The following is a 50,605-nucleotide window of genomic DNA, read 5'->3' on the forward strand; positions in this document are numbered from 1 at the left end:
GTGTAAGTTTCGGGTAAATGTTGTTGAATAATTTGTCTGGCTCCGCTATCTGAATTGAGCCGCAAGAGTTCAAAGAAATAGCGCTCGCTCAATAACGCTGGAACACCAACAGTTTCTGAATAAGTCGTTGCTACAATCTGATAATTTGTGGACTGGTAGGCTACTATTAGCTGATTAATCAGCGCTGTCGAAACAAAGGGTTGGTCACACACTAGAATTAGCACTGCGTTTAAGGCGGGTTTCTGTTCCAATGCAGAAAAAGCAATATGACCGTTGCGGTGAGTAGTTTCATTTTCGTCCTGTCTATTCAGTGTGAGCAGCAAAATCAACGACCAGTCATTTGCTCTAGCTTTTCGGGATATCTCGCTCCTTGCACCATAATCTCGGAGGCAGCATCATTGATGCCATGTAGATCGTCAGGCGTGAGTTCGACCAAGGCTGCCCCAATGTTTTCCTCTAGGCGATGCAGCTTTGTAGTGCCTGGAATCGGCACAATCCAGGGTTTCTGCGCCAGCAGCCAAGCGATCGCAATTTGAGCCAGGGTCGCCTGCTTTTGTTCTGCGATACTGCCAAGCAGATCGATCAGTGCTTGATTTGCCTTAAGTGCCTCTGGTGTGAACCGAGGCAGAGTGCTGCGAAAATCGGAATTATCAAAGGTCGTGGTTTGATCGATTTTGCCTGTGAGATAGCCCTTGCCTAGAGGACTATATGGAACCAAACCGATTCCGAGTTCTTCAAGGGTCGGAATTACTTCCGCTTCAGGTTTTCTCCACCACAGTGAGTATTCACTTTGGAGCGCAGTAACTGGCTGGACTGCATGGGCGCGACGAATTGTTTGTACCCCTGCTTCAGACAGTCCAAAGTGCTTTACCTTGCCTGCCCCAATGAGTTCCTTCACCGCTCCTGCTACATCTTCGATCGGCACGTTCGGGTCAACTCGATGCTGATAGAGCAGGTCGATCGTTTCCACCTTGAGCCGTTTGAGCGAACCCTCTACCGCCTGCTTGATGTGTTCCGGTCGGCTATTGAGTCCAGGCGAACCCTTCATTCCGCGAGGATCGGAATTCGGACTGATATCGAACCCGAATTTAGTGGCGATCGCCACTTGTCCCCGAAAAGGAGCAAGTGCCTCACCCACCAATTCTTCATTCAAGAACGGACCGTAAACCTCAGCGGTGTCAAAGAAGGTGATGCCGCGATCGACTGCTGCCCGAAGTAGAGCAGTCATCTCCTGCTTGTCTTTAGGCGGACCATAGGAAAAGCTCATTCCCATGCAGCCTAGCCCGATTGCTGATACTTCTAAATTGCTGTTTCCAAGTTTGCGTTTTTGCATTGTTTTTCTGCTTTAATGTGTTAATAAGTTGGCACGCATTCACGTCGTCCGCCCTGTCTGGCTAGTGGCTGTGAAACCTCACTTCGGCGTTGTCGCTCCTATCTACGGGACTGTTCCTTAATTCGTTGGATCGCGGCGTTGAACCCGTCGGGGGTGCCGCTGGAACCTGCGAGTCGCCCCACTCTCAGCTCGTCGATGGGTCTCCCGACGACCTCCGCCGGAACCGCCTCGGCGAAACGCTCCTGGTAGTCGAGCGAGGTCGGATCTGTGGCATGGGGGGTGACCTCGATGGCGGTGATAGCGTTGTCGGACAGGGTGGCGGTCACGGTAATGGATGAGGGGAGACTTCCGTATTGACCGGTCGCGGTGTAAACACCGTCTGCGTAAGAGGAGTCTTGACTCGATGCCGATCTCGAACGGGTGACAACGGTATTCGGGGCAGATACCGGACGCGCGGCTTCCCTATCTACAGTCGCACATCCAGCTACGATCAGAGCCGCAGAAATCCATACTATTGGGACTTTCATCATCTTGCTCAGTCTAGTCATACTTTTTCCTTTACTTTGTAGGTCGTGTGGCTTGCTCATATGTCACTCTGTTGGCTGTAGTTATAGGCATGGGTTCTGCTGAGAAATGCGCGCTCATGAGAAAAGCTTGCCGTCGAAGTTCTGCGAGATCTCAGCCCAACCATCGGCAAACATCCGCACGTATGAGAACCTAAAGACCTCTGCCAAACGGTCTGCCCTTGTGAAGAAGAGCGCCGTCGCCAGTCCATCGGCGATCGCGGCATCATCAGCAACCACCCACGTCGCGACCACATTCTGAACTGGGATGCCAGTCCGGGCATCAAGTACGTGGTGCAGACCGTCGCCCCAAGCGCGTTTGTTGACCGCAGAGGCGCACAGGGCACGATCTTGCAGGTTGACCACGCCGATCGCCAGCCGAGGGTCGAATGGGTGCTCAAGCCCAACCCGGAGGCTGGACTCACCCGAATAGCGCATATCTCCGCTACCATCGACAACGAACTGGGTGAATCCGTTCTCGCGCAGGATATCAGAGACGATATCCACGAGGTAGCCTTTCCCTGCCGCGCCAACGTCAATTAAGAGTGGACGCTGTGTAACGATCAATGTGCCGTCCCGGATAATGTCCTTCGACCAAGTGGCTCTCCCCCTAGCGTATGCTTCGGCTCGGACAATTTTCGGCGCGGGCGTGAGTGAGTACGTCTGGTCGTAGCCGAGGAGTTCGAGGTCTCGTCCGACGAGCGGGTCTACTGCACCTGCGGTCACTGTGTGAAGCCGATCATAGAGATCGAAGAGGGCAAGCGAGTCGGCGGGAAGGTCGAAACAGCCACCCTCTGGAGCGGCGGCTATCCGAGACACGAGAGAGTCCGGGCGGAACCGCGAGTACGTGGTGTCGAATTCTTCAATCCGCTTGAGAATCCGCTGCTGCAACTGACGGTTTAACGGCTCGTAGGTTTCGATCTCCCATTGGGTTCCGATGGAATCGAACGTGAATACGAACCTGCTGACGCTGTCCTCCGCTACGTAGGTTGTATAGTCACTACTGATCCGCTTCGGTGCGTCGCCCATTGTGCCATGCGAGATTGACTCCTGCTTGTCCGCCGCCGAACCGTAGCCAAAGCTCAGTCCTACACCGCCCAGCCCGATCGCTGAAACTTCTAAGTTGCTGTTGCCAAGTTTGCGCTTTTGCATTCTTTGAACTCCTGTCTTTTGATTTAAAGGTCGAACTGTCTGACTCTACGATCAGGTCTAATATTGTTCATCTGGCTTGGCTTACTAGGTTCTGTTCCAAATGACTCAAAAGAGTAGCCTTGGAACGTTCATCTCTTCGGGGGCGCTTCTACGCCCGAGAAGACCTGCACTGCCTCTGGGAGGCGTGCCCCACGGATCTGGATCGCCAAAACAGACCGGTTCAGTTCGGCGAGTTCGACAGGCGTGAATTGGACGGCTACCGCGCCAATGTTCTCAATCATGTGCGGCATCTGTGTCGTGCCAGGAATGGGGACGATCCATGGCTTCTGTGCCAAGAGCCACGCCAGCGCGATTTGGGCAGGAGTGGCTTGTTTCCGCACAGCCCAGGTTTTGACTAAATCCACGAGCACCAGGTTGTGCGGCAGATTTTCGGGCGAGAACCGGGACTCAACGCCGCGAATGTCACCAGGAGCGAACCGCGTTTGGGCATCAATGGCACCCGTCAGGAAACCCACGCCAAGCCGACTCCACGGAACAAAGCCGATGCCCAGTTCCTTGCAGAGAGGGATTACCACTTCTTCTGGTCCACGCCACAGCATTGAATATTCGTTCTGGACGGCGCTAACGGGCAGCGCGGCATGAGCGCGGCGTAACGTGTTCGGACCCATCTCGGACAGTCCCCAGTGCAGAACCTTACCTTGCGCCATCAGCTCCTTGACCGCGCCGGCGACATCCTCGATCGGAACCTGCGGGTCAACGCGGTGCTGGTAGAGGAGATCGATGCGATCGGTGCGGAGGCGCTTGAGCATCCCTTCGACGACCAACTTGATATGATCTGGGCGACTGTTGCGTCCCGGTCGCCGCACGCCCGTCTCAAGATCGACATTGAAGCCGAACTTCGATGTGATCACAACCTTGTCTCGGAACGGTGCCACGCCTTCGCCGAGGATGCGTTCCACCTCATGAGGTCCGTAAGCCTCAGCCGCGTCGTAAAAGGTGACACCCCGATCAAAGGCTGTCTGAATGATGTTGATCATTTCGGAGCGCTTGGGAATCGTCGTTTGGTAGGTGCGACTCATATTTTGGACACCCAGTCCGACGCTGGAGACTTCCAGCGTGCCGAGCCTGCGCCGGGCGGTGAGCGTGTGTTGCGACGGTGTGTTGGCACCTGTCGCGCCTTGTCCTTGCGCCTGCGCGGTGCGGCGAGTCAGCAATGAAGCGGCGGTCAGCCCAATCCCGAACCCAAGCACTTGGCGGCGATTGGGCAAAGCGGAACCGTTCTCTCGATCAAGGTTGTTTCGTTTGTTATTCATGTCAGTGACTTCTTATTGTCTTCAGTGACTCAGGTGTTCTATTTAGCCGTCCCTAACATTTTCACGATGTTGGGGTCACGATGGTCGAAGAAGAGGCTGTTCTTCGTGTCCAGCGTCGCGATCGCCTCCATGTCGTCCTGACTAAGCTCAAAATCGAAAACGTTGAAGTTCTCGACGATGCGCTCCTTGCGAACCGACTTGGGAATCGCCACCACGCCACGCTGCGTCAGCCAGCGCAGGATGACCTGAGCCACGCTTTTACCGTATTTTTCGGCGATGGACAGCAAAACGTCGTTGTGGAAAATGTTGTTTTTGCCTTCGGCGAATGGTCCCCATGATTCGATCTGGACGTTGTTTTCTTCCAGGAATTTCTGGGTTTCGATCTGCTGGCTGAAGGGATGGGTTTCGATTTGATTAACAGCAGGAACCACTTCGTTAAAAACAATTAGATCCATTAGTCGATCGGGTTGGAAGTTGCTGACCCCGATCGCTCGAATCCGCCCTTCGCGATACAATTCTTCCATCGCTCGCCAGGAACCATAAACATCTCCAAAGGGTTGATGAATCAGATAGAGATCCAGGTAATCCAATTGCAGTTTCTTCAGTGATTTCTCAAAAGCCTTCTTTGCCCTTTGATCGCCAGCATCCTGAATCCAGAGCTTTGTGGTGACAAAGATCTCTTCCCTTGCCACACCACTTTTTTTAATGGCTTTGCCAACGGCTTCTTCGTTGCCATAAGCAGCGGCGGTATCGATCAAACGATAGCCCGCACGGATTGCTTCATATACGCTTCTTTCACACTCTTCCGCATCGGGTATCTGGTAAACACCGAACCCTAAAATTGGCATCTCAACACCATTATTCAAGACAACTTTTTGCATCGTTTCCCTCCAAGCGTTTTCAAATTCTGCATAGTGATTTCTGCTGGTTATTCAGATTTGAGAGATGCCATGTCGATCGAGAAGCGATACTTCACATCGGACTTGACCAGTCTTTCGTAAGCTTCGTTAACTTTCTGAATCGGGATAACTTCAACATCGGCAGTGATGTTGTGTTCCCCGCAAAAGTCAAGCATCTCCTGGGTTTCGGCGATGCCACCAATGTTCGAGCCAGAAAGACTACGGCGACCCATGATCAGGCTGAATGCCGTAACTTCCAGAGGCTTTGGAGGTGCGCCGACGAGAGTGATATTGCCATCGCGAGCCAGCAAGTTGAGATAGGCGTTGATGTCGTGCTTGGCGGAAACGGTGTCGAGGATGAAGTCGAAGCTGCCTGCGTGCTTTTCCATCTCGTCAGAGTTGCGGGAGATGACCACTTCATCAGCACCGAGGCGGAGTGCGTCTTCTTTTTTGTCGGGAGATGTAGTAAAGACGACAACGTGCGCTCCCATCGCATGAGCTAACTTTACACCCATGTGTCCCAATCCACCCAGACCAACCACACCCACTTTCTTACCTTCTGTAACTCCCCAGTGACGTAGCGGGGAATAGGTCGTGATGCCAGCACAAAGAAGTGGCGCAACTCCAGGCAGTTCGAGGTTTGGGGGAACGCGCAGCACAAAGCGTTCATCGACGACGATGCTATCTGAATAGCCGCCATAGGTGACACCTCCCATATGCTTGTCGGTTGAGTTATAGGTGAGGGTCAGGTTCGGGCAGAACTGCTCAAAGCCAGCTTTGCACTGAGGGCAACTCCCATCTGACTCGACCATGCAGCCAACTCCCGCGAGATCGCCAGCCTTGAATTTAGTGACTGCCGAACCGACTTGAGTAACCCGACCGACGATTTCATGACCGGGAACGATCGGATAAACGGTGGGCATACCCGTCCACTCGTTGCGTACCATATGAAGATCGGAGTGGCAGATGCCACAGAAAAGTATTTCGATCTGGACATCGTTTTCTGTCAAATCGCGCCGTGCGATCGTGTCGGAAGCCAGTGGTGCGGTCGCACTGGTAGCGGAATAAGCTTTCACGTTGTACATGAGTTAATGCTCCTACTTGTTTACTTTTGATGCCTAGTACTGTTCGTCACTGACGTGTTCCATCCAGTCCACGACTTTGCCGTCAAGCTGTTCCTGGATGGCGATATGCGTCATCGCTGTCGTTGGCGTGGCACCATGCCAGTGTTTTATGCCTGGCGGGAACCAGACAACATCACCAGGTCTAATTTCCTGAATTGGCTCGTTCCATTGCTGAACCCAGCCAAATCCAAAGGTGACGCTCAAGGTCTGTCCCAAAGGATGAGTGTGCCATGCTGTCCGAGCGCCAGGCTCGAAGGTAACACTAGCGCCAGACGTGCGTGCTGGATCGTGCGCCTCGAACAGAGGATCGATGCGGACAGTGCCAGTAAAATACTCGGATGGTCCTTTAGCCGAAGGCTGTGAGCCACTTCTTTTGATGTCCATTTTTTTAATTACTTCACTTGATGCCATTTTTGTTCCTCGCAGGCGAGCCTCTTGCCCAAACTGAATTTTTTTTTGGATAAAAATCCAGAATGCTTATAAGAAGAATGACCGCTATCAGTACAACCCTTAGCATTATCTGCTTGCCCCAGAATCATTTTTCCTTGCTTTGCCTTCATTCTAAAAATTCTCTAGAGCAAGTAATAGAACGATCGTCTAAGATCGTTGTATGATTCTGCAAATTTAGAAATGAATACCGCAAAAACGAGTGAAACGTACGCTATGGATTTAATGAACGACCCGCAGGCAAAGCGCGAAGCAGATAGAGCGCAAGCTAACAGAGACGAACTGACCGAGCTTATTCCACGGGCTATTAGTTATGATGGAACGATTGAGCCGCTGAAAGGATTGCACCTCAAACGTTCCTCTTCGCCTACGGAATCCTGTCACGCTGTCTCTGTTCCCTCTTTTTGCGTGATCGCTCGGGGCAGCAAAGAAGTACTTTTAGGCAGCGATCGCTATCAGTACGACCCGATGCATTATTTGCTTGCTACGGTCGAGTTGCCGATCGCGAGTCAAATTCTGGAAGCGTCCAAGGAGCAACCGTTCCTTAGCCTGCGTCTCGATCTCGACCCCACCCTTGTTGGTTCAGTCATGGTCGAGGCGGGCTATCCCTCACTACAAAGCCGTGCCAATGTAAAAGCGATTGACGTGAGTCCGTTGGCTACAAATCTGTTGGACGCTATGGTGCGGCTCGTCAAGCTTCTAGATTCCCCTGCTGAAGCTCATGTTCTCGCACCACTGATTAAGCGGGAAATCATTTTCCGACTCTTAATGGGAGAGCAAGGGAGCCGACTCCAGCAGATTGCAGTTCTCGGTGGCTACACGCACCACATTGCCAGAGCTGTCGCTCGACTTCGCAAAGACTTTAACCAGCCGCTTCGCATTGAAAGCATCGCGCGCGAACTTAGCATGAGCGTTTCGGGCTTTCACCATCACTTTAAATCTGTTACGGCAATGAGTCCTTTGCAGTTCCAAAAGCAACTGCGGCTTCAAGAAGCTCGCCGTCTGATGCTGGGGCAAAACCTTGACGCTACCAGTGCTGCCTACCGTGTGGGTTATGACGATGCCTCACACTTCAACCGAGAGTACAAGCGGCTCTTTGGTGCACCACCAATGCGCGATGTGGAGCGGCTGCGAGAAGCTGTTAGGTAGACTGCTGGTTCAACATGATCTCCTCAAAGTGCCCTAATCTTATCAGAAATCGTTGAAAACGCTCATCACGCCACAGCATAAACGTTAATTTATAAATATTTTCCCAGACGATTTTCCTTCGGAGAAGCTTCTCCAATGGTATCTTCAATTAGCGCTGAAGATAATTAATTGTCTATCAAAAAGCGATCGCGCTATTGAAAAATAACTTAGTTATAGCGTGTAATGATTTGCTATATGGTGAGTATGGTGATTTTAGTTCATGAAATTTGAGTCAATGGTTCGGATAATTTTGAGAAGTGAGGAAAAAAGCTATCCATTTGACTAAGGTAAAAGTGTTGAAAGAATACCGCATGTAGTTAGTGATGGTTTCTACAGTAAAGCAATGCGATCGCTTCTGCGTAGGCGTGCATCGCATAATCGCGTAGCGCGACGCAAAGCTATATGCCCTAAAGGACTAGGCGGCTTTTATGTGGGAAGCTTCCCACATAAAACGCGCCGTATAACTTCGTGTGACGCGACGTTAGGAGCTAATCCTTTAGGACGCGAAGCGGTATACCACAAGGGTACAACGTCTTTTAGGAGTCCTTTAGGGTACTCTTCTAGTAATCGCCATCCTGGAAAATTTCGGTGGGGCAGCGGTCATTATTAAGGAAGTTCACGGATAATTTTTTCGGTGGGGCATATAATTAACTATTTTATTAGATGCTGCTAGCGCAGGTATTAAAGCAGAAAACAAAGCTTAATATATATGCAACCAAGTATCTATCAACAAAAAGTTATTGACTGGATGTCTGACGATCTAGATCTTTCAGATAAGGTGGTTAATTCCGTAGCAGGTTCTGGTAAAAGTACTTTGTTAAAGTTAGTTGCCGATGCGATCGCTCAATCAAATCAAGATTTAATTGAACAAAGTTTAGTTTTAGTATTCAATCGCAAAAATAAGGACGCACTGGTAGCTAAACTAAACCCCCGCTGGAAAAATTCTATTTCTACCGTTCATAGTGCTGGGTACAAGATGTTAAGGCGTTATCTGGGGGTTCAACGATTAGAAGTTAACGAACATAAATACCGTATCTTGGCTAAAAACTTAACCTGGTTTAATGGCACTAAACCTAATGAAGCTCAAGTGGTCAGTTTAAGTAATTTTCTCAAGCTAGCTGATTTTGTACGTCAGACTTTATCCGATACCTCCTATGATGCTTTACTGTGGCTAGTAAATCATTATGCTCTAGACATCCAGGCTAAGTATTTAATTGAGATTGGGGAACAACTTCAGTATCTATTCAGAATGGGTAGCGATTGGGCTTCAAAGGCTGTAATCGATCATACAGATATGTTATGGCTGCCAATTCACTGGCAAATTAATCGCTCCCCAGGATTTAAGCATTTCCAGCGAGTGATGGTGGATGAAGCTCAAGATATGAGTAAACTTCAGTTAGAATTCGTTCTTTCTTTAACTACTATTCAAGGCAAGATGTTATTTGTTGGCGATCCTGCTCAATCTATAAATGGATTTTGTGGGGCTGATACCGATAGCTTTGCTAACATTAAACAGAGGTTAAAGGCTGAAGAATTTATCCTGCCAATATGTTACCGCTGTCCCCAAACTCATATTGAACTTATCAATCAACTTTATCCTGAGATTCCTATTAAGCCAAGAGACCATGCTCCTCAAGGTAGAATCGAAGTGATCGAAGAATCTGACCTTTGGGATCGAAATCAAGAAAGTTCAATCAAGACTGGAGATTTAATTGTCGCCAGATGTACTAGTAGCTTAGTAGAACTCAATTTAAAACTAATTACTCGTGGTATTACCTGTAATTTAGTAGGAACTTCTCTAAAACAAGACTTATTAGAACGCTTAGAAGAAATATCTTCTCAAGCTGGATTTGTTTATCCAGATTTCCATTTATTCTGTCAGAAATATCTAGAGTTTAAACGTTCTATTTACGAACAGAATGATCATGGAATGATGTTGATGATGAAGTTACAAGACCTGATTAAAGCTATTAAAGCTATCTACGATCATTTTCAGCAATGCCAATCAATAGAAGAGCTAGAATGTTGTATCGAGAAGTTATTTGGTTCGGAGAATAACGAAGCTGTACTCCTTTCTACCGTCCACCGTGCCAAAGGTATGGAAGCTAAAAGGGTTTATATTGCCGAACCATACCTACTTCCTTTGTATTGGGATAATCAAAAAGCATGGCAACTAGAACAAGAAAATAATCTTCTTTATGTAGCCCTCTCTCGTAGCATTTGTAACTTATATTTAATAGGTGATGCGCCTTGGTTTACCAACCATAATTCAAAAGATAGTCAGGTTGAAGAATCTAGTTTTGATTTGAGTAAAAAGGTCGATATCAAAGAGTTAATTGACAATGCCAGTAACGAACAATTAGATCTGTATTTGTCTCTTATTAATCGGGAAAAAGGCAAGAGAATTGCTGTCCAATTTCGAGGTTTAATTGAACGGTAAAAATGTGATTATTCCCTATTGGTGTCCCTAGCGGGTTGGCTAGGGGCAGTTTTTTGATATTCGTTAACCTGTGATTACAAAAAGCGTGTATGCAGAAGCGATCGCCGAATTAATTTGAATCAGTATAAAATGTCAGATAACGATTTATTTATTATCGAACAGGAAATAAACAAGAGATTAAATCTCCTCAAAGACGGACAAGATCTGGTTCAAGTTTTATCCTCAAAACCAGAGTCAGAAATAAAAAATCCCATCGAGTTAATCGCAGATATTCCAGAAGTAGTTATCGATTGATCGATCAATGTAACTTAATTCCCCTGGCGGGAATTTAAGCCTGCATTTAAAACAACTTTTAGTTATGCAACAATACCAGTACCAACAACCGAGTTTGTCTCAGTCTCAGTCTCAAATTCAACAATACCAAAATCGAGAGGGTGAGCTGGCTCCTACCTTGCCATTAATATCTCAAGGGTTGATCAAAGTAGATATTCAGACTTATTTTCAACAATATGAAAATTTGTTAGCTGGGTTTCAACCGAATATAGATTTAAGGTTGATACCCAGTAAAAAAGGAAATTCCGTTCTATTAACTAAAGCAGGAGCAGAAAAGATCTGTCGATTTTTTGGTTTAAACTATCGTCTAATTTCCGAACAACCTTATCTTGACTTCAATAACAACATTTTTCATTACAGCTATCAATGTCAACTCTATTGCAACGAGAGCTTGATAGGTAATGGCTACGGTAACTGCAACAATCGTGAATCAAAATATAAAAATGCCTACAGTCCAGATATTCTCAATACCATCGATAAAATGGCACAGAAAAGGGCTTTCATTCAAGCCGTGTTATTGAGTACAGGGGGTTCGAGATATTTTAGACAATTAACTTAAAAAACGTCTAAACTAGAATTTTAATTGATTCTAGTTTATTTTTTTTGTTTGCTCTTGTTGTGTATTTTGCTCTGATTGTAGGAAATTAAAGCTTTTAACTGCTTCAAGATATTGGTCACGAACTTTATCATTAGCCATAATCTGCGCTTCTCTAAAAGTCCAAGATTTAACTTTCCACTGTTCGGGTTTAAGTGGCACGATTTCCGTAGAATCAGGGATAGAAATTTTAAGGCTAGATTCTAAATACTGGTTAAGGACTCTAGCTATATGTAAACAACAGTAGTCGGGATATTTAGCTATTTGATATTCGGCAAAGCGCACTACAATACAACCCAATTCCAAAAAGAATTTATCTCTTACTATATACTGCCGATTTTCAACCAAATGAATTGGTTGCAATTCTTTGAATGTATAAGGTTCATCAATTTCTATATCTAATCCTAGGTTAAAATCGTTGTTAATTAGAATAAAGTCGGCTGTAGGAGTATAACGCTCTGCTCCAAACTTGCAATGTTCTAAAATTCGCCAGGGATATTGAAACCATTTTTTTAAATAAGTCAAAAAGTAAGCTTCAGAAATCCCCTTTTTTGCTGATTCATCGATTTCAAAATCATAAATACTTTCTCTTGTTGCTAAAGAATTAATTAATAAATGGGAAGGGTTTTGAGGAGTAAAACTGAACTTAAGGTTGTATTCTCTATTAATAATTTTTTGATCTAACTTTAAAAGTTGGTTTTTGATTTTATTTATTTTATTTTCTAAACTTAGCTGAGCAAAAAATCCTAATAAACTTGCAAAGATAATACTTAAAAATATCAGATTTTTAGTAATGTAATAAATTGCCAGAGAAATAATTAAAGCGATCAAAGATAAAAGTCTTATTTGAAATTGCTTTATTTTTAATTCATTAATGTAATGTATATCTCGAATTGTAATTGGTACTGCTTCTAGAATAAATTTATCTTTTGATAATTCTGGATTAAGCTGCTGAGAAATTATAGTAAGACTTTCAGGGTAAAAAGTCATGGGATAAAAATTTCGATATTGTTCTACTTTTTCCATATAGATTAATTATTCTACTAGTAGGCTGTCGCCTTTTGATAAATAACTACAAGTAAATTAAATTCATCAAAATATGTCAACAGTGAATTTGACCAAGAAAAATTTAATCCTTTAGATTAGAACAAAGTAACAATAAATATGAGCGAAATTTCAGCATTAAATGAATTGACTAAGGAATGCAAATATCCTTTGAAAATTACTTTAACTATCGATTGTCAATTAAACCTGTATATTTTTACGGTGGGATATCAAAATACATTACCAGCTATAGCCAAATATACAGAGATTCCTTCTAATTTAGAAACAGCTATTAGCGATTTAATAATTCAGTATGATGTCTTAGCTAATAATAAAAAGCTAGATTTGCAAGCTTTAAAAGAGGGAAATAATCTTAGGTTAAAACCAGTAAATAATCAACAATCTAACCAAAGTAAAATTAAAAAAGTTAAGTTTAGTAGTGGATTAATATGAGTCAAGAAAATAGCCCAGCCAATCAAACTAAAATTGAATACGAAGGACAGTTTTACAACATCGACGCTAACATTATCAATAGTTTAGACGATCAGCAAATTCTCGACCTACTTGCTCCGAGTTTTCCGGGGATGGCTGGGGGAAAACTAGAAAGAAATGAAGATGGTTCGATCAAGATTATTAAGCGAGTGGGTACTAAAGGAAACTGTGAATTGCTAAAGCTGCTTAAAACCTGCCCAGAAGATAATCTTTCTCTAAAAATAAATCAACTCAATCAAAAATTAAGCAAACAGGAAATTACGCTTGGAGAATGGGAACAGGCTTGTGGAGAAATGGGTATAGAAAAACTGAAGCAAGTACTACAACTTAGAAGACAAACTACTTTATACGTTGTACAAAGCCTCTATTATTGCCCTAGTAATTTGGTTCCGTTTATGTGATGGAAATCAACTCGTTAATCGAACAAACTGAGGAATTATTAACTAGATTTAGAGGACTTGAAAGTTTAAAAACTTTATTTCCCCAAGAATACGCTAAACTAAGTCCAAAATTAGTCCTTAATGACAATACTTTAAGGTATCTTGGCGACAGGTTATTTGAATTATTAAATCAAGACTATTTTCCTTGTTACTATTATGATTACTCTAATAATAGTAAACAAAAACCTTATGGGGGAATCAAAAATATAGCCATCGAACCAATGGGATTTAATGGCTATGACTGGTACTATTACGGACAAGAGGCTAGTTGGTATTTCATTTATATCAATAGTTATCAGTTTTTTGATTACTACGACTACAACGAAACTGGGTTACTTTGGATTGAAAATCAGTTAATAAATCTACCCGATTACCATCCTTTACACTTGCTACCAGATGCTATTAGGTATGTCTGGTCAATGACTGGCAATTTATGGTTAGACTCTCATCCAGAAGGTAGTAATGAATTTGAGCTGACAACTAGTGAGATAGTTAATTTAAAACAGGAGTATGAAGAAGCTTTAGAAAAACTTGAGTTGCTACTCTTTTTTGATCGTTGGTTTACAAATAATGTTGCTGTCGCAAAGTTGGCAATCAATAAAGTAATGAAACAGATGATCAACCAGATAGATGCAAATAATTGAAAAACTAGTTCAACAGGCTTGGGCCATACTCTTGTTTGAAGAAAACTCATCAACTTTTATTTTGAGAGAAGCAGGGGAAGTTAGTATTAAACAGATTGACTTCCCCTCATTACTTAAATCGATTCAAAAGACTGATTATCAATCCGATTGGTATCTATCAAATCTAAAACTTCTAAAGATCTGCCGACAAAGAGAAAAGACTTTAACCATCAGTTCTCTTCCTCCCAGTATTTATGAGCTAAAAATTGATGATTATCAATTGAGATTACCTTTACCTGGAGTAATAATTGTACATTGCGATCGCAACGCGTGGACGGAGTCCAATCGCCAATTATGGCTTTATGCCTATAAAGGTCGGGATTTAAGTCTAAGTTCTCCACTGTACAACTATCCTTTACCCAATATTAATTCTACAGGTCAAGTGTGTTGGGGAAAAGTTTTGCCCGAAACAAACAGTCCTGAAGCTATATGGAATTCTTATATTAATTCCAAATTCAACCAAGACTATCGAGACAAAAAATCAAAAGCTTTTCCTCACAATATTATCAAGCAGTTGCAAACCGTCAGTCAGAGTTTAAACACCGCATATCCAGAACAGGATCTGATTGCAAGTAATCAAACCCTCAAAGACCTTACTCAACTTATCGATTATTAGACCATGATGCCCCTAAACATATTAAGTCATTCCGTCGTCAAAGAAACAACTATTCAACACGGACAGCTCACGGGTTGCCGTGCAACGTCCTCCCCGTGTCCTCCCCTGCCCCAAGATTTTCTCTGGGCGGGTAATGGCATCTTTCGCTCAGTAACTAGAACTGAATTTAGGGCGGTAGCTCTCTACCATCGGGTTTTGACCCCAGGATTAATCGAATTAAGCCCTCAGTTTCAATTATTGGTATCTCCAGTACCCAGAGAAAAGGTTAAAGATATTATCGATGAAATTCGGCGATATCCAGACCTAGAACAACTTTTTTATCTCTATTGGCGTGGTGAATGTTGGGAAGTATTTAAACCAGAACAAGAATGTACTCCTTACAGTTGTGTGTGTTTAGACCCCTATCCCGAACCAGCAGCGATTGAAATCCACAGTCATGGTTATGCCAATGCCTTCTTTTCTAAGACCGATAATCGAGAGGAGACTGGATGCCGAATCAGCACTGTTTTCGGCAGAACTAATCGACAGCTAGAAGTGACAAGTCGGGTTTGTATCCATGGACTATTCCTCAACATTGACTCAAATCGAATTTATCAAGATATTAATCATTATTGTCATCATGTCACTGATTTTTAATCCATTACAACTAAATTTGACGGATTTTTCGATCCTAAATGCCAAGCCAATTTACTTTAACTATAATTCAGTACGCATTTATCTAGTTGGTTGTGGGGGAACGGGAAGTTTTCTCGCTCCTCTTTTGTGTCGTATAGCTAACTTTCTGGTGGAGATGAGAAAAAGAGTCCATATAACCTTTGTTGATTTTGACAGTGTGGAAGCAAAAAATCTGTGGCGACAAAATTTCTGTAGTGGAGAATTGGGTTTTAACAAGGCACAAGCCCTAGCCATGCGCTATAAAACTATATTTCCCCAATTAAACATCACAGCAATAGAACAAACAGTCGATCAATTAATACTTAACGGAGTAATTCCGACTATTGTCATTGGTTGTGTAGACAATACTAATGCTAGACAACAAATTGAAAAACTATTGATCGATCATGTTAGTTTAATCTCTCATGGACAAACTTACGCTCCTTGTTGGTGGCTCGATTGCGGTAATGCTTATACTCACGGACAAGTTGCTATTGGTAATTGGTACTCTATAGAAATAGAAGACTATCAACTGGAAACTGCCACTTGTTTGAGATTGCCCTTACCCTCTATTCAGTATCCTCAACTATTAATACAATCTGAAGAGGATGAAGATGTATCCTGTGCAGAACAGGTAATACTTAATGGACAAAGCCTAAATATCAACTCTCAAATGGCGGTTATAGCAGCAGAAATGGTTCACCAACTGTTAAACAATCAACTGAAACGAATGCAGATTGAAATAGATTTGTTTCGTGGCTCAATGAAGTCTACTTTTATAAATCAAGAAAATATTGACTGGATAATAGAAAGGGCTACTATTAATACATAGTGATCTAAAATCTAGAAGGTAATTCTGCCTCAAGATAGATCTCCCCTAAAGATTCAATTACACTAGGATTGATTTGAGTGGCTACAAGTGCATCATTAACACTATGACCGTTACGGAGCAGAAAAACAAAGTTACGGACGTTATTCACTACTGGGTCGTTACTATTGATAAACTGTTTGGCGATCGCAATTCTTAAGCCATGTTCGACTGCATCCGCATTAATCTGCTGTTCAGCAGAAACCATTATTTTTTGAGAGTCTACAGGAGATTGCTGATTAGAAGGGACAAATTTAATTCCTGCACTAGCCATAATACCAGAACTAAAACTGACAATTAAATTGTACTGTTTTGATTCTCCCGAACTATTAATAGTTTTAACAATTAAATTAGGGTGAGATGTCTGATAAGTACTTTGAAAATCAAGCTTTTTGCTTGGCAGGAGATAAGCAGTTTGGGCTTCTCCCGATTCAACGGGTAGATCGGTGTTATAAACAAATTGACTTTTATCACTCGGAGCAATAAAAGTAATGGTTTCCCTAACTTCAGTAAAATCAATGCTAATAACTTTGCCAAAGTAAAGAGTAATTGGAATTGCCCCTTTAATAGCATCTTCAGTAGAAACCAATTCATATTTGACAGGCACTTTGGTTGCCTGGGCTGGAGTAAAAGCGGTACAGAATGAAACAGCAATTACACTAGAAAAGACTAATTGTTGAAAAAAATGTTTATTCATCGCTAATTTAAGGATTAATAGTAATTGGGCGAAGATTAGTAAGGTAGACGGTTTCTCCTGGAGATAAAGTATAAATTGTTCCGCCATCACCAATTTGGTTGCGAGTATTGCGCTGTTGTAGTTCGGAATTTAGGGTTGAACCAAAACCATCTAAAGCTGAACCCACTAAATCTCGACCAATACGATTACGACTTTGATTGGTAACAACAGCACTACCATTGGATATGACACTAGTAGTTTCTGGTATTAATAGCTGAGTCCCAAAATTACCTAGGGTGTCAATTCCACCCGCTAATAACTGATCGCCAAAATCGCTGCGTTTGCTGGCTTTAGCTACTAAGGCTGATTTTTTGCTATTGCGTAAAATCATTTCTCCAGGACTAAAGGTAGTGTCATTAATTTGACTAACATAGGCAGTGACCAAACCGTTGGCATCGTTGATTGATTGAACCTGTACGATCGCCACCGAACCAGATTCAAAAACTATCTGCCCTGTAAGATCTAAAAGAGGTTCTGCTAAAACTACAGTGATCTGACTAGACTGTTGTTCTTGAGTTGTCAAAGAACTATCCCAAACTAGAGGTAATTCAATTTTGGCTTTAGTGATACCTCTATTTAAAGTGAGTTCTGGGGCTGGCTGAGGGAAACTGGCTTGGGTTTGACGATTCAAAATTCCCAGTTCTCCTTGAGATATGACTCTATTGACCAGTAAAGCTGGCGGAGTTATCGGCTCATTAGTACTTGTTACTGTATCGGTCAATGTATTATGTCTTTTAGCCATAGTTTTACTTTGAGCTGATAACTGGCGCGATGAAACTCTTGTCCCAAAATCGGCTAAAGCAGTCCATTTTTCTTGGGGGTCTACCTTGGAGGGTAAAACAGTTTGGCTTCTTGCTGTAGATTCAGTCAAGCGGGCTATAGGACGGGGAAGCGCACGAGCTGTAAAGTTAGGAAGAGGAATCGAGCGGGGAGGAGCGGGTTGAGGAATTGGACGAGCTACAGAATCAGAGACAGGGAGAGGTGGAGTGGATTGAGGTACGGGTACAGAAGGAAGTTCAGAATTAACTTCTACTTCTAGAGCTTCATTTTGTTTTTTCTCCAAGGAGTGAAACTGATCGCGAAATGCCAATTTAGCTTGATAGTCAGGTTCTATTTCTGTCGCAACTGTTTCAACCTCTTCTGGCGTTTCAGCTATTTTGGGAGCTTTAGGCGAAACGAAAGCAAAAATTCCCCAAAGAAAGACAACAACTATTCCAAAGACCCCACTAACTACTGCTAATCTCAGGTAAGGATTGTCCTCTCTTTCGGCAATGACATCTTTTACGGTAGGGCTTTCAAGTTGAATAACACCAGTATCAATTACACTGGGATCGGAAGACTGGTAACCAGTTACCCGACGGCGGGCTTCAAGATCAAGATCGCTGGGAGGCAAATCTTCAATTACGTTGTAATTATTATTGTAAGTCATAGTTATCAATGGAAACTAACATTAGTCCGTATTGGTTGATTTCGTTAATAATTTGCTGCATACCAGTCAATTCTTTAGCATTCTGAAAAGTTGGTTTACTAGCAATGGGAATGGTTTTGAGTTGAACTTTTTTATTGAAGGGAATGCGAAAGACTTCTTGACCGTTTTCTATGTCCATTCCAGTCCAGGTAGAAACCATGGTTACTTCCCAAAGTCCCTCTCGAATCTTAGTGGGCTTTTCTGAGATATATTCAATGCTAATGGCTGATTGCACCTTTCTACCTCCAGTAGCTTTGGTGATTAAAGCTGCTAATTCTTTGGTATACTCAGCACGGTAATTGTCTTTAGTAGTAATTGGGAAAGTTGCTGCATAGACATTGCCAGGAACTTTTACTTTTAGATCTTCTACTTCAACAGTTACATCCGCTGTCGTCCAGTTAAAAGATAAATAAAGCCATTTTTGAATGAAAGTACGCAGAACTTCATCAGAACGCTCGTTTACCTGAGCAGTTTTTGCCGTTACCACATCACCATCGGCAAGTTGGACACCGATAATTTGCTTTTGATTGACCTTATTTATCTTGGCACTGTTACTACAGGAGACCATCATATTCATCAGAAGACAACTCAAGATGATCAACTGAAATAAAACCGTTCTTTGATTATTACTTTGGGCAAGTGAGGATACGGGGAGGACGTTGCCTGTGGGTTTCCCGCAGGCTTTATCGTTCGTGTTGCCGTGCGACGGCAACCCGTGAGCTGTCCGTTTGGTTTTAATATTATTCATAATTTAATTGACATTTTTATTGATAAAAAAAGACAAATTATCGACTCTGACGAGTAGTTCTGCGGGCTAGACCTTTACTACCAGCTTTGAACATCGATTTGCCCAACATCGAACCCGCTCCCGAAGCTCCTCCTGTGGCTACAGCAGCACCAGTCTGAACTATATTAGACAGAGTAGAAGTGGTACTTGAAGCAACAACTTTGGCTATATGTGCGCCACCTCCTTTAGCCATCAAGAAAGCTATGATTGGCCCTAAAACACTACTAAGAATTAAAAAAGGAATGCCTGTAAAAAATTGAGCATCAGAAATAACAATTGCTTCAGCTACCAATCCGATTAAAGCTATATAGAGAAACTTAACTGAGACCAGTTGAACGTAACCCTGTACCCAAGTTTCCACGTATTTAGCTCCAATGGGAGTAAAAATAATGCCGATGACTAGAGGCAAAAGTAAGGCGTGCAAAATACTTGCTACTTCCAACCCAAAACTAAAAGCCATTTGCACTCCACCAAAAATCAGTTTGACAATACCCATAATTATGGGGTTGCCAAAGAACAGGGTGTTACTCAACCCAGCTGCAACTTTAAAGCCATCTCCATTAGCTGTATTGTTAGCTAGTTCTTTAATATATTCGAGTATTCCCCTGGCATACTTAGCAGCTGGATGGTTGGCAATCGGATCGTTTTCCTCGGCCCATCTAACAATTTCCTCAATCTCAGCTACCTGCTTTTCTAGACATTCAATCCCCTCTTGTCCTTGAATTCCATTACACTCATCGAGAAGTTTGTTTACCCTATCCTGGGCAGTGTTGCTTAAGGAGATATTTTTTAAGGCAGAAGCTATATTTAGATCCAGAACTTGAGTTTTAGCAAGAGTACGAGTTAGACCTACATCTAGAGATCTGGTAATACCTAGAATGCTACTAGCCATAGCTCCGTTACCACCTAATAAAATCACCAGAATCATAGTCATAGCTATACCTTCAGTGATAATTTTTTGGCGATTGTCGTTCTCACTTTTCATGCCCTGCCAAGCGTAAAGAATTAAACCTAAAAGGGCAAAATCTAATGCTCCTGCCACAACCGCTCGCCAATAGGAGGAATTAGTATCAAAGATGACGCTATCCCATAGAGATTGAAAACTTTCACCTAATTTATTCGAGATAAAACTGTTGTTTTGCAAGATTTGCAGGGCGTCATCTACTCCATAATCGGGAATCTCAGCTAAAAGAGGGATATGAGTTAAAGATAGTGATAATAATTCCATGATTATTCTTCATACAGAAATAAAGGAGTTGAAATTGCACCCCAGGCAGTGATCCCAAGATCGTTGGCAACAGCTGCTTCTCGACGATGACGGGTTGTCTCAATCCCATTGTGTCGGGCTTCTTGGAGTGCTAGATTAATCTGATTAGCTCGATCCTCCTGAGCCTGGATATTCTGAGCAGCGATCGCACCCAATAATTGGGTGTTGATGCCTGACTGTTCGGAGATATTTTGCAAGATTTGCTGCGAGACATCTGTTTGTGCTGAATCTTTTGACAAATCGCCGCTTTTTTTGAGGGCATCTTCAATTTCTACTAGCGAAGCTGCTATAGTTTTTTGGGCATTTTCTCCAGTTGTGCTTTCAGTAATCGAATTTTGAATAAATTCCCGTTGAGTCTGTTCGGACTCATCCTGATTAATTGAATAACTATCGGTAGTTCTATCCTCTAACTGTCTACTGAGTTGTTTGGATCTAGTGTCTATGTTTTCAATTGTATTTTTAATAGTGTTCCAGTCGGGAGAACGGGTTTCAAGGATTTTGTCGTTGATTCCCTCAATCGCATCAAAAAAATCAAGCACGCTGTTAAACAAATCTCCAAGACCAAGATGGTCGGCGATCTCTTTAGCAGTGTCGCGGTTAAATTTAGGTAAAAGATCTTCAACGACATCTTTAGTTCTTGGCAGAGTTGAAGCTTGAACAGAAATTTGAGCATTCATTAAGCAAGAACTCAGCAAAACCAAAAAGATAAATAACTTAAAATTTTTCATTATGTATTTATAAGGTATTAAAATTAACTGTTAATAACTGGGTGTAAACTTTATCCACTAGTAATTGCCTGAGCATATTCTTCTAAAGCTGACCAGCGACTAATCTTGTTTTCAATAGCTCGATTCATAATTTCTGTACGAGCTTTAACTTCTTCAGCACCATTAGCAACTATGGCTAGGTTGAGTAAAGAAGGAAAGAATTGCGTCTGCCAAAATTGATTTTGCTTTTCTAGTAGCCAGTAAGAACAACCTAATTCTTTATTGGTAACGTAAGATTTAGTAGTGTTTTCGTATATTAAGTCGGGGTATTTAAGAGTATTAACTAAACTATTTGCACCACTAGTAGTAATTCGCCCAATTAACTTAAACGAAATGTTTTCGAGGATGTCGTCGGCTGCCGAACACTTTTGAATTTCACCAATATTTTGAGAGATAGTTAAAAGAGAAATACCAGATTTTCGAGCCATAGCGTGCATTGCCCCCCAAGTTCGGGCAAACCCACCTTTTTTTAGTAGATCGGCAATTTCGTCGCCGACAATTAAAGACTTGGGATATTGTAAAGCCAGACGAATACAAGTACTTTGAATAGTTTGAGCTATCAACTCTTGATCTCGTTCGCTGTCAAGTGAGACAATGGTGAAGAATTTGATGTAGCTATTGGGATCGAAAGTACTAGGACGCCCTATCGTATTTCCCAGGGGCGATTTAAGTAGAGTTGTGATTTGGGTTTGAATTTGGTTGATTGCTCTTTTATCCAACTCTTCAAAGTTGCGTAAGTTGAGTTTTTCTTTAGTACAAAAACTTAACCAATCAGTCAAAATAGGCATTTTTTCCCAGGCTTCACTGCCAAATCCCTCTTCAAACGCTTGGTTGATTCTTCTTCTAATTTTATTGTGTTCGATAAATTTTTCCGTAGTGGCAATTACTAAAGTCTCTACCCTCTGTTCTAAGTGAGGTTCTTTTATTCCGTGCATAATGTAGTTGACTAAAGTGTTTTTAACAGTGTTTTTCCATTGATTAAACCTAACCTGATAGTCTTCCCCTTGATAAGACCGCAAATCTGGAGGTTCGACTAAATTACTGGAATTACGACTGATATCGATGTGCGCTCCTTTCACCATCTTAATTGCCCAACAAAAACTGCTATTGCCTCCGACAGCAGAATCCATACCGATAACGGGGATGTTATTAGCTAAAAAATCTCGCATCATCTGCCAAGCGATTACTGATTTGCCCGAACCCGACTCACCGATAATCAAACCCCGCAGAGTATGTTCTCGGTGCATATCGAGATAGATGGGCTTACCACCTCGAACAATCAGTTCAACGCCATTTTTATGGACATTTTCTGGAGAGACATTAGGCAAATAACGATAAAAAGAAATGTTATCAATCTTGATTCGACGATCTTCGATCAAACTAGTCTTTTGAAGAATACGTCCGATGGTCATGGGTAGGGTTTCCAGCCATAATGCCCACACAGAACTGTCTTTACGTTTGAGATTGTTACTAAATTTGCGACTGAGTTCTTCACAGGCTTCATCTAAAGCTTTGCGATCGCGTCGATAGACTTTGGCAACAAAGGAGAGATAAATTCCCGCACCACCGCCACCAACTAGTTTCTGTGCCTCAAAGGATTGTTCTAAAATCTGCTCCGATCTGACATCTCGCCCAATGGCTGTCTCTTCTGCCATGAGTTTAGCAGAGTTAGCTTGAGCAATGGTTTGTTCTAATTCTCGATCTAAGGATTGAGCTGAAATGTTATTGAGTTGAATTACAAACTCAGTATCAATAACATCGTTACTCTCCATAATTTCATATAGGTGATTTAACTGTTCGAGTTTAGTAAGTTTGCGATTGGATATTTCTTCAATTGTCATTACACCGCAGACTTGTCCCCGTCCAGTTAAAACTACTTCGTCGTGCTGTTGATTGTGTTGGGGGACTGCATGGATGTGATTAATTCCCAGAGAAAGAATAGATAAAGGATGGATTGGTTCGTTGACCACCTCTCCAAAATGATAGCCATCCCAAGTCCAATAGTTAGGTAAGGGTTTAAGTTGACTGGAACGGGAATTAAATTGATACCAAAGGTGTTTCCAAGTCTGGTCTAGGTTTAAGGGAGTTACATCCAATCCCCAGGTAGTTCTTAAAATCGATTGCCAAATTAGAAAGCCTCTGGTGTATGCCAACTCTAAAGATTGACTGTAAAAGTCTTGTAACAACTGCTTGCTATCACCCGCTGCACTGGATAGAAATTTGTTTCCCAATCTGATAATTTGAGATACAAAATCTGTTCCCACATCGCCATTGCGAGTAAAGGTATAGGTACAAGCTACTGTATAACTAAAATGTTGTCTAAGTCCTCGATTAGATAGGGATTGAGTACGGCTTAACTCGGATTCAGTAAGCAAGGCTATACCATTTGAATTACAGTCGGCAATAATCTTTTCTAATTTAATGGTTTGTTCGGTATCGTCAGCATACTTTTCACAATAGAAAGTTAAGCTTTCCCCAGGCAGAATTTCTTTGGCAGCTATTTCGGTAGCCTCCCAGTATCTACGAGCCTGTTCGGGAGTAAAGCTGGTGTGCCAAGGGGTTAACTGAAAACAAAAGACAATTTGGTATTGTTGGTTGTGCTTGAGGAACAAAGCACCACGGTCTTTTCCTTCTTGAGTGTACTTGACAAGAGATATTAAGTGCTGAAATCCAACAAAAGGGGGATAAATTTCTTTTTTTCCGTTCTGCATTACTTCATTTATATACTTAGGTCTGAGGGTGAGTTCTTCGTCCTTAATTGCTTCTCTAAGTTGAGCTGGACGATTTTCAGGTAGGGGAGAAACATAGGGCAGTCTGGTGTAAGCCCAGTTTTTTCCAGGAAAGGGACGCATCCGATCTATCATTTCGTGAGGATGCGCTCCAGTTGCTAATAACCAACTCCCAGTCATAAATCCAAATAAGATGCCAAAATGCTTATCTTTTCCTCCTACCGCGCCTATCGTAATGAAACAAAACGCTGCAATGATCCCGATTGGGATTACTTGAGAGATGGGTAAAAGTCCAAAAAACTTGGCTTTACGATTGAGAGAAGGGTTAATTGAAATTAATTCGGGAACTTCCATGTCAGTACTTTTGATGGTTGCAATAAATGTTTACTGACCTGTAGCGATTACAGCAGTCATAATGTCGATCGCTAGGACAATTCCAAATAGACCGCCGACAAACATAATAATTGGAGTCATAGACTGTCCCTGCTGCTGTTGTTGCCAAGCTGCGAAACCACCACCTATTCCAACTAAGACTAGAGCAATCCGCACAAAAGTAAATAAGGTGGCAATTTGAGTTGTGCTAACACTACTGACTCCCCCTTGGCTAACTAGAGTTGTAATAGCAGTTTGTAGACCAGTTAAAAATAGAGCGTGAGAAGGTTGCCAGGCACCGAAGGTAAGAGTAAAAACACAAATTACTGTTAATAAGTGCCAAATCGAAACCCTAAATTTGAACTTTTTGGAGATTAAAGGCAGACACGCACCCATGAAATATAGGCTACCTGCAATAACGATACTCATCAGGATAGTAGCCAAAAGAGCTGGGTCGGTAAAGCCGAGGTAGCAGGCTAAGCCAGTACCACCGACGGCAAAAGGTAGATCTTGGCTTTCAACTTGAAAGCTGGAGGTAAACTGTTGCCAAGAAGATTTTTTCTTAACAGTATTTTGTTTGGGTTCTTGGGGGTAATCGTAGGAAATAGTCATGGTTCTCAAGTTGGTAATTTAAAAGTAGGTGAATGTTTATATGACTAAAATAACGACGAGTAACCCCTAAAGACTCTTAGGTTTCACTCGTCTTAAATCGATATTTAGTCTGATTAAAATCCAAATTTTGATGGGAAATCTCGAACTAAAGTACGAGGGGCAAAATAGGCTGTTTGCCGTTGCTGTTGGCTATTAGCTCAATTGAGGAGCGCAAGAGTTTGCGCTCCGATAGAATAGGCGAATTACTCCCCCTAGATGCTGGAATGCCTCGATAAAAAATGAACCTATAAAATGAGGTTGCAATTTCCTGGCTTCGACTCGTTCCATTTCTTAGCGAATATTCTGAATTTTGGTAATATCCATCGCATTTCGCACCAACACCTTTTCAGAGAGTAGTTCTTGTAGGCGATCGCGATTTAGACGGTTAGAAACTATCTGTTTGAGTTTGGCTCTAGTTTCTGGTAAATTTCCGTAGCGGATGGCTTCAATTAATAATTGTCTTAACTCAAGACCATCAATTGCTTGACCCCAAACATCAAAAACTTTGCCCCCTATTGTGTATAAATCTCTATGCTTAGTCATACCATAGGCGAAGAGCCGCTCAAAAGAACTTACTAAAGGCATTTGACAACCACAAGCAGGATTGGGACATTTAAGCGATCGCGCCTACAACCAAGCAATTACAGTCGCTTTACCACCATAAATATTGTCGCAGCCACTATTTTAAATCTTCATAGTTATTAGGTATGAGTTGAGTGTAAAATAAATATAAACTTACTATTCACCCTAAGACTGAATCAAGCAGTTTATAATGCGGAAGACTCTTCTGTATTCATAGAAGGTGAGATGTGAGATTTAAATTTAAGAAAAATAAAATAGAACTACTTTATACAGAGGAAAAAAATGCTCACAAATATCCTGGGGTTGTAGATGACTTTTTTGAAGTTATGGCAATCATTGCAGCAGCCGAAAGCGAACAAGATTTATATGCTAATAAGGGTCTGAGATTTGAAAAACTCTCAGGTAAACGAGGTAAGGAAAATCAAAGGTCGTTACGTCTAAATAAACAATGGCGTTTAATTGTGATACTTGAGAAAGATGAATTAGGCAAATATGTTCTAATCGTCGATATTGAAGACTATCACTCTTAGAAGGGGAGAAGCAAAAATGAGCAACACTTTAACACCAGCTAGGGCAATATCACCAGGACGCATTTTACAACGAGAATTAGATGCTCGTGCTTGGACACAAAAAGATCTAGCCGAAATTACCAATCGTCCAGCACAAACAATCAACGAAATTATTAAAGGAACAAAACAAATCACTCCAGAGACAGCTAGAGAATTATCGGCAGCGTTGGGAACTACTGCGGAATTCTGGACTAATCTAGAAACTAATTATCGTTTAAATCTGGCAAAAAAAAAGCAGAAAGAGGAGGAAATTGAGCGTCGGAGTCGATTATATACTCTTGCGCCAATTTCTGAGTTGATTAAACGCGGATGGATTAAATCTACAGAATCCTTAGATGAGCTTGAGCAATCTGTATGTCAATTTTTAGGTATTAAATCACCCCAAGAAAGTACTCAATTTTCTGTCAATTTCCGTAAGGGCGCGTCTCCTGAATCGAATTCAGGAGCTTGTGTCGCCCGTCACAGTGAAATGCTCGAACCAGAACATAACGCTAAAATTGCTTGGTGTAAAAGAGTCGAGCAAGTAGGCAGTAAGCAAACACTTGGAGAATTTCAGCTAGATAAACTGACCGAAGCAATTCCTAATATTCTTAGCTGTGCTGAAAAAGAAGAAGACGTAGCCCATGTTCCTCAAATGTTAATCGATTTGGGCGTTCATTTTGCGATTGTCCCCCATCTGAACAAAACATATTTAGATGGTGCTGCTTTTTATTTAGGAAATCATCCAGTAATCGCCCTTACTTTGAGACATAATAGAATCGATTGTTTTTGGTTTAGCCTGATGCACGAATTAGGTCATATAGTAGCTGGACATAGAGGTGTGTATCTGGATAACCTGGACGAACTAGAAAAAAATTCAGAAGAAGAAGAAGCAAACCAACTGGCTCGTAATTGGTTAATTGATGAACAAGCTTTAAATTCTTTTGTAGTTGAAACTCAACCGAAATTTTCCAAAAAAGCAATAACTAACTTTGCTCAAGCTCAAAAAAGACATCCAGGCATCATTCTTGGTCGCCTTCAGCATGAGAATTTAGTTCCTTATCAAAACTTACGAGTGCTGTTGACTAAAGTTAAACCATTTTTATCTGATTGGATTTATGATTGAGCTTATTTTATCTGCTGATAAACCTATAGTGGAGGCATTAAACTCAAAAAGCTAAAAGCGGTGCATCGCGGTGAGTGCAGTGCGATCTTGGGCTTTGCCCAAGTGAAGCAACTGGCGAACTCGAAGGGTCTTGTTGAGCCATTGCGGTCTTGGGGTTTACCCAAGTGGAGCAAATGGCGTGGTTGACAACAAAGAGCGAATCCTAAAAGACGACGCGAAGGACGCGACGTTAGTCCTTTAGGGCATATGCGCCAAGAAGCTAAAAGCCAAAAGCTTTTTAAGGTAAAATAAGCTGTTTGGCGTTGCTGTAAGCGATCGAGAGAAATGCCAAACATTAGGCTGTTTCTAAGCCATATCCATAGAGAGTTCTTCTTTTACAGGAGCTGAGGACTGTTGTTGAGGTTGAGGTTCGTTGGTTTCTGCTAGAGCCAACTCCTCCGCCTCAATAAAACTATTCATTACATCCAATTTGACCGAATCACTAATTTGGCTGTTGATATCCCACTCTTTTCCATTAGCTTCAGCGGTTAATAAGATATTAGGAATTCCATTTTCCAGTTCTTCGATTTTTAAGCTAGAACCAGACTCTGCGATATCAATTTGCAGGTTAGCAGACTTGAGATAGTGATTGAGTCTAGTTAAGTCACCTTCATAACTGGAAATAGTATCTGCCAATTCAGAACCGATATCCAAATTTTCATCAGGTGAGGACACGTCGGATGAGGAAACCTCATCCGCTCGTGATGTCCGTGTTGAATCTACTTCTACCTCTGGAACTTCTACTTCTTTGGCTGCTTCAAAATGGCTTTTGGCTTCAGTTACAATCTCGGTGTCAATCTCGGTTCGTACAGGTACTTCTGCTCCTGAGATGTTGTTCACAGCTGCAATATCAGTTTTAGCTTCGGTTTCTAAGACTTTATCGTGGTTCTGCTGTTGTGGCGACTGGATAGAAGTTTGAAGTGACTCTAAAGCTTTTCTAGTGTTAGTCAACTCCTCTAACATCTTGTCCAAAGTCTTTTCGATTGCCCCAAGCTTCTCCTCGATTGGAGCTTTAGACTTAAGTAACCTTTCAATAGCGGTAGGTTCAGATTCAACTTGGGAATTAGTAGGACGAGCTTCAACAGTAGATTCGATTTTGGAGGACAAGACTGGCGAGGTTGCCTTATCCGAAGGTGTATCTTTTAGGACGCCAGCTTGATATGTCCGTGCTGTTGGAACGGGAGCAGCACTAGTTTTGGTTGAAGGGGATTGAGAGGATTGAGGTTGGGGTGGCCAAACTGTCGTTTGGTTCTGGGTCAGATTAATATCAGATTCAACGACTGGATTTGGTCTTAAATCCATTAGCTTCTGACCTGTTTGCTTTCTGAGCTTGTCTACAGCTTCTTTTTCTTGCTCGATTTTTTCGATCTGTTTCATAATCTTTTCTAGTCGAGCTTCGTTAATACCAGCTGCACTGCCCATTAAAAACTGACCGATAATTTGTAAGGTATTTCCGTACAACTGGATAGGATTAATTTGTCCTTTGGACATCTGTTTGAGAGTTTGACCTACAGAGTTACTAAGTTTTCCTGTCAGCTTGATATTCTCAGTAGTACCCTGAATTATTTGTGCCTGTTGAGGGTTGTGGATTGGTTGGGGTGCTTGAGGTTGTAATGGTAAAGAATTTGTAGACTCTGAGTAAGTTTCTGGGGTTGGAATTGGAGCAGAAACAACGGTGTTTTGATAAGGATTGACATTGACCTGTTGTTGATTATTGGGGCTAGAAGTAGGTGCTGCTGGGACTGGTGATGGTACTTGAGAGACAGTTCCCGTAGCCAAAGCTGCTAATCGCTCGGCAACTGTTTCGCGTATCGGCATGAAACTATGTAAAACATTGGCTTGGGGTTGAGTAGCATTTATGCCCTGAACAAATGCACCTGCTTTAGACATAGCAGGGGTGGTAGTTGGGGGAGGATTGATAACTACGTTATTGTTCGGAGTTGGAATAGTAACAGTAGGAACAGTTTGAGGTAGTTGGGCTATACCTAAACTAGCTGCAATTCTGGCGGAGACAACATCGGGACGTAAATAAGTTAACTGTTCCTGACTCGGTTGAGTTCCTACAGGCAAAGAGTCTTTGAGCAAAAAGTAACTAGTACTGGTCTTATCCCCAATAGTGGCAGTCAATTCAGTAATGGGACTATCTTGACCTCTAAGTGCCTGTTGTTTGGTATTGAAGGTAATTCGGGGCTTAGTCGGGTCATTAAGAGAATTAAGGTCGGCAATTCTCTGGGCAGTAGCTTGATAGATTTCGGGAGCAGACATTTGACTTTGCTGACAATGATTGACGGCAGTTTCTAAAATACTTTTGACGTAGGCGATTTGATGGAGGTCTTGAATGCGATTGTTTTGGCGATTTTTATTGTTATATGACATGATTTGATGACGATTGATTAAATTTCAAATTGGTTTTCTGATTGAGCTTGAGCCTGCCCAGAAAAAGGCAAATTAGCAATTACTTTCTGAGGATTTTTGGAAGTATGCTCCCGATTTTTACGCCGACTTTTAATTGCTACCAGACGTTCTGCATTAGTTTGTCTAGTAGATTTGATTTCTTGGCGTAGATGTTTACTTCTAAGTTTTTTAGGACTTTGGGGCATTTCTGGTTCGGGAACGAGAATTGAGCCTGGTTTGACAAAAAGATCTACGGTACGTCCATTCATCATTACTTGACCTGTAAAAGTCGCGGATACGGGTAATTTACTGGAGTTCTTGGCGAAAATCCCCAATGAATAGTAATTTTCATCTCCAGGGTTTTGCATATAGACTATTGGGTCTTTGTGGCGGTCTGAAGTAGGGTCGTTAAAGGGAAGCACAGTAAAGTTTAGTTCTCGTCCTTGGTAATAAGGAGAACTAAAGTCATGTTGGGCATAGGCATTTTGATCTTTCCCCAGCACTTCAACTTGACTAATTTCTTGACCTAAAGCTTTAGTAATACGATCTGGTAATACAGAAAAAACTAAGGAAGCTTTAGCAGATTTCTGTCCTAATACCCAATCCATATGCCTAGGGGCTGTGATACTGATTGGATTATATTTTTTGGTTCCAGAACTAAAGGTAAATAGCTGATTGTACAGTGTACGGTCTTGGTTATACAACTGTTGTTTGGCTATGTTGATGTCAATTAGATCGTGATGTCTGGCAATGTTAGGGTCGTGAAAAGGCTCAAATAGCAGTTTGCAATTAGGATCGATGTTTTTAACTGCAAATTGTACGCAGGGCTTAGTTGGGTGCAAAGTAGCTTCAAAATTTTGTCCTTGAGCCTCCAACATTTCCCTAATATAAGTAGCACAATCCGTTCTGCCCTGATTGGCAAATAGACTAGATTCAAAAGGGGCTTCAATTATATAAGCTGGTACACCTTTCCTTAGATCTCGCTGATATTCATGTTCGCTTTTTTGATAGGTATAGATACTAGGATCGAAATGACGGCAAATATCCAAACATTTACGCCTCATTTGACTTTCACTATCATTACCGTGCTGCTTCTGCCAAAGGTGGGCAGCTAATTCGTCTTTGGCAGTTGAACTTAACTGAGCAGCCATAATTTGCTCTTTGATACTGCTGTAGGTCTGAGCAAATCTTTGTTTGACTTGTTTAGGATCGGAATTACCTTCTCGAATCGTGGTTTTGACCGTATCGTTATATTGTTGCAAGATGTTTTTAGCTAATTGGTTGACCGTGACTTTGGATGTCTCATCTAGAACATTTTCTTGTTTCTGCAATAAATAACCGAACTGTTCTACCCGCATTTGATTGAGTTCACAACTCTGCCAAGTCTGGTTGATGTAACGGGGTAGTATGTCCACTACCGAACCATTTTGAGCTACGGGCATGGGAGCAGAGTTGAAGACCCGTTCGTCCTGTTTAAAGTCAAAAAAGGGTAGCTTAAAAGCAGGACTTTCGAGTTGTTTGTCCAGGTCCTGATAGTAATCCGTATAACGAGTTGCCGACTTGGGACTATCTACCTCTATTTGCAAAGAATCAAATAGGGTGTCTATCAAACCGGATTTAAACTTGAGAAAGTATTGTTGGTCTTTGACATCTGCTTCGGGATTGGGTTGGGCGCAATTAACTCTACCTATGGCATTGGCAATTCTACCAATAGAATTTAGTCTAACGGCTAAAGCCATATGCTTGAGGTCGGACTGGGCATAGGCTTGCTTTTCTTTCTTAACTACAGGATTAAAGTCACGGTTGAGATCGTTCCCCATTTCATCATATTGAGGTAAAGCCATACGAGTCTCTGCTGTAATATGAGGCAACAGATCCGCTGGAGTACAAACCAACTGGTCACCATCAAAGTCGCATTGATGGTAATCCATCGCATCAGCAGGATTAATAAAAACACAACCCTTGGTGTTGATCAATTCAGGAACTTGTTCGTTATCGACTACATAACGACGAATGTTATCCTTGTTAATAATCGGATAGCGGGTGACGATTACCTCGGTTTCATTCTGTAGATGAGGAGCGATAATTGTTCCCCTTTTAACCTCAGCGGGTTGTGCCATAGCGGACATCAAGGTGTTAGCTCCTTTGGTTGCTAACTCCAACCATCGTCTGCGGAGTTGGTCTTTACAAAAAGAAACCACTTTAGGATGATGTGCCAATTCTCCTCTCGTATCGGCTCTGAGAACTTCAATCAAACCAAATTCATCCTTGTCTTGAGGGTCTTCAAGCTCTGATTCTTCTGTATCAATATTTTTCAAGTCTTGTTTTTTGTCGTGATTCTCAACAATGTATTTGGATAAAAGACGATAGTCATTCTGAATAGTCTTGAGATATTCAGCTTCAGCCATAGTGGCAGGAACGATATCCTGCTCGATAGCTTGGGGAGAATACCACTGCATCAACTGCCAGGAGTTTTTATACTCTTGAACTTGAGCATTAGAGTTATTACCCATCACCAACCCAGGCATCTGATAGACACCACAGGCAATACGGTCTGAACCCCAATCATAGATATTCGCCAAACTGTCTAAAACCTGTTGGCTGGGGTTATTGAGAATATAACTATTATTCGTAGGATCTACTTGATAAGAGACCCCCTGATTTTGCAGAATAGTCGGTAGATAATTCAAATCCTGAACTTGTTGGGGGGTTAAATTATCTTTAAAACCCAAGTACCATTGATTGTTGATTTGACTAACTTTCATCGGACCAGTATTTTTAGCCCAACCCTTAATAGAACTGCGGTCGAGTACTAGATCGTAACCGCGATTTTCCGTTCTTTTTCTATCTACCGCCACTGTCCCTTTGGCAATAAATGCTGGTAGAGGACTATTAACATCAGAATTAGCTAAACGAAATTGAAAAGGAGTATCGGCAGTTCCTCCCAACATAGTAGAAAGACGAGGAGAGATCTTGCCGTGACAGTCTCCCGTGCGTAGGTCTTTTGCTACCTTTCGCTCTACTTCACTTTGATGCTCAAAATCAACAATTTTGACGGTAATTGGTGGTTCTAATTTAGAAATACCCTCTTTACAACTAGACACCAACAATGAGCCGTAACGACAGCAGTGATCTGGTTGAGAAGCAAAGAATTGGTCTCGTATTTGGGCGACTACTTCTGGTTCTGCCATAAAAACAGTAGCTCCAGAAGCCAGTAATACTTCAGTACAATTTCCTAAATTAAGGTTATTTAGCTGAGAAAAATAGGCTTGATAGTTGTATTCTTTATCCCTAGTAGCCCGCAGCAGCTCGTCATCAATTTTGACTGCAACTACCCGTTCGGCAGCATCGGGTAATAATTGAGAAAGGAGACAATTGCCTAGATCTTGAACGCCGTCATAATCTTGATGAGCTATATTGTAGACTCTGATTTTAAGACCAGAATCTGGTGTTTGACTCATGATATTTCGGTATAAATTTAAAAGTTACAGCTACAGTTTTAGATTTAGCTGATGCTTATCAACCCTCATTTGACTAATAAACTGTCTCGTACTTTAGTCCTATTTGAAGCCCAAGCCGAACCATACCTTTAATAGTTAGCGATTTGTCTTCACCTACACTTGAGATCTAACTTTGTATCAGTATTCCTAGTCAGAGCGATTACTCCCATTACTGTTATCGATAAAATAATTGCGATCGCTATTAAACTAGTTTGAGCAATTATCTAATAGATTTAGAGAATATTACCGTCTTGGAGACCGAAATAAGCTCTGACCTAGATACACTAGAGAAGATGTTGACATGAAAACTCAAGAAGAAGTTTGGCAAAATATAAGTCAGATTGTCGCAGGTTATCCTCTACTCGAATGCTCTCGCTGTGCCATTTCCGTTATGGAATGGTTAAAGGCAAATGGCATAGAGGGCAAAATTCTGAGATTAAAAACCAAGAGACGGAGTGAAGTTTTTATTATTAGCGATTGCGTAGCTAGCCGAAGGCATCGCTATGGAAGTAACGAATCTATCACAGAAAATGGTATTCATTATGGTGTGGAGGTTTTCGGTAAAGTATTTGATAATCTGTCTACAGAAGGTTTATCAAGAGAGGCTTGGCTTAATGATTTTCACTCTCGTAGCAACCAGTTTATTGTAGATGAATTAACCTCTTTATAAATTATTGGCAAGTTGTAGGAAAGTGTTTTATGAGCGATTTATATGAAGTCTTACAGAAAATTGAAAAATCTCCTGGGATGTATATTGGTCGTCCTTCGGTCAGCGATTTGTTTATGTTTATCGTCGGTTATGAATTTGCTCGTAGCGAAATGGATATAGAGTTAACTGAAGCAGAAAATAAGTTTTACGAAGAATTTCAGCCTTGGCTACAGAAAAAACTAGGAGTCAAGTCAGTTACCTCTTGGGCTAAGTTAATCATGCTTTCGTGTCACGATGAAAAAATTGGTTTTGAATCTTTTTATCGTTTGTTGGCTGAGTTTAGACAGGATGAGGAGTTGTTCGCCAAAGACTCGAATTCAGATTTAGTTCATCAGTAAAGAGCTAGTGATCATGTAAGCCGTTCGGAAAGAGCGATCGCTGTTGTAGAAACAGGACATCAGGTTAGATTCAAGAATGCTCCCAAACAACATAGGAAGACTAAATAATCTAATAAAATAGTTAATTATCGTCCCACTGTGAAATAAACTTTTCAAAAGTGGGGTGATGTTTCTAAAAACCTTTGAAAAAAGTTGAAAAATGACTAAAGCTAATATCAAAACAGAAAGCGAGTTTTCTCAACTAGTCGAGCAACTGACACATCTAGCGCAAGAGGGTTTGAAAAAAGAAATTGCTGCTCATAAAGCGAAAGGTAATCCGATTTTTTACTCTTGGTCAGGAATTTCTATTATGGAATTACCAGATGGTCGTCTTTTTGAATACAAATTAGATGAGAGCGGAACTGAAAAAATTATCCGCGAACTTCCTTAATAATGACCTTTGCCACATCCATTTTAACTGTAATTGCAGGTTCTAACGGTTCGGGCAAAAGTACCTTTACTCGCTACACTCAAGAGACTTTAGGCGTTCCAGTTATCGATCCCGATTTAGAAGCACGAATAATTAGACCAGACGCGCCTGAAACAGCAGCTATTGCTGGTGGTAAACAAGCTCTATTACGCGCTCGTACCTATTTAGCTAACGAGCAAAGCTTTGCAGTAGAAACAACTTTATCTGGCAACACTTATCTTAAGATGATGACGCGAGCCAAACAAAAAGGGTGGCAAGTCAATTTAATCTACGTGGGTGTTAATGATGTCCAAGTTAACATTAAGCGCGTGGCTCAAAGAGTTGCACAGGGGGGACACAATGTACCAGAACCAGATGTGCGTCGCAGATATACGAGAAGTTTAGTCAATTTAGCAACGGCAATCCAAAAGGCTGACTATATTATAATTTACGACAATTCCACCGTAGCAGGATATCAACCAGTACTAACTATCGAAGCAGGAAGAGTGACAAAATTTATTGACGAGTTGCCTGAATGGATTAAATCGTCACTTCCACCAGAGTTTATTGCTTAAATTCTCCTTTAAGAGCGCAAGCTCTTACTGTTGAGCGATATTTCTTTTTTTCTTTCGCTTAATCTCAACACTAATAAGCTGTTCGGAAAGAGCGATCGCTGTTAACTGACAAAGTAAGCATTAACTAGTAGCCTGGTGGCTTAGATTGACCAAATTATTATTATGGTCAATTTATATGGCTCAACACAGATTTAGCTCGCCATTGATAGGCGATCGCCCTGCACCAGTTAAATTTAAGCCTAAGTTAGTCTGCCATAGCTGGGCAGAATTAGAAACTCAGACAAATAATTGTCGTGCTTGTGGGCTGCATGAAGATCGGATTCAAGTAGTAGCGGGGCGGTACAGTCACAAACAAGCAGAACTATTGATTATTGGTGAAGGACCAGGACAGGTAGAGGATAAGGAAGGTCTAGCTTTTGTAGGTGATTCGGGTAAACTATTGGACATTATGCTGGACTCGGTAGGATTGGAGTCTTGGTACATAACCAATGTGGTACGCTGTCGTCCTCCAGAAAATCGCACCCTCGACAGTCCCTTCAACGCGGGTTCCCCGCGCAACGGGCTGTCTCGCAATCCCACCAAAACTGAATGTCAAAGTTGCTGGGGATTTTTACAGAGTGAGATTGCTTTGGTTAAGCCCAAGGCGATTCTTTGTCTGGGTAAAGTGGCAGCTAGAACCATATTAAATACCCCAACTAAGTTTGAGAAACTATTGCGGATTCAGCATCAGTATTTTGAGTATCCAGTGTGGGCAACCTATCACCCTGCCTATCTACTTCGTCAACCACAGTTAAGCGAACACAGTCCAAAATGGCAAGTATGGCAGACTTTGTGTCAAATCAAGCTGTATTTAGAAGGCTGTCGCCTTTAAAAAGGCGATAACTAGTTATTAAATTCATAAAATAAACTGATTATGCCAAGAGCTGCTAGTAAAACCACTACTAAGACAACTAAAACAAGTCAAAATCAAAACAAGATCGAAGAAGCTCCGCCAACGTCCAACTCAGCGTCAACTAAATCTTCATCTCAGTGTACATTGAGCATTAAACCAGGGGAACTATCTCAAAACTTAAGACTGCTCAATACGGCTATTGGTTGTAACCAAAAAGGACTAGACCGCCTAAAGATTGAAGTTAAGGATAGTCAATCAATTTTTAGCATTGCTGGGGATACTATTGAGATCAAGATACTACACAAAGCTACCAAAGCTCAACATCTAGAACCAATTCAAGTAAGTTGCAAACAATTTAATGACATTGCTGCTAGATTAGACAACTCAACTCAAAAGTTGGAACTAAATTCAAATGAAGTCAGCATTGCCAATCGTCAAGGAACTTATAATTTACGACTCAATACTTATAAAGATATTCTGCCTCAAAATAACGCTGAATTTATTCCTGTAGCTACAATCAAAGCTGATCGGTTCAAACAGGCTTTAGATAAAGTTTTACCTTTTCTTAATAGTGATTCCAAAGAAGTGACTAGTGGAGTCTGCCTTCAAATCCAACGATTAGAAGATGAAGATGGTCAAGAATCTTTAATACTTACCTTAACTGGTTTATCTATTCCAGGAATGGGAACTACAACTATGATTATTGAAGAGGTTGAGACTGATGATGTAAGTGAAATAATTGAGGAAGACATCAAACTAGTTTTACCTAAGAAAGCGATTTCTTTTATTGCTAGTAATGCTCAGGACTTTATTCTTTCTATTGCAGATAATTCCCTAAAATTTAATTGGAGCAATACAGAGTGTACTTTAGAAACTTTTCAAAGTGACGAATATCCAGATCTAGAAAAAATCAAAGCATTGCTAGAAGATAACAATCTCGGCGTGACCTTCAATCGTCTAGATTTATTAAATGCCCTCAAAAGACAACAGGTAATGTCTGATGAAGTGGAATTTAAAATTGAGGAGGATAATTGTCAGTTGTCTCATGCAACAGAAACAGGTAGTGGAGCCGAAAATGTATTTTGTAATTGCGATCATGACGAATCTATATTTCTTTGGCTGCATACGGATTATTTAATCAAGGTTATCTCTGCAATTGACGAGCAGACTGTAGAATTCAAACTAGATTTAGAGGCAGAAGCAGAAAGAAAAGGTTCTAGTCGTATCGTCATCAACGACAAAAATACAATGTACTGTTTGGCTCAATTAGTTTCTAGTTAATAGTCCTGTCGGACTTAGTTAGGAACATGTAGTACCCAGGTTTTAGTCTGGGTCTGTTTTTGAACCTTCTTCCGTCGCGCATTCTCCTTCAATAAAACTTGCTCAAATGCGCTTGAGAATCTCTATTATACTACTGTCATGAGTATAACCCGTCGCGTTACTTTTAGACTTTATCCTAGCAAGACTCAAAACGAGAGGCTTCATAACTGGCGTAAATTACACAAGTTGCTTTATAACGCTTGTGTTAGCCAGAGAAGCACTGATTACAAGCAGTTTGGGAAATCGATAAACTATTTCGACCAGCAAAACTGTTTGCCTGAGTTTAAAGAGTGTTGGATAGAGTTCAAAGAGCTTGGTAGCCATGCACTACAAGCGACGGTTAAACGTGTGGATTTTGCCTTTCAACGTTTCTTTAAGCTCAAGTTAGGCTATCCCAAGTTCAAATCTGCCAGACGATATAAAGGATGGACTTACCCTTGTAAAGCGGGGTGGAAAGCTTGTACAGAAGGCAAAAATGGTTATCTGAAGTTAACCAACCTGGGCAATATCCAGATGAGAGGTCAAGCGCGGGATTGGGGAACGCCTAAGACTTGTACTATTTTGTTTAAACAGGGTAAGTGGTATGCATCGATTACGGTTGACTGCGTACTAACTAGAACTCAGGCGGACACGGGGGCGGTAGGATTAGACTTTGGGACTCACCATGCAGTAGCATTTAGCGACGGTACGATTATTGATAACCCAAGGTTTATCAAACAATCCCAAGACAAAGTTAATCAACTAGCTAAGAAGAGTAGAAGAAAACGCGCACCCAATTATAAAAAAAGAATTCGTCCCTCTTGTCGTTGGGAAAAAGCCAACCAAGCCGTGTCTAGAATACAGTTGAAAGTAGCCAGACAAAGACAAGACTGGCAACATAAAGTAGCTTCAGACATAGTAAGCGGTAATAGCTTCGTCGCTACTGAGCAATTAAACCTTAAAAACCTAACCAAAAAAGCAAAAAAAGGTAGTAAACGAAAGAGGCAAAAAACAGGTCTTAATCGCAACCTTTTAGACGTCGGTATAGGCAATCTAAAAAGTCTAATTAAGTACAAAGTAAATGAGGTAGGAGGTATCTATATCGAGATACCTACTCGCAAAGTTGCTCCATCTCAAACTTGCCCAGGCTGTGGATCTCGACGCAAAAAAGATTTGAGCGAAAGGATTCATACCTGCGATTGCGGGATAAAATCTCTCGATCGAGATGTAGCAGCAGCACAAGTTATGCTTAATTACGCAAGGGGTAAGGAACTTACCTCTTCAGATGTGGAGTCGCCAAGCTCTATCTTATGCGGAAGTATGAGACAACTTGGGGCGAAGAAGCGTCAGAAACTTGTTCCAAATCTTTGATTTGGGATGAGTAGTTCATTTTAATAACAAAAAGAATAGGCGTTGGTAAATGCGTAATCTTTTGCTTTTCTGCCTATGAATAACAGTTATTAGAAAGCTAAGAGCTAATAGCTACGAACAGTAACATTTTGAGCAAGGAAGCCCGCGTCGCCGAAGGGCGCAAGGGCAAGTCTTGCTGTTGTAAGTCATTACTTAAATCAGCAACGCCAAATAATATGAGTTTAGCCGTAGAATATAGACCAATTCGTTTCGATCAAATTGTGGGACAGTCAGTGGCAGTAAATATTGCTGTTGCCAGTCTCAATCAACCACAGATTCACACTACTTATATCTTGGTTGGTTCATCTGGTTCTGGTAAAACCACTTTAGCTAGAATTATTGCCAGAGCTATAAACTGCAAACAGCGAGATGGTTTTGAACCATGTAATCAATGTGATTCCTGTCAAGCTCACCTACGAAACCAACATTTAGATATCAATGAGATTGATGGTGCTGACCGTAACGGTGTTGATGATGTCAGAGAGATTATTGAACAGTGCAAACTTAATACTGTTGTCTCTAAATACAGAGTTTATATTATTGATGAGGCACATCAAATGAGTAAGCCTGCACAAAATGCCTTACTCAAGATCCTTGAAGAACCACCACGCAATACTATCTTCTTGTTGTGTACGACTGAAGAAGACAAGCTTTTGGAGACTATTAGATCTAGAGCTAGAATCTTGAGATTTAATACTGTCAACCGAGATTTAGTTATAGGTTATCTAAATAGTGTTGCCTATAACGAAAAGATCCCATTAACTGAGGAAGAGGCAAACAGAATCTATGACTACAACAAAGGTTCAATTAGACAATGTTTGCAGACTTTAGGAACAATTTCCCCCCAAGTAACCGTAGCAGATCTCTGTCCCCAAATTAGTCTACATGAGATTCAAAATCTATTCCTGGCTTTGGAGATGAGGGATTATTTAGCTATCAATAGCATTGTTCAGAGGGTAATAGACCAAGGCTTTTATCCCAAACAATTGTTAATTAGCTTGGTGGATACAGCCATTAATATGATGACTATGCCCGATATCAAACCTGAGTTTATCTTTAATCTCAATCGGGTCTTAGAAGTAATTCTACCAGACGTCAATCGTTTAGGGACGAGTTCTAATGCAGTTACTAACTGTCGCTTGGCTTTATACGAAGCAGTTACAGTTTGGCAATCAAATAAAGAGAACACAGCAGAAAATCCAATAAGAGACGAGTTAATCCATAATCATCATCAAGCTACGAATACTCCTCTCCAGACTGATTTTCGACAAGTACCAACACCTCAACCCCAAATTCACTCCCAGGTTCAATTGCCTACACCAGTATCTCAACCAGTTCATCAACCCCTTGCCTTTCAGACTAGCCATCGAATCAGTCAGATTGCCCAAGGAGCGTGTATCTGACTTGGATGACAACCAGCTAAAACCCATGCCAGTCTTAGATATTTATCTGGGACTGGCATTTTGTAATTAGATTTTTACCATGATTATTTTACTTACAGGGGACGACACAACCCTGATCGAACAGAAGATTCAATATATATTGAAGAAAAACAATTTAAAGAAGTACTCCAAAACCGATCAACTTAAAGAAGCTTATTTCAAGTGTTTAACCCAAAGTTTAATCGATTCTGTTACCGCTACGGTATTACAAGTATCACCAAAAGACTTGAAACTAAACACTTCCTCTATTGCCAAACTACAAAAGTCTCAAAACTTACTGTTTATTGTTTGTGAGAACTTTGATGGGCGAACTAAATTAGGACAGGCATTAAAACCCTACCTACTTTCCGAGTCTACTTTACCAAGCAACTGGAACAAGAGAGAAATTAAACAAGCAATTGACTACTATGCAAAACAATTTGGCTTAAATTTGAGTTATGAGGTTAAAGACTATCTTCTCTTAGCCCTCAACAATAACTTTCCTTTACTGCGTTCTGGTTTAGAAACTCTAGCCTTACTTTCTCTTTCCCCTTCTTTAGAATTAACTAAAGAAATAATTCCTTCCGTTCATGCTACTGCCATTGACCTTAAGGAGATGATTCTTAGGCGAAGACGGGAAGAGATTTCCACCTATGTAACCAAACTGAAAGCCGTCACCAACGAACAGATGATCTTAGCTAGCTTGAGTACGCAGTTTACTCTCCTGATGCAAACTGCTATTGGCAGTAGTCAAAATCTCAATGATTCGGATATTGCTAAATTAGCAGAGATTAAAAATCCCAAACGACTTTATTTTCTTCGTAAGGAAGTAGCCCAAATATCTGTCGAACAGTTAATTTGGCTCAATCAACAGATAAAAGACACCCAATTTCAGCTAAGGTATCATACCTGCGATCTTTCAGCTAGATTGATGTTGATGTGCTGTTGGTAGCCATTAACAAAATTTTGAGCGTAATTGGCAAATCTGGTATTTAGCAATAATTTCCCGATTTGCCCGAACACCAAATTTAGTTCGGATTGATTCCATATGGGTATTTAGGGTGGTTTTGGCTATATTTAGTTGTTTCATGATACTGACTAAAGATTCTCCCACTACATACAACTCAAATATTTCCAGCTCTTTAGGAGTAAGTTTGTCTAGTACCAAATCTAAATCGGCAAATAGTTTTACCAACGAGCCGAGCATAGTCATATAATTATCTAAAATGCCTTGAGAATAGTAACTTCCACCACTATCAATAGCAGTAATGGCAACTGTTAATTGTGATTCTAGTTGGGATTGAGCTACAACCCCCTGACAACCAATCGCCCAAAGCTGAGGAATAATTTCTGACGTTGGTTCTGAGGTAAAATAAATTACTTTAACTTGAGTCTTAAGTAACGATTCAATAAAATTTATCGTCTCTACAGTCGGTAGAAAATCACTGGTAACTGTAGCAATCTCAATATTATTTAAGAGTTCTGCCAAACTGTTTTTTTCTAAGTCTTTTAAAGTAATGTTTTGCAGTTGGTGGTTAGAAACAAAATTTTTGACTCCAATGACATAGAACAGGTTGTTGCTAAATAAGGCAATAGTTTTGGACATGGATTCTAACCAAGACAACTCACATCCACCATTTTATTCAGCTATTGCCAATTTGGTAAGTTTGGCAACTTAGGAAAAGCGTAATTATATTTTTGTTTAAAATATGCGTTTTTCACTCTTCAGTTCAATTCCCAATACTTGTATTATTGCCAGGGACTATGACCAACAAGAATTAAAGACTAAATACATTCCCAACTTAAAACGAGAGTTAGAACCAGGCTGGCTCAAACCCTACCTTTTTCATATTGACAGTATGCTTTATGGTCGATGGGAATACTGGATGAGGCTACAAATTGTACCTACTGAAAAATATCATCTCTTACAAGAACCAAATCCAGATAAACGGCTAGAAAATATTCAGAATCAGATTCTGCCCCAAGAGCCAATTCCTCAAATTACCTTTGGCGAAGGCTATGTTTCCAGCCACGATAAGGGGCGAAAAATGCTCGATATCTGTTTGGATAAAATGCTTACCCAGGGAGGCTATGTCAATATTATGACTAGAGTCGAATATTTACTAGACTGGCTGCTTTACGGCTTCGGTCATCCTCACCCCTGGTTTAGAAAACTTCCTCCCGAACCCCATAGCTGTCAAGGATGCAGCATGGTTCTTTATCAATTATTCGATCTTTTTCCCTTGCTATATCGACCAAAGGACTACTTTGGAGTATTAATCGCTGAATCCAAGGGGAAGGGTTCTCAAAAACATACTGGCTATTTCCCTACTCCTGGTTCTGTAGCTAATATGATGGGAAAAATGCTCTTTGGCGAGCAGCTAGATACTCGACTCCAAAGAGGTTGTGAGCCTGCCATCGGGACGGGAGTAATGACTCTAGAAGCCAGCAATCAAGTCTTAAGTATGGTAGGAGTAGACATCGACAAGTTAGTTTTAAAGGCTTGTCTGGTCAATTGGTATATGTACTGCCCGTGGTTTGCCGAACCCATATTTTATTTAGCCGAGCGCACGGATTTATTGTGGGGTAATGCCCTAGTTGCAAAAGAGCATCCTCAAGCCCCCCAATCGATTCACCAAAAGTATTGGCTAGAACAATATCAGGATATCTGTTCATTCGAGCTAAAAGAAAGAGATTGGCATACTGAAATACCAAAATTTGTCGATAGTCAACCTTCAAAAGTTGCAGCCCCAGAATTTTCTGCTCCCAAAGCAGACGAATCATCAAAAGGCTTCGGTCAAAATCCTAAGTTATCAAAATCTAAAAATTATCGAAGATCTAAGAGTAAGAAGAAATTTGATGACGGACTATTGGGGTAGTTTTTTGCATTTTCATACTTCTATAGTGGCATAAGTACATAATTGTATATTTGTGCCATTGTGAAATCGCATAATTATAGAAGGAACAGTTTGAACCAAGAGTGAAAATATATCACTACAAAATTGTATAATTATGTGATGACATAATTATGTATTTATATAAATGTACAATTGCATAATTATATATTGGCACTATTTTGTTCTCGCTTCGTAACCCAGTCCTCTAATAGGTCGTTGATGAGAACTTGTAGATCCTGCTTCTGTTCTTGGGTGGCAAGATGATAACGAGCTTTAGCTTTAGTTCCCCGATGGAGAAAAATAGTGGTAGTTTCATAGTTTGGATCGCTACGCAAGCTTTTCGGTCTACCTGGTCCCTTAGTTTCTTCTGAAACTTCGATTTCAACTGGTGAATGATTGATATCGGGGTTTCGATTTACAGTCAAAGTAGATTCTGTTGTCTCAACTTGAGGCAATCGCTTGCCATTCTTCCCAGCCTCGTCCTCATTTTTAAACTGAATGGATTTAGTTTCATCAGCGCGAGAAAGCGTTGCGGGGGACTCCCCCGTTGAGCTTATCGAGCAAGAAGTTTGACTAGATTCAATTTCAGTAAAATTAGAAGTAGGAGGTGATTCATCAATTTCCTCAAGAACTTTTTTTCGTTGACGACTAAGATCTGCCAAACTCAACTTATTTTTTGCCATCGTAAATTCTGTGCCTCCAATGCCTCCAATTATGTTTTTACAAATTAAATTAGTAGATCGCGAATGGTAAACGTTAATTTTCAGAAAGATTGGGTTCTTTCGTGCTGCGTTCATACCCGAAGGGTTGGGCGTAGTTATTGAACATAAATCTCCCTACCTAGATTTTGATAACATTCCCAAGCTACAGTTGAATAACTATCTTCATACTGATCGACAGTTACTCCAGCCAGAGGGGATTTTTCGATCGCCGTGTACTGGTAAATTGTTGAGACAAATACCGGGATCTCTTCTGCTTCTAAAAGTTCTCGGGCTTCTTGTTCTTTACTACTTGGTATTTTTTCGCTTCCTCCTGGTCTTTTTCTGGGTGGAGGCGTAATGGTTAATAGTGCTTTGTAATTAGTTCCGTACTCAACCAAAATATCCCTAGTTTTAAGTAACGCATCTAAGTCCAATACCCGTGGCGGGCTAGGCATAATTAAAAGATCGTACTCTTTGGCTACTGCTTTTATATCTTCTCTTTCTGGTCTGGCTTTAGTATCCGCTACGATATGTTTGGCTTTTCTAATGTGTTTTACCGATCCCTCAACATTGCAGACTTTAAAAGGCAAATTACCCCTGTCTGCCCATCGTAAAGCAGAGGCATTTTTATCAGCATCAATAAGCAGTGTATCTCCAAACTGTTGCATATAAGCTGCCAGGTGAATCGCAGTCGTGGTCTTACCTATGCCCCCTTTAAGCCCCAAAATACAAATATCCATTACTTGCTTATGATGTTTACACCGCCTAACATAACACCTGTAATTCTGAAATGGTAGAGTGATAAGCTTACAAAATTATAAAGTTTTACAATTTTGTATTTTTGTAATTGCAAAATAGATGGTTTAAGCGTTTGTATAGCAACAGAAAAATTTTGGTCGAATAACAAAAATTAATTAGACCAAAACTTGGTTAAATAATTATTAAAGCTGGTTTAGTAATTCCAATGATTGAGTGAGATAAATTGATTCTGGAGAGGGATTTGAGCAGCTTCTAAATTAGCGATCGCAAACACGATTATTTTAAAGCTCATCTTCTTTAAAGGATCGGCTTCTTGGTAAACCACACGGCGGCTTTTGAGTGGGAATATTCCTACTCAAAACGCGCCTTAAAAATACCAGGATGATTAGGATTGGCTTGATGAAGAGCTTTGAAATCTCGACAATTAAGAGTCAATACTATGCGATTTTTATCGATAGCATAGCTAAAAACCGTTGAATCTGGCTGGCTCATCAAACCAGCTTCGTTAACTGTAACTAGATCATGTCCTGCTTCTCGCAGCAATCTGACTAATACTTTGTCTTGGGAGTCCTCATCAATGAGTAATCTTAGGCTCAAGAATGACTCCTCTCTCTTCTAAATAACGGCGTTCTGCTTTTGCTTCTTGTTCGAGCAGTTCTCGATTAGTTTCACAGTAGATGATCGCTTCTTTTACTGCTGCTATTGGTAAATCTTTACTATCTGCTATCTCTTCTGGACTCATCTCATTAACAATCATATCCGACCATACAGTAAAAGCAGTCAGCTTTCTTCCCTTAAGATAAAGCTGTTTACGCCATGATGAGAGACGTGGTTCTAAGAACTGCCATTGGGTTTTTGAAGTATTAATAGTCATGTTTATGCTGTGTTTACGCGCTATTAAGTTTTTCGGCGATCGCTTGTCGAACAAATTCTTGCCAATTATCCTTGGCTTTCAACTCTTGCTTCATGGAAGCTGGCACTCTGATTTGCAATCTTTCTCTCAAGGGTTCATCTCGATCTGTTGTAAAACTATATTTTTTTAAGTCTGGATTTCCCCCTGGACGACCGCTAGATTTTGTTCCTGGCATAGTAAGTTTTTAATTGGTAAGCTTGGTAAGCACAGATTCATTATAGCAGGTAGCCATACAAATAAATTAAAATTAACAATTGATTTTTGCATGTATACTTGCTACAATAAATATAAAGGTGGTCTTGAGCCTGAGAAACTTTAACCACCTTTATATTGAAACCATTCACGCGAAAATTGAACATGATTGATTTATACATTAGTGTAGAGCAAGAAAAACGAAAAAAACAAGAACTTAAGGACGCGATGTTGAGCGAGAGGGGTAGCGATTGCGAAGCAAGTTGTTTAGACTTGGTGTCCTGCCCAATCGAAGCTTTCGAGGAAACCTCAAACATTTCAGAGGGGACGATAATCAAATCGAATTCGAGTACTGTAGACCCCCGTGCCATCTGTGATGACGAACTTAGTTTTGAAGATGAACGAGATAGATTAAAGTTGGAACGCGAGGTAGAAAGAGCATTTTATAGAGCAGGATGTGCTTTAAAAGAACTTCGAGATAGAAAACTTTATCGCTCTACTCACAAAACTTTTCAAGAATATTGCCAAGATAGATTTGGCTTTACTCGTCGTAGAAGTGATTATCTTATCAGTGCAGCAGAAGTTGTTGATAACTTGTCTGGCGAACCAGAAGCAAAACTAAAACGAGAACCATTGGTTCTCATTTTGCCTACCTCAGAAAGACAATGTAGACCTTTGACCAAGCTCGAACCAGCGCAGCAGAAGGAAATCTGGCATAAAGCAGTAGAAACGTCTAAGGGAAAAGTTCCATCGGGGAAAGTTATTTCGGCTCTTGTCGCCGAAATTGAGGGAAAGCCTATATCTGGTCACCGACCGCATATGCGGAGCGGTAAAGGACAAGCTGATTCTAGTAATAAAAATGAGAACTACAGGCAATTAAAAGAAGGAATCAATTATAAGCAAGGAATGGGTTGCGAATTTTACGTGCGAGTTAGCCAAGAGACTTGGGAGAAGTTGAATAAATATGCAGAGTATGTCGGTACGGCTACTTTAAATGGTGCGGTGGCAAGATTACTAAACGAAGTAAATAATGGTGTTATCTAAAATAAAGTATCAAAATTCGTTAACAGGGCAATATCGCATTATCGAAGAAGATGACTTCCAGCAGATGTATGGTTTAGCACGTGATGTAGATCGTCTTCGTGGTGGATTGAGAATGATTACAGTAGCCGTCCGCGCTGCTCAAAAACATCCCGACCGTGAAAATCTAGAAGTATTAGCCGAGGCGGTTGCCATGTTAGGAGAGTTGCCAGAACTCCCAATCAAAGATAGTTTTGAGCTTTTGATGCCTGAAAATACAGACTTCGATGACGATGATGATGTTATGCTCGATCCCAAGGAAATCCAGCCACCTTTCAGCAATAAAGCTCCTATTCTGGAGGATGAGTTAGATTGAGCGCAACAGATAAGACTCCAGAGAGTCTAGAAGAATTAGAGGCAAGTCTTCAAAGCCTTTCCCATGACATCCAGCCACTCTCGATTATTCAATCTTTCGCTAAAAATATTGGCAAAACTAAGGCACGGCAAAAGCTTTTTAATGCCAATGGTGCATTAGTCCGACCTCCTATAGAATATCAAGTGTTGCTAGACCAAGGGGCGATCGCTCTAGACGAAGACCCATTTATTTTATTGCAAGGAGATATTATCAGTTCTGATACTGCTTAACGGACATCTCACGGTTCTGAGCTTGGCTCAGAACCCGTGTCCTCCTTTATGGGAGAGCGCATCACAGGTGCGAAGTTTGCCATTGCTAGTTCTACCTGCGACCTCATACCCAATCGTCGTCGGTACGCTACTTTGCTACGATTACAGCCAATTACCGTTGATAATCCTTATGCCAAGCAACTTTTGGGAGAAATGCTTAAGTTTACTTCAACCCAAAGAATGTATCTTCCACCATTACCAGGAGATTCAGAAACTATTTTAGCAAATGCTATTCTTTTCGATGGATTAATTCAAATCAGACTGGAAGATTTGTTGATGTCCACACGCCATGCCAGCTTAAGTTTGGTAGGATGGCGTATTTTTGGCTCTATCGTGCGCACCATTATGGTTAGAGCGGGAGAAAGTGAAGTGAAAATGAGAACTAGTCTTCCAATAGAGTAATGAGTAGAGAATCGGAGTCCCGAACTTAACTGGCGCGATCGCATCAAGCGTTGGGGTAGCCTCTTGATACCTTCAAGTCGATTATTTATACAATTCTGCAACTGCATAAATATAAAGTTATATAAATATGTACTTACAAAAATCTAAAATTATTTTGACTCTGGAGGCATGGGTAATAGTTCTTCCGCTGCTGCCAGTCGAAGATTTAACTGTTCAGTAGTCCAATCTTGTCTTTCTCTAGCATTGAGCTTACTGAGATCGATATAGTTATCTTGTTGCTGCTCTTTAATTTTTGCCATTCTTTGAGCTAGTGCGGGGCGAATTTTCTCTTTCCAGATTACAGATTGAGCCTTTTGTTCTCGTTGAATATCTTCAAGCGGAACGCCAATGCGACCCATTAAAGGACGTCTGGTATCATTTTTGTCTCCATAACCAGGATTGGCAATAATAGCCTTACCCTGGGGAAATCGCTCGATCTGATCGACGCTAATGAGGGGGACTTGATGAATTTGTTTACTAGTAGAAGTAGAACCACCATTGTGTCCTGTAGAACGAGAGACAGAAGTAGTGACTACGGTTTTATTGCCAAACTTTTTACTGTATTCTTCAGCTGTACCTGGATCATTGGGGCCAAATAAAATATGGGTATAAAGACCAGAGACCAGAGCTTTACCTCGCTTATCTCCATAAAGTTCGTAAAATTGATTCAAGTTTTGTGCGCCAATAATTGGGATGCCACCGTTAGAGCGATATTCGTTGATAAATTCCGATAGCTTGGCAAAGACTCCTAAACTGGGAGCTTCATCGATACAATAACAAAAAGGATTTTTCCTTTTTTTACTTAGGTTCTCGACAATACTCAAGTGCATACACATGGTAATTAAAGGAGCAATCACGCTGCGTCTGCGGTCATCTAATTTCATCACCAACAACTGTTTGGGTTTGAGGTAAAGGGGAATAGTACTCTTACCGATCATGCATGGTAAAAGGTCGTTTTGAATAAAGCCAGAAAAAGTGATTTCAGCAGTAGTCTTGATACTGGCTGCCGTTTTTTCCGAGTCTTTAGAAGAGAGAAAATTAGAAATAGTTGCAGCAATCCAAGGATCGAGTTTTTGGTCGTCATTCCGTCTTACAGCCCAATCAAGACGCTTAACCAGGTTGGGTAGTTGAGTGATGGCATAAACCATCGATAAATCTGCATATTGACTGGATTTAGCCAGCTGCATCAAGCCTTTAGCCAGCATTCCTCCAGTTTGAAAAAAGAAGTCTTTTTTGCCATCCCCTGCTCCTTGAGAATCAATTAAAATCTTACCCAGCTCTCCTGCGGTAGTGGCATCGCGGGGGTCTTTCATAAAATCTAGAACATTAATGACACAGGTATAGTCGCTACCTAAGGTATTGGGGTCTTCATCTTCTTCTGTTCCCACACCACCAGGGGCAAAAACATCTACGGTATAGCCATAACGAGAAGCTAGAGCCATGTGCAGCTTCATCTGATCTCCCTTCTTGTCATAGAGCAAGACACTTATACCCTGAGCAAAAAGAGATTCTAAAATTCGATCAATGGTGGAAAAGGTTTTTCCCGAACCAGGCGCACCCAAAACTAATACTCCTCTACCGATATCGGGTATCCAGGTAGTAGGCATGGTGTTATGAAGCAACACCTGTAACCGAGATGCCCATTTAGACCCTAAAAACTTGTAGTGGTATTGAGGCGTACCACACCAAGCTGCACTGGGATTGCATTTACCACTTGCCGTATTTTTCATGTGTTTAAATGCCAGGTTAGTGGCGTGAAGTTTATCCCAACGGTTAGCCATGCGTGCAGAGGTCAATTGGGGCTGTTTGTTACCTAAAGATGCCCAAATCATTACTAGACCTAAAACTCCTGCCATAGCTGAAAGTTGAAACAATTCTGTCTCCCAAAGTTTTGGTTGAGATGTAGGACTGGCGACTACAGAGGCTTGAGTTTGAGTCTTAGCGATTGAGTTGAATTCAAAATAGTTAGTCATTGTTCTTAAGTCAAAGCTCTAGCGATCGCTCCAAATTGCCACTTAAAGGTAGGCATTACTCCAATTGAGAAAAGCATGGCTGTCGCCATTAGCATCAGAAAAACTTTGGAATCAATAATTCGGGACATAACAGGAAGGAAGACTATCTGTTTACCTTTCCAAATTAACGATTAAACAATGGGACTACCCTATGATGCGAACAATCTTAAGTCGTTCATTAGTCCCCTATTACTCTCAGTCAATTTGGCATAGTCCGAACTAAAGTACTAGCTTATTCAAATTAATAAAATTTTTTAAAACAAACTATGAACCGCAGATTTGATTTTTATAGTAGAGAACAAAGTAATGCTTTGCTCGCTCAATTAAAAGCTAGACGCAAACAAGATTTTGAGTATCTTGTGATTGAGGGGGAAGAACATTTAGAACGATGGGTAGCCGAGATCGAGCGCAATAGCAGTTTTATTGCTCTTGATACTGAAACCAAAGGACTCACTCCTGCTCCTGGTGTGGTGAAGACTTTACAATTGGCGTACAGTGAAGAACTGCCAGTACTGATTGTTTATTTAGACAAAATTGAGGACAAAAATAGCTTGAGGCGGTTACTTGGCAATTCAAAATTACTAAAAGTCGGACATCATCTTAAATTCGATATTCTGATGCTAGAAGCAGAAGGAATCAAAGTCCAACCACCTTATATGTGTACGATGCTAGGTATTGAGGTTTTAAAGGCAGGAGCAACCAGACAGGCGAGTTTACAGTTTACAGTTAAAGAGTTACTTAATA

Annotated in this window: 55 protein-coding genes and 1 pseudogene; 27 read left to right on the plus strand and 29 right to left on the minus strand. The window is 41.2% G+C overall.

What is annotated here, in order from left to right:
* From C7B62_RS08525 to C7B62_RS08560, 8 genes are all read right to left on the minus strand, one after another.
* Positions 1 to 323, minus strand: a 323-nt coding sequence (locus C7B62_RS08525) for an NTP transferase domain-containing protein (protein ID WP_199194112.1), incomplete at its 3' end; no start/stop codon positions are given.
* A gap of 2 nt (positions 324 to 325) precedes the next feature.
* Positions 326 to 1,333 carry an aldo/keto reductase gene (locus C7B62_RS08530; RefSeq protein WP_106234767.1) on the minus strand — a complete coding sequence of 336 codons (1,008 nt, stop codon included), beginning with the start codon at positions 1,331 to 1,333 and terminating at the stop codon, positions 326 to 328.
* A 98-nt stretch (positions 1,334 to 1,431) separates the two neighbouring features.
* Complete coding sequence (locus C7B62_RS08535; protein ID WP_199194113.1) at positions 1,432 to 1,659, minus strand: hypothetical protein; 228 nt, start codon at positions 1,657 to 1,659, stop codon at positions 1,432 to 1,434.
* 315 nt (positions 1,660 to 1,974) lie between these two features.
* On the minus strand, positions 1,975 to 3,048 hold the full coding sequence (locus C7B62_RS08540) for an FAD:protein FMN transferase (RefSeq protein WP_199194114.1): 1,074 nt from the start codon (positions 3,046 to 3,048) through the stop codon (positions 1,975 to 1,977).
* A gap of 128 nt (positions 3,049 to 3,176) precedes the next feature.
* Positions 3,177 to 4,361, minus strand: a complete 1,185-nt coding sequence (locus tag C7B62_RS08545) for an aldo/keto reductase (RefSeq protein ID WP_106234769.1) — start codon at positions 4,359 to 4,361, stop codon at positions 3,177 to 3,179.
* 38 nt (positions 4,362 to 4,399) lie between these two features.
* The gene (locus C7B62_RS08550; protein ID WP_106234772.1) at positions 4,400 to 5,242 is read right to left on the minus strand and encodes an aldo/keto reductase; all 843 of its coding nucleotides are present in this window, start codon (positions 5,240 to 5,242) and stop codon (positions 4,400 to 4,402) included.
* Positions 5,243 to 5,289: 47 nt separating this feature from the next.
* Positions 5,290 to 6,345: an NAD(P)-dependent alcohol dehydrogenase gene (locus C7B62_RS08555; protein ID WP_106234774.1), complete on the minus strand. Its 1,056-nt coding sequence runs from the start codon at positions 6,343 to 6,345 to the stop codon at positions 5,290 to 5,292.
* 33 nt (positions 6,346 to 6,378) lie between these two features.
* On the minus strand, positions 6,379 to 6,768 hold the full coding sequence (locus C7B62_RS08560) for a cupin domain-containing protein (RefSeq protein WP_106234874.1): 390 nt from the start codon (positions 6,766 to 6,768) through the stop codon (positions 6,379 to 6,381).
* Between the two features lie 246 nt (positions 6,769 to 7,014).
* On the opposite strand from C7B62_RS08560, the gene C7B62_RS08565 reads away from it, so the two are divergent.
* From C7B62_RS08565 to C7B62_RS08575, 4 genes are all read left to right on the plus strand, one after another.
* The gene (locus C7B62_RS08565; RefSeq protein WP_106234877.1) at positions 7,015 to 7,980 is read left to right on the plus strand and encodes an AraC family transcriptional regulator; all 966 of its coding nucleotides are present in this window, start codon (positions 7,015 to 7,017) and stop codon (positions 7,978 to 7,980) included.
* Positions 7,981 to 8,728: 748 nt separating this feature from the next.
* Positions 8,729 to 10,459 (plus strand): UvrD-helicase domain-containing protein, encoded by a 1,731-nt coding sequence (locus tag C7B62_RS08570; RefSeq protein WP_106234777.1) that lies wholly within the window; start codon positions 8,729 to 8,731, stop codon positions 10,457 to 10,459.
* A 129-nt stretch (positions 10,460 to 10,588) separates the two neighbouring features.
* On the plus strand, positions 10,589 to 10,753 hold the full coding sequence (locus tag C7B62_RS25640) for a hypothetical protein (RefSeq protein WP_158260648.1): 165 nt from the start codon (positions 10,589 to 10,591) through the stop codon (positions 10,751 to 10,753).
* Positions 10,754 to 10,817: 64 nt separating this feature from the next.
* Positions 10,818 to 11,351, plus strand: coding sequence for a hypothetical protein (locus C7B62_RS08575; protein ID WP_106234779.1), 534 nt, complete (start codon positions 10,818 to 10,820; stop codon positions 11,349 to 11,351).
* A 30-nt stretch (positions 11,352 to 11,381) separates the two neighbouring features.
* Here the strand turns inward: C7B62_RS08575 and C7B62_RS08580 are convergent, their stop codons facing one another.
* Entirely contained in the window at positions 11,382 to 12,413 is a 1,032-nt protein-coding gene (locus tag C7B62_RS08580) for a hypothetical protein (protein WP_106234782.1), read from the minus strand.
* Positions 12,414 to 12,551: 138 nt separating this feature from the next.
* Between C7B62_RS08580 and C7B62_RS08585 the strand changes: the two genes are divergently transcribed.
* From C7B62_RS08585 to C7B62_RS08610, 6 genes are read left to right on the plus strand one after another with little or no spacing between them, the layout of a single operon-like run.
* Positions 12,552 to 12,884 (plus strand): hypothetical protein, encoded by a 333-nt coding sequence (locus tag C7B62_RS08585; RefSeq protein ID WP_106234785.1) that lies wholly within the window; start codon positions 12,552 to 12,554, stop codon positions 12,882 to 12,884.
* The gene (locus C7B62_RS08590) at positions 12,881 to 13,324 is read left to right on the plus strand and encodes a hypothetical protein (RefSeq protein ID WP_106234787.1); all 444 of its coding nucleotides are present in this window, start codon (positions 12,881 to 12,883) and stop codon (positions 13,322 to 13,324) included. Before C7B62_RS08585 ends, C7B62_RS08590 begins: the two co-directional genes overlap by 4 nt.
* The gene (locus tag C7B62_RS08595; protein WP_106234790.1) at positions 13,324 to 14,007 is read left to right on the plus strand and encodes a hypothetical protein; all 684 of its coding nucleotides are present in this window, start codon (positions 13,324 to 13,326) and stop codon (positions 14,005 to 14,007) included. Before C7B62_RS08590 ends, C7B62_RS08595 begins: the two co-directional genes overlap by 1 nt.
* Complete coding sequence (locus tag C7B62_RS08600; protein WP_106234792.1) at positions 13,994 to 14,662, plus strand: hypothetical protein; 669 nt, start codon at positions 13,994 to 13,996, stop codon at positions 14,660 to 14,662. The genes C7B62_RS08595 and C7B62_RS08600 overlap by 14 nt, the downstream gene beginning before the upstream one ends.
* Before the next feature lie 3 nt (positions 14,663 to 14,665).
* Positions 14,666 to 15,298, plus strand: coding sequence for a hypothetical protein (locus tag C7B62_RS08605; RefSeq protein ID WP_146132067.1), 633 nt, complete (start codon positions 14,666 to 14,668; stop codon positions 15,296 to 15,298).
* The gene (locus C7B62_RS08610) at positions 15,282 to 16,148 is read left to right on the plus strand and encodes a ThiF family adenylyltransferase (protein WP_158260649.1); all 867 of its coding nucleotides are present in this window, start codon (positions 15,282 to 15,284) and stop codon (positions 16,146 to 16,148) included. The genes C7B62_RS08605 and C7B62_RS08610 overlap by 17 nt, the downstream gene beginning before the upstream one ends.
* A gap of 4 nt (positions 16,149 to 16,152) precedes the next feature.
* Here the strand turns inward: C7B62_RS08610 and C7B62_RS08615 are convergent, their stop codons facing one another.
* The 8 genes from C7B62_RS08615 to C7B62_RS08650 all read right to left on the minus strand — a co-directional run bounded on the left by C7B62_RS08615 (position 16,153) and on the right by C7B62_RS08650 (position 25,504).
* Positions 16,153 to 16,881, minus strand: coding sequence for a hypothetical protein (locus tag C7B62_RS08615; protein WP_106234799.1), 729 nt, complete (start codon positions 16,879 to 16,881; stop codon positions 16,153 to 16,155).
* 7 nt (positions 16,882 to 16,888) lie between these two features.
* The gene (locus tag C7B62_RS08620; protein ID WP_106234801.1) at positions 16,889 to 18,349 is read right to left on the minus strand and encodes a hypothetical protein; all 1,461 of its coding nucleotides are present in this window, start codon (positions 18,347 to 18,349) and stop codon (positions 16,889 to 16,891) included.
* The gene (locus C7B62_RS08625; protein WP_146132068.1) at positions 18,336 to 19,136 is read right to left on the minus strand and encodes a hypothetical protein; all 801 of its coding nucleotides are present in this window, start codon (positions 19,134 to 19,136) and stop codon (positions 18,336 to 18,338) included. Before C7B62_RS08625 ends, C7B62_RS08620 begins: the two co-directional genes overlap by 14 nt.
* A 37-nt stretch (positions 19,137 to 19,173) precedes the next feature.
* Positions 19,174 to 20,403: a hypothetical protein gene (locus tag C7B62_RS08630; protein ID WP_106234807.1), complete on the minus strand. Its 1,230-nt coding sequence runs from the start codon at positions 20,401 to 20,403 to the stop codon at positions 19,174 to 19,176.
* A gap of 2 nt (positions 20,404 to 20,405) precedes the next feature.
* Entirely contained in the window at positions 20,406 to 21,119 is a 714-nt protein-coding gene (locus C7B62_RS08635; protein WP_158260650.1) for a hypothetical protein, read from the minus strand.
* A 101-nt stretch (positions 21,120 to 21,220) separates the two neighbouring features.
* Positions 21,221 to 24,292, minus strand: a complete 3,072-nt coding sequence (locus C7B62_RS08640; protein ID WP_106234812.1) for an ATP-binding protein — start codon at positions 24,290 to 24,292, stop codon at positions 21,221 to 21,223.
* A gap of 30 nt (positions 24,293 to 24,322) precedes the next feature.
* The gene (locus tag C7B62_RS08645; RefSeq protein ID WP_106234814.1) at positions 24,323 to 24,922 is read right to left on the minus strand and encodes a hypothetical protein; all 600 of its coding nucleotides are present in this window, start codon (positions 24,920 to 24,922) and stop codon (positions 24,323 to 24,325) included.
* A gap of 330 nt (positions 24,923 to 25,252) precedes the next feature.
* Positions 25,253 to 25,504: a hypothetical protein gene (locus C7B62_RS08650; protein ID WP_199194115.1), complete on the minus strand. Its 252-nt coding sequence runs from the start codon at positions 25,502 to 25,504 to the stop codon at positions 25,253 to 25,255.
* Positions 25,505 to 25,770: 266 nt separating this feature from the next.
* Between C7B62_RS08650 and C7B62_RS08655 the strand changes: the two genes are divergently transcribed.
* On the plus strand, positions 25,771 to 26,073 hold the full coding sequence (locus C7B62_RS08655) for a type II toxin-antitoxin system RelE/ParE family toxin (protein ID WP_106234817.1): 303 nt from the start codon (positions 25,771 to 25,773) through the stop codon (positions 26,071 to 26,073).
* 16 nt (positions 26,074 to 26,089) lie between these two features.
* On the plus strand, positions 26,090 to 27,217 hold the full coding sequence (locus tag C7B62_RS08660; protein ID WP_106234820.1) for a helix-turn-helix domain-containing protein: 1,128 nt from the start codon (positions 26,090 to 26,092) through the stop codon (positions 27,215 to 27,217).
* 23 nt (positions 27,218 to 27,240) lie between these two features.
* Here the strand turns inward: C7B62_RS08660 and C7B62_RS25355 are convergent, their stop codons facing one another.
* Genes C7B62_RS25355 through C7B62_RS08670 form a run of 3 tightly spaced genes read right to left on the minus strand, consistent with a single transcriptional unit; the run spans position 27,241 to position 33,111 of the window.
* Positions 27,241 to 27,552, minus strand: a complete 312-nt coding sequence (locus tag C7B62_RS25355) for a hypothetical protein (protein ID WP_146132069.1) — start codon at positions 27,550 to 27,552, stop codon at positions 27,241 to 27,243.
* Between the two features lie 10 nt (positions 27,553 to 27,562).
* Complete coding sequence (locus C7B62_RS08665) at positions 27,563 to 29,632, minus strand: hypothetical protein (protein ID WP_106234822.1); 2,070 nt, start codon at positions 29,630 to 29,632, stop codon at positions 27,563 to 27,565.
* A gap of 17 nt (positions 29,633 to 29,649) precedes the next feature.
* Positions 29,650 to 33,111: a hypothetical protein gene (locus C7B62_RS08670; RefSeq protein ID WP_106234824.1), complete on the minus strand. Its 3,462-nt coding sequence runs from the start codon at positions 33,109 to 33,111 to the stop codon at positions 29,650 to 29,652.
* Positions 33,112 to 33,451: 340 nt separating this feature from the next.
* Between C7B62_RS08670 and C7B62_RS08675 the strand changes: the two genes are divergently transcribed.
* The 9 genes from C7B62_RS08675 (at position 33,452) to C7B62_RS08715 (ending at position 41,194) form a co-directional block, all read left to right on the plus strand.
* Positions 33,452 to 33,820, plus strand: a complete 369-nt coding sequence (locus tag C7B62_RS08675) for a papain fold toxin domain-containing protein (protein WP_106234827.1) — start codon at positions 33,452 to 33,454, stop codon at positions 33,818 to 33,820.
* A 29-nt stretch (positions 33,821 to 33,849) separates the two neighbouring features.
* Positions 33,850 to 34,197, plus strand: a complete 348-nt coding sequence (locus C7B62_RS08680; protein ID WP_106234830.1) for a hypothetical protein — start codon at positions 33,850 to 33,852, stop codon at positions 34,195 to 34,197.
* A gap of 199 nt (positions 34,198 to 34,396) precedes the next feature.
* Positions 34,397 to 34,627 (plus strand): MmgE/PrpD family protein, encoded by a 231-nt coding sequence (locus tag C7B62_RS08685; RefSeq protein WP_106234833.1) that lies wholly within the window; start codon positions 34,397 to 34,399, stop codon positions 34,625 to 34,627.
* 2 nt (positions 34,628 to 34,629) lie between these two features.
* Positions 34,630 to 35,220: a zeta toxin family protein gene (locus C7B62_RS08690; RefSeq protein ID WP_106234835.1), complete on the plus strand. Its 591-nt coding sequence runs from the start codon at positions 34,630 to 34,632 to the stop codon at positions 35,218 to 35,220.
* Between the two features lie 145 nt (positions 35,221 to 35,365).
* Positions 35,366 to 36,091: a uracil-DNA glycosylase gene (locus C7B62_RS08695; RefSeq protein WP_146132070.1), complete on the plus strand. Its 726-nt coding sequence runs from the start codon at positions 35,366 to 35,368 to the stop codon at positions 36,089 to 36,091.
* A gap of 42 nt (positions 36,092 to 36,133) precedes the next feature.
* Positions 36,134 to 37,393, plus strand: a complete 1,260-nt coding sequence (locus C7B62_RS08700; RefSeq protein ID WP_106234840.1) for a hypothetical protein — start codon at positions 36,134 to 36,136, stop codon at positions 37,391 to 37,393.
* A 138-nt stretch (positions 37,394 to 37,531) separates the two neighbouring features.
* A complete protein-coding gene (locus C7B62_RS08705) occupies positions 37,532 to 38,782 on the plus strand; it encodes an RNA-guided endonuclease TnpB family protein (RefSeq protein WP_106234842.1) in 1,251 nt (416 codons plus the stop codon).
* 128 nt (positions 38,783 to 38,910) lie between these two features.
* Positions 38,911 to 40,224: a DNA polymerase III subunit gamma/tau gene (dnaX, locus tag C7B62_RS08710; RefSeq protein WP_146132071.1), complete on the plus strand. Its 1,314-nt coding sequence runs from the start codon at positions 38,911 to 38,913 to the stop codon at positions 40,222 to 40,224.
* A gap of 79 nt (positions 40,225 to 40,303) precedes the next feature.
* Positions 40,304 to 41,194 carry a hypothetical protein gene (locus tag C7B62_RS08715; RefSeq protein WP_106234847.1) on the plus strand — a complete coding sequence of 297 codons (891 nt, stop codon included), beginning with the start codon at positions 40,304 to 40,306 and terminating at the stop codon, positions 41,192 to 41,194.
* Positions 41,195 to 41,197: 3 nt separating this feature from the next.
* Here C7B62_RS08715 and C7B62_RS08720 read toward each other — a convergent pair whose 3' ends face one another.
* A complete protein-coding gene (locus C7B62_RS08720) occupies positions 41,198 to 41,848 on the minus strand; it encodes a LuxR C-terminal-related transcriptional regulator (RefSeq protein ID WP_106234849.1) in 651 nt (216 codons plus the stop codon).
* A gap of 103 nt (positions 41,849 to 41,951) precedes the next feature.
* On the opposite strand from C7B62_RS08720, the gene C7B62_RS08725 reads away from it, so the two are divergent.
* Entirely contained in the window at positions 41,952 to 43,121 is a 1,170-nt protein-coding gene (locus tag C7B62_RS08725) for a hypothetical protein (protein ID WP_106234852.1), read from the plus strand.
* Between the two features lie 179 nt (positions 43,122 to 43,300).
* Here the strand turns inward: C7B62_RS08725 and C7B62_RS08730 are convergent, their stop codons facing one another.
* The 6 genes from C7B62_RS08730 to C7B62_RS08750 form a co-directional block, all read right to left on the minus strand.
* The gene (locus C7B62_RS08730) at positions 43,301 to 43,822 is read right to left on the minus strand and encodes a hypothetical protein (RefSeq protein ID WP_146132072.1); all 522 of its coding nucleotides are present in this window, start codon (positions 43,820 to 43,822) and stop codon (positions 43,301 to 43,303) included.
* 134 nt (positions 43,823 to 43,956) lie between these two features.
* Entirely contained in the window at positions 43,957 to 44,580 is a 624-nt protein-coding gene (locus tag C7B62_RS08735; RefSeq protein WP_106234858.1) for a ParA family protein, read from the minus strand.
* A gap of 212 nt (positions 44,581 to 44,792) precedes the next feature.
* Positions 44,793 to 44,924: a hypothetical protein gene (locus tag C7B62_RS26840; RefSeq protein WP_255413993.1), complete on the minus strand. Its 132-nt coding sequence runs from the start codon at positions 44,922 to 44,924 to the stop codon at positions 44,793 to 44,795.
* Positions 44,925 to 44,950: 26 nt separating this feature from the next.
* Positions 44,951 to 45,196, minus strand: coding sequence for a DUF5615 family PIN-like protein (locus tag C7B62_RS26490; RefSeq protein ID WP_233219876.1), 246 nt, complete (start codon positions 45,194 to 45,196; stop codon positions 44,951 to 44,953).
* Complete coding sequence (locus tag C7B62_RS08745) at positions 45,174 to 45,473, minus strand: hypothetical protein (protein ID WP_106234860.1); 300 nt, start codon at positions 45,471 to 45,473, stop codon at positions 45,174 to 45,176. The genes C7B62_RS26490 and C7B62_RS08745 overlap by 23 nt, the downstream gene beginning before the upstream one ends.
* 13 nt (positions 45,474 to 45,486) lie before the next feature.
* A complete protein-coding gene (locus C7B62_RS08750; RefSeq protein WP_106234863.1) occupies positions 45,487 to 45,687 on the minus strand; it encodes a hypothetical protein in 201 nt (66 codons plus the stop codon).
* A 182-nt stretch (positions 45,688 to 45,869) separates the two neighbouring features.
* On the opposite strand from C7B62_RS08750, the gene C7B62_RS08755 reads away from it, so the two are divergent.
* Genes C7B62_RS08755 through C7B62_RS26500 form a run of 4 tightly spaced genes read left to right on the plus strand, consistent with a single transcriptional unit; the run spans position 45,870 to position 47,810 of the window.
* Entirely contained in the window at positions 45,870 to 46,748 is an 879-nt protein-coding gene (locus C7B62_RS08755) for a hypothetical protein (RefSeq protein WP_233219877.1), read from the plus strand.
* On the plus strand, positions 46,735 to 47,100 hold the full coding sequence (locus C7B62_RS08760; protein ID WP_199194116.1) for a hypothetical protein: 366 nt from the start codon (positions 46,735 to 46,737) through the stop codon (positions 47,098 to 47,100). Before C7B62_RS08755 ends, C7B62_RS08760 begins: the two co-directional genes overlap by 14 nt.
* Positions 47,097 to 47,369, plus strand: a complete 273-nt coding sequence (locus C7B62_RS26495) for a hypothetical protein (protein ID WP_233219878.1) — start codon at positions 47,097 to 47,099, stop codon at positions 47,367 to 47,369. Before C7B62_RS08760 ends, C7B62_RS26495 begins: the two co-directional genes overlap by 4 nt.
* Positions 47,370 to 47,417: 48 nt before the next feature.
* Positions 47,418 to 47,810 carry a hypothetical protein gene (locus C7B62_RS26500; protein WP_233219879.1) on the plus strand — a complete coding sequence of 131 codons (393 nt, stop codon included), beginning with the start codon at positions 47,418 to 47,420 and terminating at the stop codon, positions 47,808 to 47,810.
* A gap of 149 nt (positions 47,811 to 47,959) precedes the next feature.
* Here the strand turns inward: C7B62_RS26500 and C7B62_RS08770 are convergent, their stop codons facing one another.
* Entirely contained in the window at positions 47,960 to 49,822 is a 1,863-nt protein-coding gene (locus tag C7B62_RS08770) for a type IV secretory system conjugative DNA transfer family protein (protein ID WP_106234866.1), read from the minus strand.
* A 5-nt stretch (positions 49,823 to 49,827) separates the two neighbouring features.
* Positions 49,828 to 49,950, minus strand: a complete 123-nt coding sequence (locus tag C7B62_RS26845) for a hypothetical protein (protein WP_255413994.1) — start codon at positions 49,948 to 49,950, stop codon at positions 49,828 to 49,830.
* Positions 49,951 to 50,127: 177 nt separating this feature from the next.
* Here C7B62_RS26845 and C7B62_RS08775 point away from each other — a divergent pair.
* Positions 50,128 to 50,605 (plus strand): annotated as a pseudogene (locus tag C7B62_RS08775) (hypothetical protein); the annotation flags it as partial.

The organism is Pleurocapsa sp. CCALA 161, assembly GCF_003003995.1.
Classification (GTDB): Bacteria; Cyanobacteriota; Cyanobacteriia; order Cyanobacteriales; family Xenococcaceae; genus Waterburya.

What these genes read in the sequence shown, in the direction of transcription:
- C7B62_RS08705 (WP_106234842.1), top strand. Translation starts at nt 37,532, where the DNA reads ATGAGTATAACCCGTCGCGTTACTTTTAGACTTTATCCTAGCAAGACT.
- C7B62_RS08750 (WP_106234863.1), bottom strand. Translation starts at nt 45,687, where the DNA reads ATGCCAGGAACAAAATCTAGCGGTCGTCCAGGGGGAAATCCAGACTTA.
- C7B62_RS25640 (WP_158260648.1), top strand. Translation starts at nt 10,589, where the DNA reads ATGTCAGATAACGATTTATTTATTATCGAACAGGAAATAAACAAGAGA.
- C7B62_RS08625 (WP_146132068.1), bottom strand. Translation starts at nt 19,136, where the DNA reads ATGAATAATATTAAAACCAAACGGACAGCTCACGGGTTGCCGTCGCAC.
- C7B62_RS08590 (WP_106234787.1), top strand. Translation starts at nt 12,881, where the DNA reads ATGAGTCAAGAAAATAGCCCAGCCAATCAAACTAAAATTGAATACGAA.
- C7B62_RS08555 (WP_106234774.1), bottom strand. Translation starts at nt 6,345, where the DNA reads ATGTACAACGTGAAAGCTTATTCCGCTACCAGTGCGACCGCACCACTG.
- C7B62_RS08685 (WP_106234833.1), top strand. Translation starts at nt 34,397, where the DNA reads ATGACTAAAGCTAATATCAAAACAGAAAGCGAGTTTTCTCAACTAGTC.
- C7B62_RS26500 (WP_233219879.1), top strand. Translation starts at nt 47,418, where the DNA reads ATGGGAGAGCGCATCACAGGTGCGAAGTTTGCCATTGCTAGTTCTACC.
- C7B62_RS08660 (WP_106234820.1), top strand. Translation starts at nt 26,090, where the DNA reads ATGAGCAACACTTTAACACCAGCTAGGGCAATATCACCAGGACGCATT.
- C7B62_RS08565 (WP_106234877.1), top strand. Translation starts at nt 7,015, where the DNA reads ATGAATACCGCAAAAACGAGTGAAACGTACGCTATGGATTTAATGAAC.
- C7B62_RS08725 (WP_106234852.1), top strand. Translation starts at nt 41,952, where the DNA reads ATGCGTTTTTCACTCTTCAGTTCAATTCCCAATACTTGTATTATTGCC.
- C7B62_RS08615 (WP_106234799.1), bottom strand. Translation starts at nt 16,881, where the DNA reads ATGAATAAACATTTTTTTCAACAATTAGTCTTTTCTAGTGTAATTGCT.
- C7B62_RS08585 (WP_106234785.1), top strand. Translation starts at nt 12,552, where the DNA reads ATGAGCGAAATTTCAGCATTAAATGAATTGACTAAGGAATGCAAATAT.
- C7B62_RS08645 (WP_106234814.1), bottom strand. Translation starts at nt 24,922, where the DNA reads ATGACTATTTCCTACGATTACCCCCAAGAACCCAAACAAAATACTGTT.
- C7B62_RS08580 (WP_106234782.1), bottom strand. Translation starts at nt 12,413, where the DNA reads ATGGAAAAAGTAGAACAATATCGAAATTTTTATCCCATGACTTTTTAC.
- C7B62_RS08670 (WP_106234824.1), bottom strand. Translation starts at nt 33,111, where the DNA reads ATGAGTCAAACACCAGATTCTGGTCTTAAAATCAGAGTCTACAATATA.
- C7B62_RS08675 (WP_106234827.1), top strand. Translation starts at nt 33,452, where the DNA reads ATGAAAACTCAAGAAGAAGTTTGGCAAAATATAAGTCAGATTGTCGCA.
- C7B62_RS08610 (WP_158260649.1), top strand. Translation starts at nt 15,282, where the DNA reads ATGTCACTGATTTTTAATCCATTACAACTAAATTTGACGGATTTTTCG.
- C7B62_RS08665 (WP_106234822.1), bottom strand. Translation starts at nt 29,632, where the DNA reads ATGTCATATAACAATAAAAATCGCCAAAACAATCGCATTCAAGACCTC.
- C7B62_RS08680 (WP_106234830.1), top strand. Translation starts at nt 33,850, where the DNA reads ATGAGCGATTTATATGAAGTCTTACAGAAAATTGAAAAATCTCCTGGG.
- C7B62_RS25355 (WP_146132069.1), bottom strand. Translation starts at nt 27,552, where the DNA reads ATGTTTGGCATTTCTCTCGATCGCTTACAGCAACGCCAAACAGCTTAT.
- C7B62_RS08605 (WP_146132067.1), top strand. Translation starts at nt 14,666, where the DNA reads ATGATGCCCCTAAACATATTAAGTCATTCCGTCGTCAAAGAAACAACT.
- C7B62_RS08640 (WP_106234812.1), bottom strand. Translation starts at nt 24,292, where the DNA reads ATGGAAGTTCCCGAATTAATTTCAATTAACCCTTCTCTCAATCGTAAA.
- C7B62_RS08755 (WP_233219877.1), top strand. Translation starts at nt 45,870, where the DNA reads ATGATTGATTTATACATTAGTGTAGAGCAAGAAAAACGAAAAAAACAA.
- C7B62_RS08690 (WP_106234835.1), top strand. Translation starts at nt 34,630, where the DNA reads ATGACCTTTGCCACATCCATTTTAACTGTAATTGCAGGTTCTAACGGT.
- C7B62_RS08620 (WP_106234801.1), bottom strand. Translation starts at nt 18,349, where the DNA reads ATGACTTACAATAATAATTACAACGTAATTGAAGATTTGCCTCCCAGC.
- C7B62_RS08700 (WP_106234840.1), top strand. Translation starts at nt 36,134, where the DNA reads ATGCCAAGAGCTGCTAGTAAAACCACTACTAAGACAACTAAAACAAGT.
- C7B62_RS08760 (WP_199194116.1), top strand. Translation starts at nt 46,735, where the DNA reads ATGGTGTTATCTAAAATAAAGTATCAAAATTCGTTAACAGGGCAATAT.
- C7B62_RS08575 (WP_106234779.1), top strand. Translation starts at nt 10,818, where the DNA reads ATGCAACAATACCAGTACCAACAACCGAGTTTGTCTCAGTCTCAGTCT.
- C7B62_RS08715 (WP_106234847.1), top strand. Translation starts at nt 40,304, where the DNA reads ATGATTATTTTACTTACAGGGGACGACACAACCCTGATCGAACAGAAG.
- C7B62_RS08570 (WP_106234777.1), top strand. Translation starts at nt 8,729, where the DNA reads ATGCAACCAAGTATCTATCAACAAAAAGTTATTGACTGGATGTCTGAC.
- C7B62_RS08560 (WP_106234874.1), bottom strand. Translation starts at nt 6,768, where the DNA reads ATGGACATCAAAAGAAGTGGCTCACAGCCTTCGGCTAAAGGACCATCC.
- C7B62_RS08540 (WP_199194114.1), bottom strand. Translation starts at nt 3,048, where the DNA reads ATGCAAAAGCGCAAACTTGGCAACAGCAACTTAGAAGTTTCAGCGATC.
- C7B62_RS08650 (WP_199194115.1), bottom strand. Translation starts at nt 25,504, where the DNA reads ATGACTAAGCATAGAGATTTATACACAATAGGGGGCAAAGTTTTTGAT.
- C7B62_RS08745 (WP_106234860.1), bottom strand. Translation starts at nt 45,473, where the DNA reads ATGACTATTAATACTTCAAAAACCCAATGGCAGTTCTTAGAACCACGT.
- C7B62_RS08735 (WP_106234858.1), bottom strand. Translation starts at nt 44,580, where the DNA reads ATGGATATTTGTATTTTGGGGCTTAAAGGGGGCATAGGTAAGACCACG.
- C7B62_RS08595 (WP_106234790.1), top strand. Translation starts at nt 13,324, where the DNA reads ATGGAAATCAACTCGTTAATCGAACAAACTGAGGAATTATTAACTAGA.
- C7B62_RS08550 (WP_106234772.1), bottom strand. Translation starts at nt 5,242, where the DNA reads ATGCAAAAAGTTGTCTTGAATAATGGTGTTGAGATGCCAATTTTAGGG.
- C7B62_RS08545 (WP_106234769.1), bottom strand. Translation starts at nt 4,361, where the DNA reads ATGAATAACAAACGAAACAACCTTGATCGAGAGAACGGTTCCGCTTTG.
- C7B62_RS08720 (WP_106234849.1), bottom strand. Translation starts at nt 41,848, where the DNA reads ATGTCCAAAACTATTGCCTTATTTAGCAACAACCTGTTCTATGTCATT.
- C7B62_RS08600 (WP_106234792.1), top strand. Translation starts at nt 13,994, where the DNA reads ATGCAAATAATTGAAAAACTAGTTCAACAGGCTTGGGCCATACTCTTG.
- C7B62_RS08635 (WP_158260650.1), bottom strand. Translation starts at nt 21,119, where the DNA reads ATGAATGCTCAAATTTCTGTTCAAGCTTCAACTCTGCCAAGAACTAAA.
- C7B62_RS08630 (WP_106234807.1), bottom strand. Translation starts at nt 20,403, where the DNA reads ATGGAATTATTATCACTATCTTTAACTCATATCCCTCTTTTAGCTGAG.
- C7B62_RS08530 (WP_106234767.1), bottom strand. Translation starts at nt 1,333, where the DNA reads ATGCAAAAACGCAAACTTGGAAACAGCAATTTAGAAGTATCAGCAATC.
- C7B62_RS08770 (WP_106234866.1), bottom strand. Translation starts at nt 49,822, where the DNA reads ATGACTAACTATTTTGAATTCAACTCAATCGCTAAGACTCAAACTCAA.
- C7B62_RS26845 (WP_255413994.1), bottom strand. Translation starts at nt 49,950, where the DNA reads ATGTCCCGAATTATTGATTCCAAAGTTTTTCTGATGCTAATGGCGACA.
- C7B62_RS08730 (WP_146132072.1), bottom strand. Translation starts at nt 43,822, where the DNA reads ATGGCAAAAAATAAGTTGAGTTTGGCAGATCTTAGTCGTCAACGAAAA.